The sequence below is a fragment of the Blautia sp. 2227st1_G12_2227SCRN_220401 genome, from assembly GCF_039062885.1.
In the GTDB taxonomy this organism is placed as follows: domain Bacteria; phylum Bacillota; class Clostridia; order Lachnospirales; family Lachnospiraceae; genus Blautia_A; species Blautia_A fusiformis.
On sequence record NZ_JBCLNI010000001.1, the window covers coordinates 1 to 57,671 of the forward strand.

General features: G+C 41.1%; 47 protein-coding genes and 1 pseudogene (1 of these 48 running past the window's edge). 38 read left to right on the forward strand and 10 right to left on the reverse strand.

Annotated elements, in window-relative coordinates; all coding sequences use genetic code 11:
* Positions 1 to 758 (reverse strand): IS256 family transposase (locus ABCM67_RS00005; protein ID WP_342992402.1); only part of this gene is annotated, 758 nt, incomplete at its 3' end.
* 190 nt (positions 759 to 948) lie between these two features.
* Positions 949 to 2,574 carry an IS1182 family transposase gene (locus ABCM67_RS00010; protein WP_147603605.1) on the reverse strand — a complete coding sequence of 542 codons (1,626 nt, stop codon included), beginning with the start codon at positions 2,572 to 2,574 and terminating at the stop codon, positions 949 to 951.
* A gap of 183 nt (positions 2,575 to 2,757) precedes the next feature.
* Between ABCM67_RS00010 and ABCM67_RS00015 the strand changes: the two genes are divergently transcribed.
* Positions 2,758 to 3,996 carry an AGE family epimerase/isomerase gene (locus ABCM67_RS00015; protein WP_342992403.1) on the forward strand — a complete coding sequence of 413 codons (1,239 nt, stop codon included), beginning with the start codon at positions 2,758 to 2,760 and terminating at the stop codon, positions 3,994 to 3,996.
* 176 nt (positions 3,997 to 4,172) lie between these two features.
* On the opposite strand, the gene ABCM67_RS00020 is transcribed toward ABCM67_RS00015, so the two are convergent.
* Positions 4,173 to 5,924: an NFACT RNA binding domain-containing protein gene (locus ABCM67_RS00020; protein WP_342992404.1), complete on the reverse strand. Its 1,752-nt coding sequence runs from the start codon at positions 5,922 to 5,924 to the stop codon at positions 4,173 to 4,175.
* Positions 5,925 to 6,073: 149 nt separating this feature from the next.
* On the opposite strand from ABCM67_RS00020, the gene ABCM67_RS00025 reads away from it, so the two are divergent.
* The 8 genes from ABCM67_RS00025 (at position 6,074) to ABCM67_RS00060 (ending at position 13,183) form a co-directional block, all read left to right on the forward strand.
* The gene (locus ABCM67_RS00025; protein ID WP_015525190.1) at positions 6,074 to 6,952 is read left to right on the forward strand and encodes a YicC/YloC family endoribonuclease; all 879 of its coding nucleotides are present in this window, start codon (positions 6,074 to 6,076) and stop codon (positions 6,950 to 6,952) included.
* A 45-nt stretch (positions 6,953 to 6,997) separates the two neighbouring features.
* On the forward strand, positions 6,998 to 7,270 hold the full coding sequence (locus ABCM67_RS00030) for a DUF370 domain-containing protein (protein WP_015525189.1): 273 nt from the start codon (positions 6,998 to 7,000) through the stop codon (positions 7,268 to 7,270).
* Positions 7,263 to 7,883 carry a guanylate kinase gene (gene gmk, locus ABCM67_RS00035; RefSeq protein WP_015525188.1) on the forward strand — a complete coding sequence of 207 codons (621 nt, stop codon included), beginning with the start codon at positions 7,263 to 7,265 and terminating at the stop codon, positions 7,881 to 7,883. The genes ABCM67_RS00030 and gmk overlap by 8 nt, the downstream gene beginning before the upstream one ends.
* Positions 7,884 to 7,936: 53 nt before the next feature.
* On the forward strand, positions 7,937 to 8,287 hold the full coding sequence (rpoZ, locus tag ABCM67_RS00040) for a DNA-directed RNA polymerase subunit omega (protein WP_015525187.1): 351 nt from the start codon (positions 7,937 to 7,939) through the stop codon (positions 8,285 to 8,287).
* A 4-nt stretch (positions 8,288 to 8,291) separates the two neighbouring features.
* Positions 8,292 to 9,629, forward strand: coding sequence for a 30S ribosomal protein S12 methylthiotransferase RimO (gene rimO, locus ABCM67_RS00045; RefSeq protein ID WP_021978070.1), 1,338 nt, complete (start codon positions 8,292 to 8,294; stop codon positions 9,627 to 9,629).
* Positions 9,613 to 10,152, forward strand: a complete 540-nt coding sequence (gene pgsA, locus ABCM67_RS00050) for a CDP-diacylglycerol--glycerol-3-phosphate 3-phosphatidyltransferase (RefSeq protein WP_015525184.1) — start codon at positions 9,613 to 9,615, stop codon at positions 10,150 to 10,152. Before rimO ends, pgsA begins: the two co-directional genes overlap by 17 nt.
* A 31-nt stretch (positions 10,153 to 10,183) precedes the next feature.
* On the forward strand, positions 10,184 to 11,440 hold the full coding sequence (locus tag ABCM67_RS00055; RefSeq protein WP_129974513.1) for a competence/damage-inducible protein A: 1,257 nt from the start codon (positions 10,184 to 10,186) through the stop codon (positions 11,438 to 11,440).
* A gap of 294 nt (positions 11,441 to 11,734) precedes the next feature.
* Positions 11,735 to 13,183, forward strand: coding sequence for an Ig-like domain-containing protein (locus ABCM67_RS00060; RefSeq protein ID WP_059085883.1), 1,449 nt, complete (start codon positions 11,735 to 11,737; stop codon positions 13,181 to 13,183).
* Between the two features lie 96 nt (positions 13,184 to 13,279).
* Here the strand turns inward: ABCM67_RS00060 and ABCM67_RS00065 are convergent, their stop codons facing one another.
* Both ABCM67_RS00065 and ABCM67_RS00070 read right to left on the reverse strand, forming a co-directional pair.
* Positions 13,280 to 14,110 (reverse strand): Cof-type HAD-IIB family hydrolase, encoded by an 831-nt coding sequence (locus ABCM67_RS00065; RefSeq protein ID WP_022427254.1) that lies wholly within the window; start codon positions 14,108 to 14,110, stop codon positions 13,280 to 13,282.
* Between the two features lie 87 nt (positions 14,111 to 14,197).
* Positions 14,198 to 15,781 (reverse strand): glucose-6-phosphate isomerase, encoded by a 1,584-nt coding sequence (locus tag ABCM67_RS00070; protein WP_044962188.1) that lies wholly within the window; start codon positions 15,779 to 15,781, stop codon positions 14,198 to 14,200.
* Positions 15,782 to 16,095: 314 nt separating this feature from the next.
* Between ABCM67_RS00070 and ABCM67_RS00075 the strand changes: the two genes are divergently transcribed.
* The 13 genes from ABCM67_RS00075 to ABCM67_RS00135 all read left to right on the forward strand — a co-directional run bounded on the left by ABCM67_RS00075 (position 16,096) and on the right by ABCM67_RS00135 (position 29,315).
* A complete protein-coding gene (locus ABCM67_RS00075; protein ID WP_330383251.1) occupies positions 16,096 to 17,412 on the forward strand; it encodes a Na+/H+ antiporter NhaC family protein in 1,317 nt (438 codons plus the stop codon).
* Positions 17,409 to 18,110, forward strand: coding sequence for a DNA alkylation repair protein (locus ABCM67_RS00080; protein WP_147603603.1), 702 nt, complete (start codon positions 17,409 to 17,411; stop codon positions 18,108 to 18,110). Before ABCM67_RS00075 ends, ABCM67_RS00080 begins: the two co-directional genes overlap by 4 nt.
* Positions 18,111 to 18,131: 21 nt before the next feature.
* Positions 18,132 to 19,580 (forward strand): DNA/RNA helicase domain-containing protein, encoded by a 1,449-nt coding sequence (locus ABCM67_RS00085; protein WP_147603602.1) that lies wholly within the window; start codon positions 18,132 to 18,134, stop codon positions 19,578 to 19,580.
* Between the two features lie 39 nt (positions 19,581 to 19,619).
* Complete coding sequence (locus tag ABCM67_RS00090; protein ID WP_022427259.1) at positions 19,620 to 20,546, forward strand: AEC family transporter; 927 nt, start codon at positions 19,620 to 19,622, stop codon at positions 20,544 to 20,546.
* A 22-nt stretch (positions 20,547 to 20,568) separates the two neighbouring features.
* On the forward strand, positions 20,569 to 21,030 hold the full coding sequence (locus tag ABCM67_RS00095) for an 8-oxo-dGTP diphosphatase (RefSeq protein WP_147603601.1): 462 nt from the start codon (positions 20,569 to 20,571) through the stop codon (positions 21,028 to 21,030).
* Positions 21,031 to 21,062: 32 nt separating this feature from the next.
* Entirely contained in the window at positions 21,063 to 21,371 is a 309-nt protein-coding gene (locus ABCM67_RS00100) for a carboxylesterase family protein (RefSeq protein WP_147603600.1), read from the forward strand.
* 629 nt (positions 21,372 to 22,000) lie between these two features.
* A complete protein-coding gene (locus ABCM67_RS00105) occupies positions 22,001 to 22,495 on the forward strand; it encodes a hypothetical protein (protein WP_147603599.1) in 495 nt (164 codons plus the stop codon).
* A gap of 78 nt (positions 22,496 to 22,573) precedes the next feature.
* The gene (locus ABCM67_RS00110) at positions 22,574 to 23,002 is read left to right on the forward strand and encodes a hypothetical protein (protein ID WP_342992407.1); all 429 of its coding nucleotides are present in this window, start codon (positions 22,574 to 22,576) and stop codon (positions 23,000 to 23,002) included.
* 272 nt (positions 23,003 to 23,274) lie between these two features.
* Positions 23,275 to 25,197, forward strand: a complete 1,923-nt coding sequence (locus ABCM67_RS00115; RefSeq protein ID WP_147603598.1) for a zinc ribbon domain-containing protein — start codon at positions 23,275 to 23,277, stop codon at positions 25,195 to 25,197.
* Between the two features lie 208 nt (positions 25,198 to 25,405).
* Positions 25,406 to 26,479 carry a radical SAM protein gene (locus tag ABCM67_RS00120; RefSeq protein ID WP_147603597.1) on the forward strand — a complete coding sequence of 358 codons (1,074 nt, stop codon included), beginning with the start codon at positions 25,406 to 25,408 and terminating at the stop codon, positions 26,477 to 26,479.
* Positions 26,476 to 26,631 carry a hypothetical protein gene (locus ABCM67_RS00125; protein ID WP_342992408.1) on the forward strand — a complete coding sequence of 52 codons (156 nt, stop codon included), beginning with the start codon at positions 26,476 to 26,478 and terminating at the stop codon, positions 26,629 to 26,631. Before ABCM67_RS00120 ends, ABCM67_RS00125 begins: the two co-directional genes overlap by 4 nt.
* 246 nt (positions 26,632 to 26,877) lie before the next feature.
* Positions 26,878 to 27,078, forward strand: a complete 201-nt coding sequence (locus ABCM67_RS00130) for a hypothetical protein (protein ID WP_342992409.1) — start codon at positions 26,878 to 26,880, stop codon at positions 27,076 to 27,078.
* Positions 27,079 to 27,776: 698 nt separating this feature from the next.
* Entirely contained in the window at positions 27,777 to 29,315 is a 1,539-nt protein-coding gene (locus ABCM67_RS00135) for a hypothetical protein (protein ID WP_342992410.1), read from the forward strand.
* 162 nt (positions 29,316 to 29,477) lie between these two features.
* On the opposite strand, the pseudogene ABCM67_RS00140 reads toward ABCM67_RS00135, so the two are convergent.
* The 3 genes and pseudogenes from ABCM67_RS00140 to ABCM67_RS00150 all read right to left on the reverse strand — a co-directional run bounded on the left by ABCM67_RS00140 (position 29,478) and on the right by ABCM67_RS00150 (position 31,608).
* A pseudogene (locus tag ABCM67_RS00140) lies at positions 29,478 to 30,718 on the reverse strand (IS256 family transposase).
* 191 nt (positions 30,719 to 30,909) lie between these two features.
* Entirely contained in the window at positions 30,910 to 31,125 is a 216-nt protein-coding gene (locus tag ABCM67_RS00145) for a hypothetical protein (RefSeq protein WP_147603595.1), read from the reverse strand.
* A gap of 192 nt (positions 31,126 to 31,317) precedes the next feature.
* Positions 31,318 to 31,608: a hypothetical protein gene (locus ABCM67_RS00150; protein WP_147603594.1), complete on the reverse strand. Its 291-nt coding sequence runs from the start codon at positions 31,606 to 31,608 to the stop codon at positions 31,318 to 31,320.
* Positions 31,609 to 31,910: 302 nt separating this feature from the next.
* Between ABCM67_RS00150 and ABCM67_RS00155 the strand changes: the two genes are divergently transcribed.
* The 5 genes from ABCM67_RS00155 to ABCM67_RS00175 all read left to right on the forward strand — a co-directional run bounded on the left by ABCM67_RS00155 (position 31,911) and on the right by ABCM67_RS00175 (position 42,612).
* Positions 31,911 to 33,086: an IS110 family transposase gene (locus ABCM67_RS00155; RefSeq protein ID WP_147603593.1), complete on the forward strand. Its 1,176-nt coding sequence runs from the start codon at positions 31,911 to 31,913 to the stop codon at positions 33,084 to 33,086.
* A 531-nt stretch (positions 33,087 to 33,617) separates the two neighbouring features.
* The gene (locus tag ABCM67_RS00160) at positions 33,618 to 35,618 is read left to right on the forward strand and encodes a hypothetical protein (protein WP_147603592.1); all 2,001 of its coding nucleotides are present in this window, start codon (positions 33,618 to 33,620) and stop codon (positions 35,616 to 35,618) included.
* A 42-nt stretch (positions 35,619 to 35,660) separates the two neighbouring features.
* Positions 35,661 to 36,350, forward strand: a complete 690-nt coding sequence (locus tag ABCM67_RS00165) for a hypothetical protein (RefSeq protein ID WP_147603591.1) — start codon at positions 35,661 to 35,663, stop codon at positions 36,348 to 36,350.
* Positions 36,337 to 37,143, forward strand: a complete 807-nt coding sequence (locus ABCM67_RS00170; RefSeq protein ID WP_147603590.1) for a PP2C family serine/threonine-protein phosphatase — start codon at positions 36,337 to 36,339, stop codon at positions 37,141 to 37,143. The genes ABCM67_RS00165 and ABCM67_RS00170 overlap by 14 nt, the downstream gene beginning before the upstream one ends.
* Before the next feature lie 21 nt (positions 37,144 to 37,164).
* On the forward strand, positions 37,165 to 42,612 hold the full coding sequence (locus tag ABCM67_RS00175) for a protein kinase (RefSeq protein WP_342992411.1): 5,448 nt from the start codon (positions 37,165 to 37,167) through the stop codon (positions 42,610 to 42,612).
* A gap of 120 nt (positions 42,613 to 42,732) precedes the next feature.
* Here the strand turns inward: ABCM67_RS00175 and ABCM67_RS00180 are convergent, their stop codons facing one another.
* Together ABCM67_RS00180 and ABCM67_RS00185 are read right to left on the reverse strand one after the other, a co-directional pair.
* Entirely contained in the window at positions 42,733 to 43,395 is a 663-nt protein-coding gene (locus tag ABCM67_RS00180) for a TFIIB-type zinc ribbon-containing protein (RefSeq protein WP_147603588.1), read from the reverse strand.
* A 22-nt stretch (positions 43,396 to 43,417) separates the two neighbouring features.
* Positions 43,418 to 44,146, reverse strand: a complete 729-nt coding sequence (locus ABCM67_RS00185) for an HD domain-containing protein (protein WP_147603587.1) — start codon at positions 44,144 to 44,146, stop codon at positions 43,418 to 43,420.
* Positions 44,147 to 44,381: 235 nt separating this feature from the next.
* On the opposite strand from ABCM67_RS00185, the gene ABCM67_RS00190 reads away from it, so the two are divergent.
* The 11 genes from ABCM67_RS00190 to ABCM67_RS00240 all read left to right on the forward strand — a co-directional run.
* The gene (locus ABCM67_RS00190; RefSeq protein WP_147603586.1) at positions 44,382 to 45,050 is read left to right on the forward strand and encodes a 3'-5' exonuclease; all 669 of its coding nucleotides are present in this window, start codon (positions 44,382 to 44,384) and stop codon (positions 45,048 to 45,050) included.
* 33 nt (positions 45,051 to 45,083) lie between these two features.
* Positions 45,084 to 47,384, forward strand: a complete 2,301-nt coding sequence (locus tag ABCM67_RS00195; protein WP_342992412.1) for an MBL fold metallo-hydrolase — start codon at positions 45,084 to 45,086, stop codon at positions 47,382 to 47,384.
* Positions 47,385 to 47,395: 11 nt separating this feature from the next.
* On the forward strand, positions 47,396 to 50,041 hold the full coding sequence (locus ABCM67_RS00200; RefSeq protein WP_342992413.1) for an Hsp70 family protein: 2,646 nt from the start codon (positions 47,396 to 47,398) through the stop codon (positions 50,039 to 50,041).
* Positions 50,042 to 50,227: 186 nt separating this feature from the next.
* Positions 50,228 to 51,178, forward strand: coding sequence for a WG repeat-containing protein (locus ABCM67_RS00205; protein ID WP_147603584.1), 951 nt, complete (start codon positions 50,228 to 50,230; stop codon positions 51,176 to 51,178).
* 244 nt (positions 51,179 to 51,422) lie between these two features.
* Positions 51,423 to 51,974 (forward strand): hypothetical protein, encoded by a 552-nt coding sequence (locus ABCM67_RS00210; RefSeq protein WP_147603583.1) that lies wholly within the window; start codon positions 51,423 to 51,425, stop codon positions 51,972 to 51,974.
* The gene (locus ABCM67_RS00215; RefSeq protein WP_147603582.1) at positions 51,947 to 52,642 is read left to right on the forward strand and encodes a site-specific integrase; all 696 of its coding nucleotides are present in this window, start codon (positions 51,947 to 51,949) and stop codon (positions 52,640 to 52,642) included. The genes ABCM67_RS00210 and ABCM67_RS00215 overlap by 28 nt, the downstream gene beginning before the upstream one ends.
* Positions 52,642 to 52,938, forward strand: a complete 297-nt coding sequence (locus ABCM67_RS00220; protein WP_147603581.1) for a hypothetical protein — start codon at positions 52,642 to 52,644, stop codon at positions 52,936 to 52,938. Before ABCM67_RS00215 ends, ABCM67_RS00220 begins: the two co-directional genes overlap by 1 nt.
* Complete coding sequence (locus ABCM67_RS00225) at positions 52,939 to 53,982, forward strand: site-specific integrase (RefSeq protein WP_147603580.1); 1,044 nt, start codon at positions 52,939 to 52,941, stop codon at positions 53,980 to 53,982.
* A gap of 346 nt (positions 53,983 to 54,328) precedes the next feature.
* Complete coding sequence (locus tag ABCM67_RS00230) at positions 54,329 to 56,200, forward strand: TIGR03960 family B12-binding radical SAM protein (protein ID WP_147603579.1); 1,872 nt, start codon at positions 54,329 to 54,331, stop codon at positions 56,198 to 56,200.
* Positions 56,175 to 56,891, forward strand: coding sequence for a TIGR03936 family radical SAM-associated protein (locus ABCM67_RS00235; RefSeq protein WP_342992414.1), 717 nt, complete (start codon positions 56,175 to 56,177; stop codon positions 56,889 to 56,891). Before ABCM67_RS00230 ends, ABCM67_RS00235 begins: the two co-directional genes overlap by 26 nt.
* Positions 56,875 to 57,671 carry the 5' portion of a ribonuclease E/G gene (locus ABCM67_RS00240; protein WP_147603578.1) on the forward strand. The gene runs 427 nt beyond the window's last position, so 797 of the gene's 1,224 nt are visible here — the first part of the coding sequence; it begins with the start codon at positions 56,875 to 56,877; its stop codon lies off the right edge, out of view. Before ABCM67_RS00235 ends, ABCM67_RS00240 begins: the two co-directional genes overlap by 17 nt.

Genomic DNA, 57,671 nt, shown 5'->3' on the forward strand with positions numbered 1-57,671 from the left:
TGTGGAAAACCGGTCAGTCCATCCACACACGCAATCAATATATCTTCTACACCCCGGTTTTTCAGGCCATTCAGGATGGAGAGCCAGAACTTGGCACTTTCATTTTGACCAACATACATTCCGAGGACATCCTTACGTCCTTCCATATCGATCCCAATCGCAATGTAAACAGCACGTTTTACAATCCGCCCCTCATTACGGGCATGGAAATGGATCGCATCCATAAATACAACAGCATACACACTTTCTAATGGCCTTTCCTGCCATTCTTTTACTATTGGCAGGATCTTATCAGTGATCCGGCTGACAGTACTGTCGGAGATCTCAAGATCGTATAATTCACGCATGTGGCTTTCTATATCGGCAGTAGTCATTCCTTTTGCGTACATGGAAATGATCTTTTCTTCCATGTCCTGCGTAATCGAATTCTGATACTTCTTTACAACCTGTGGTTCGAAGTCACCTTTTCGATCCCTTGGAATATCAATCTCCATATCTCCGTAACTGGTATGTAACGTTTTCTGGGAATGTCCATTCCTGGAATTATCGGTTTCTTTATTTCGATAATCATACTTGGAATATCCCAGTTCTTCATCCAGTTCCTGATCAAGGGCACCTTCCAAAATGATAGACATCATATCCCGCATAATGGAATTAACATCTGTTCCATCTTTTACTTTTACATTGTTTTCCTTCAGGTAGTTTCCCATGAGTTCTCTAAGCGCTGCTTTTTGTGGTGAATCCTTTTTTCTTGCCATAAAATAAACCTCCAAACTGAGTAATTCTATCTTACATCAGTTTGAAGGTTTACACAAACTTTGGGATACTCCCAAAATGGCATCGAAATTAATTACCATTTTGATGCCATTCTTTACAAGCGCAGTTCGTCCCTAAGCATCCCTTTCAGCATGCCTTATTTCAAACTGTTTTATTTTCAATTATCAAAATCTATGCCTTTTTTAATGCAAAAAGGTGACTTCCCGTCCTTCCTGTCTGAATCTTACAATGAAGTTTATTGATATTTCGCCCCATCGCTAAAAGGATACTTTCTGCCAAGGCATTTACCTTTCCACGGTACAGATATCTCCGAAAGTTCATGTCTTTTTTCACATCAGCAAAAGAACCTTCCGCCTGAATACTTCGGTTCATCCGGAGCATAGTCCCATACTCACTCGTGATCCGTTCCAGATCTTCTGCACGCTTCTGGCTCATCGTCTTTGAGACCATCAACACTTTATTGCGTTTTTCCATAGGCGTTTTGCAGTTGTTCCCTTTGATACATTCTGTTTTATAAGGACAGCCAGTACAGTCTGAACATCTGTAATAAGTTTTTATACTGACATATCCACTCGTCGTTTTACTTCTCCGTTCATTTGTGACAGTCAGTTCTCTTCCATTCCGGCAGATGTAACTGTCCCTGTCCGCATGATACTCCATATTTTCCCTTCTGCTAATGTCCTTTTTGTATTTTCGTGTCTTTGAGATCTCATAGTTCTGTGGCTTTATGTAGGCAGTCTGTCCGTTGCTTTCAATGAAAAGATAGTTTTCTTCACTTTCGTACCCGGCATCTGCAACAATTTCTGAATACTTAAATCCCAGGTAGCTCTCCATATCTTTCAAAAAAGGAATCAGGGTACGTGTATCGGTGGGGCGCGGGCTGATATCAATCCATGTGATGTATTCTGAATCCACTCCATGCTGAATGTTATACGCAGGCTTTAACTGTCCGTTCAGCATCGCGTCCTCTTTCATTCTCATGAAGGTGGCATCGGGATCTGTTTTGGAATAACTGTTTCTGTCCCCAAGCGTATACAGTTTTTTCGTATATTCCTTTAGTTTCTCCAGATACCGATCCAGTTGTTCCAGAGATTTCTGTAACTGTGTTTTTCTCCGGCCGGTTCCATGTACAAACACGATTTCTTCCTGTATTTTGATGCGGCATAACTGCTTTTTTAACCGCTTTAAGGTGTGTATGGATATACTATCATGATATACCGTTTTCATTCCATAGAGTTCTTCACATTCAGCCACAAAAGAAGACAGTTTCGTGTATAACCGGGCCTGATTTTTTGTAATAGCCTTTTTCCATACAAATGTATACTTATTGGCCGCAGATTCGATCTTTGTGCCATCAATAAAAATGGTCTTCCCCGAAATCTCACCCAAAAGATAGAGCAGATCTGACATTTGTGCAAGCAACGTCTTTGCACAGACAGAAAAGTGAAGGGAGATAAAACGCGCGATCGTTGCATGGTCAGGAGCCGGCATACCTTCCAGGAGATACATGAAGTTGATATCCCGTTTACATGCTTTTCTGATATCGCGGCTTGAATAGATCCGATTCATTGCTGCATAGATAACAAGTTTCAGAATCTGACGCGGTGTTGCCTGATTTTTTCTGATCCTGCCGTAAGTTTTATACAGTTCAGAAAGGTCCATTTCCTCCACAAAGGCACTTACCAGACGAACCGGATCATCAGATGGAATAGAAATCTCTAAATCTAGCGGAAGTTTGATTTGATAATACAGAGAAAATGAGGTATAATCTCTCTGTATTATTTTGTTTAGTAGCATAAACTAATTATACCACAAGCGCCGGGCTTTTCGAAGTCCGGCGTTTTGTGTTGAATATAAAATGAGCTGCCGCACGTTAGTGCGACAGCCCCTTTTTCGTCAATCTGTCAAAAGAATCCAAAGGAATTGAAGTCCCCAAAAAAGAATGGTATCCTAAAGAAAAAAGTAGATGGGGTGGTTGAAATGAACAGCAAATATGAGATCAACACAAAAGAAAACCGGGAATTCCTGAAAGCATCCTGTGAGGAGCTTTTGAATTTCGGACATCGGTTTCCTTCACCGAATGGAGGTTCCTATTATCTGGGGGACGACGGAACACCATGGAAGGACAGAAACCGGGAAACCTGGATCACCTGTCGTATGGCGCATGTATACAGTCTGGGTCTGATGCTTGGCCATGAGGGAAGCGAAGAGCTTGCGGATGCGGCATTGAAAGGTCTGAAGGGAGAGCTTCACGATGAAAAAAACGGTGGCTGGTATGCAGGTGTAACACCGGAAGGAGATATTGTGCCCAATAAACAGTGTTATGCCCATGCATTTGTGATCCTGGCTGCATCTTCCGCACTGACAGCCGGAAGGCCCGGGGCGAAAGAGCTTCTTGAAGAGGCATTGGCTGTTTATGACCGACATTTCTGGAATGAAGAGGAGGGGCTGGCCTGCGATACCTGGAATACGGAATTTACCGTGCTGGATGATTACCGGGGATTAAATGCCAATATGCATACGGTAGAGGCTTTTCTGGCAGCTGGAGATGTTATTGGAGATAAGAAATATCATATCCGTGCAGGCAGGATCATTGATCATGTAATTGGATGGGCAGAAGATAATAACTGGAGGATCCCGGAACATTTTACGAAGGAATGGGTGGCAGATCTTGACTGCAACCGTGACCGTCCGGATGATCCGTTCAAGCCATACGGCGCAACACCGGGACATGGAATCGAATGGGCAAGGCTGATCACACAGTGGACGCTTGCAAACTGTGGAGAAGAGAAAGAAAAACTGGAAATACATCTTCAGGCAGCAGAAAACCTTTACACAACAGCAATAAAAGACGGCTGGAACGCAGATGGTGCACCGGGAATTGTATACACGACAGATTGGAATGGCAAACCGGTGGTACATGACCGTATGCACTGGACTCTTGCGGAAGCGATCAATACCTCTGCAGTTCTTTATCAGGTGACCGGTAAGGAGAAATATGCGAAAGATTATGCTGCGTTTATGAAGTACCTGGATGAAGTGGTCATGGATCACGAAAACGGCTCCTGGTTTCATCAGCTGGATGAGCAGAATCATCTGAAAGGAACCGTATGGCCCGGAAAATCTGATCTGTACCATGCACTGCAGTCTACACTGATCCCATATCATAAAGCAGATACGTCTATTGCACCGGCAGTGAAGAAAAAACTGGAGATCTGAACAAAATCGTTTTGCGATTTTTGTTCGTGAGCATGTAACGAAGCGGAGTGCGAATGTTCAATAAAAAAACTTCCTGTGTTTACAGAAAAATTTCTCAGGACAGATACTTGCAGAGATACAGGTATCCGGTCTTGAAGAAATACGAGAACACAGGAAGGTTTTTTGTTGAATAGTTATTACTCCGTAACCTCTTTCAGATCCGAAATATCCGGAGAAGCCATGAGAGAATAATTGGTGTAATAAACAACGAAACCGGGTTTCGCACCGGCAGGTTTTTTCACATGCTTTTTCTGGATATAATCGATCTCTACCTTGGGAGCAGAGTGTCCTTTGGAGTACCAGGCGGCCAGGCGGCCTGCTTCTTCGAAGGTACGGTCCGGAAGTTCACCGTCTTTGGTGCGGACGATCACATGGGAACCAGCCATTTTCTTTGCATGGAACCACCAGTCATTTCCAGTTGCGAACTTGAAAGTCAGCTCATCATTCTGGAAATTGTTTTTTCCCACATAGATATCAAAACCGTCACTGGATATGTAGTGGAGCGGTTTGGATTTCGGCTGGGCTTTCTGGCCTTTTTTGTTTGTGTAGTGACGTTTGATATAGCCGTACTCAGTGAGCTCTTCCTTGATCTGGGAAAGGTCACTTTCAGATCTGGCGATATCCAGAGCATTGGAGATAGATTCCAGATGAGAGATCTCACTTTCCGTATCTGTGATCTGTTCTGTGACGGCTTCCTCTGTACGCTTCAGCTTTCCGTATTTATCAAAATATTTCTTGGAATTCTGTGCCGGAGTCAGTGTCGGGTCAAGAGGGATAGTGATCTCCTCGTTGGTGTAATAGTTCAGTGCTTTAAAGGATCTGCAGCCTTCCTCAAGTCCGTATCCGTAGGTGTTGATCAGTTCACCGTAGACCTTGAATTTATCTTTTTTTGCAGTATCATTCAGCTGCTTTTTCTGGATGTTGTATTTTTTTCGGTTACGTTCCAGAGCGGTCTGTACTACACGGCGAAGATCGGAGGATTTCTGGTGGATACGTGTCAGCAGACTTTTGGTAGCATAATAGGTCTCCAGCATAACAGAGACACTGTCAAAGATTTCGCTGCGGTATTCACTGCCAAACTGTTGATAAGGAAAGACACCGTATTCCACAGGCTCCTCTCCGCGGTAGACAATATTTGGGGTGAACTCTCTGTTCCGGATCTGTTCCATAAGGCGGAGAAAGGTATGATAAAGATGGGTGCAGGCTGCCTCATCCAGGGACTGCGATGCATCGCTTCCGTCAATGGATGCACGGTAGCAGATCTCCTCAGCCATTACCGGGCTCATACCTGTGAGTGAAGTGTAAAGCGCCTTGGAAATATTCACAGGCTTTTTACAGATGTGCTGTGTGAACTCCTCCTCGGAAACAGTCAGCGGATTTTCTTTATCCCTGGTATTGGGAATGAAATATTCTCTTCCGGGAAGAACCTCACGGACAGAGCTCATATGGGAAGAGACATGCTTGATGCTGTCCAGGATCATGCCTTTTTCGTCACAGAAGATGATGTTGCTGTGCTTGCCCATCAGTTCCATGATCAGACGCTTTCTGCAGGGATCCCCCAGCTCATTAAGATGCTCCAGCTCAAATTCCACCGCACGCTCCATTCCAGGCTGCTTCACATCAAGGATACGGGCGCTTCCGATGTGCTTTCTGAGAAGCATGCAGAAGTTCGGTGCAGTTAAAGGACTGATACGGTTCTTATCTGTAAAATAGATCAGAGGAAGGGATGCGCTTGCACTTAAGAGAAGACGTTTCTGTCCATTTGCGCCCTTTCCTGTGATCAAAAGTTCATCGTTTTCCGGCTGGGCGATCTTGTTGATACGTCCGCCTTTTAAATTATCATCGATCTCTGCCACGAGAGCAGAAACTGTAATTCCGTCAAATGCCATGATTTTACCTCCATTTCAACATCAATCATTATAACAGTAAAAAAAGAGTTTGACTAGGGTTTTGGAATGAACTATAATAAATCTGTATGCAATCAGTTACTGTATTTATCAGCAGCTGATAAACTTAAGAGGCAGTATTGGAGGATAACATGATAAAAAGTATGACCGGCTTTGGCAGGGCAGAAGCAGTTTCCAGAGAGCGTAAGGTTTCTGTTGAACTGAAATCCGTCAATCACAGATATCTGGATCTGAACATCAAAATGCCGAAAAGACTCAGCTATTTTGAGGGAGAGATCCGAAATGTGATGAAGACTTATATCCGCCGCGGCAAAGTCGATGTGTTCATCACCTATGAAGACTATACAATGGGCGGAATGGCTCTGAAATACAATGCAGAGCTGGCAAAGGAATATCTGGGCTATCTGAACCAGATGAGTGAGGAACTGGGGATCGAGAATGATATCCGTGTTTCCACACTTTCCAGATATCCGGATGTGTTTACAATGGAAGAGCAGGCTCCGGATGAGGAAGAGCTCTGGAATTTTCTGGAGGGTCCGCTTCATGAGGCCTGCCGGAAATTTGTGGAGACCCGCCAGCGTGAGGGTGCTAATCTGAAACAGGATCTTCTTGGGAAGCTGGACGGACTGGAAGCAAAGGTCGATGTAGTGGAAAAACGTTCTCCGGAAGTAGTGAAGGCTTATCGGGAGAAACTGGAAGCCAAGATGCACGAGCTACTTGAAGATAACCAGATCGATGATTCCAGGATCGCCGCAGAGGTGATACTTTTTTCAGATAAGATCTGCAATGATGAGGAGACGGTACGTCTTCGAAGCCACATCCACGGAATGAGAAAGATCCTGGATGAGAACGAGGGCGTGGGACGTAAGATGGATTTCATGGCACAGGAGATGAACCGTGAGGCGAACACTATCCTGTCTAAATCCAATGATCTTATTGTATCCAACGCGGCCATCGATCTGAAGACAGAGATCGAGAAGATCCGTGAGCAGATCCAGAATATCGAGTAACCGGGCAGGAAACAGGCTGTACACAGGCAGAAAGGGAGAGCGTAAATGGCGAAACTTATTAATGTAGGCTTTGGAAATGTTGTCAATTCACGCAAGATCGTGGCTGTGGTAAGTCCGGATGCCGCTCCTGTAAAGCGCATGATACAGAGCGTCAAGGGGACCCGAACTCTGATCGATGCCACACAGGGAAGAAAAACAAAAGCAGTGATTGTTACTTCCGATGATTATCTTGTCCTTTCCGCTCTGCAGCCGGAAACTATTGCCAGGAGATTTTCGGAAGCATATGGAGAGGAAATGAGGGAGGAAGGAAATGAGTAAGGGAATTTTAGTTGTTGTTTCGGGCTTTTCCGGTTCCGGAAAAGGTACTGTCATGAAACGGCTGATGGAAAAATATGACAATTATGCATTATCTGTTTCTGTTACTACCAGAAATCCAAGACCGGGTGAGAAGGACGGAGAGGCTTATTTCTTCCGCACAAAAGAAGAATTTGAACAGCTGATCCGGGAAGACGGACTGATCGAGTATGCACAGTATGTGGAGAATTATTATGGCACACCCCGCAAATATGTAGAGGAGCAGCTTTCCGCAGGGAAAGATGTGATCCTTGAGATCGAGATCCAGGGTGCCATGAAGATCCGTGAGAAGTTTCCGGATACACTGCTGGTATTTGTATGTCCGCCATCTATGGAGGAGCTTAAGAACCGTCTGGTAGGTCGCGGAACAGAGACTCTGGATGTGATCAACGGGCGTCTCAGAAGAGCGGTTGAAGAATCCAGAGGAATGGATAAATATGATTATCTCCTGATCAATGATGATCTGGAGGAATGTGTTGATACACTTCATGAGACCATCCGGTGTGAGCGCATGCGTACATCCAGGAATCATGATTTTGTATCCAGGATCCAGAAAGAAGCGGAAGCTTTTTTATAAATACCAATTAACAAGTTAAATACGGCCCTGCCGTTACAGAAGGGAGAAAAGATATGATACATCCATCTTATTCAGAATTAATTGAGGCTATCAACACAAACAACGAGGACGACGATGAGGCTCTCGTGCTGAACAGCCGTTATTCTCTTGTACTTGCAGCAAGCAAACGTGCCCGCCAGCTGATCGCAGGAGCAGAGCCGCTTGTACCGGGTGCAGCAGGAAAGAAACCGCTTTCCGTTGCCATTGATGAGCTTTACAAGGGCAAAGTAAAGATCCTTCCCGGACAGGAGGAAGAGGAAGAGCTGGAGGCTCTTGAAGCTGAGAAGGAGGCTCTTGAGGCAGCAGAGGGCGAGACCGCAGAAGGCACTGAGACTGCAGAAGCAGCTCAGACAGAAGCGGAGTAATTTTATGAAAATATTATTCATCTCTCTTGGCTGTGACAAGAACCTGGCGGATTCTGAGGAAATGCTGGGACTTCTTACAGCCGGAGGTCATGAGATCACAGACGATGAAACACAGGCAGATGCAATCGTGATCAATACCTGCTGTTTTATCAAGGATGCCAAGGAAGAGAGTGTGGAAACCATTCTTGAAATGGCAGAATACAAAAAAACAGGAAGCTGCCATGCTCTGATCGTTACCGGCTGTATGGCACAGCGATACCAGAAAGAGATCATTGAGGAGGTTCCGGAGGTCGATGCTGTTCTTGGAACTACATCCTACGGCGACATCGTAAAGGCTCTGGAGGAAGCAGTAGCCGGAAATCATTTCGAAGAATTCCGTGATATTGATTATCTGCCGGATACAGGAAGCAAACGTGTCCTTACAACAGGTGGACATTTCGGCTACCTGAAGATCGCGGAAGGCTGCGACAAGCACTGTACCTACTGCATCATCCCGAAGCTCAGAGGTAAATTTCGAAGCGTCCCAATGGAGCGCCTCATTGCCCAGGCAGAGGATATGGCTGAACAGGGAGTGAAAGAGCTGATCCTGGTAGCACAGGAGACCACCGTTTATGGAAAGGATCTTTACGGCAAAAAATCTCTTCACATTCTTTTAAAGAAGCTCTGTGAGATCAGAGGTATCCGTTGGATCCGCATCCTTTACTGTTATCCGGAGGAGATTTACGATGAACTGATCGAAACCATTCGTGATGAGAAGAAGATCTGTCATTATCTGGATATTCCGATCCAGCACGCATCGGACCGAATTCTTAAAAGAATGGGCCGCCGTACTTCCAAACAGGAACTGATCGATATTGTCGGAAAGCTCCGTAAGGAGATTCCGGATATCGTACTGCGTACAACTCTGATCACCGGATTTCCGGGTGAGACGGAGGAAGACCATGAAGAACTGAAGGAGTTCGTAGATGAGATGGAATTTGACCGTCTCGGTGTCTTCACTTACTCTCCGGAGGAGAATACCCCGGCAGCAGAGATGGCAGACCAGGTTCCGGAAGAAGTGAAGGAAGAACGCAGAGACGAGCTGATGGAGCTTCAGCAGGAGATTTCTTATGACAGAGGCCAGGACCGTATCGGACAGGAACTTCTTGTTATGATCGAAGGAAAAGTTGCAGATGAAAGTGCCTATATCGGACGTACCTACGGGGATGCACCGAAGGTTGACGGATACATTTTCGTTCAGACAGGCGAACTGCTTATGACAGGTGATTTTGCAAAGGTACGTGTGACAGGTGCGCTTGAGTATGATTTGATAGGAGTGCTGAGCGATGAATACACCGAATAAACTTACAGTTGCAAGAATGATACTTGTACCATTTCTTGTAGTTTTCTTACTGACAGGCTGGGGAGGAGAAGCAAACCGTTGGATCTGTCTTGCGATTTTTGTCGCAGCAAGTGTGACAGACTGGTTTGACGGTCATCTTGCCAGAAAATATAACCTGATAACCAATTTTGGAAAATTTATGGATCCGCTGGCAGACAAGCTTTTGGTATGCTCTGCCATGATCTGCATGATCGAGGTTGACAAGCTTCCGGCATGGGTTGTGATCATTATCATCGGACGGGAATTTATCATCAGCGGTTTCCGTCTGATCGCAGCGGAGAACGGAATTGTCATTGCCGCAAACTACTGGGGAAAATTCAAAACCGTTTCCCAGATGATCATGATCATACTTCTGATGCTGGATTTCGGAGGTGTTTTTGCAGTGCTGACACAGATATTTATCTGGCTGTCCGTTGCACTGACCATTATTTCCCTGCTGACTTATATCATGCAGAACAGAAAGGTCCTTTCCATGCAGGAGTAGGGATCAGAGTATACGAAAGGAGTTTCTTTTCATGATCACAGAACTGATATCCGTAGGAACCGAGATCCTTCTAGGAAATATCGTAAATACCAACAGCGCCTATCTTTCTGAAAAATGCGCCCTGCTTGGGTTAAGTGTTTACTATCAGGATGTAGTAGGTGATAATGAAGGCCGTATGCGTGACGTGATCCGTACTGCACTGGATCGTTCCGATGTTGTGATCCTCACCGGAGGTCTTGGACCAACAGAGGATGATATCACCAAGGAAGTAACTGCGGATCTGATGGGAATGCCTCTTAAGGAAGATTCCCACTCAAGGAAACTGATCGATAAATATCTGAAGGAATATGAGAAAAACAATCCTCAGAGACGTATCACGAAGAACAACTATAAACAAGCCATGGTTCCTGATGGAGCCATTGTTCTTGACAATCATAACGGAACTGCTCCGGGACTGATCCTTGAGAAAAAAGGAAAAACCGCGATCCTTCTTCCTGGACCTCCCAATGAGCTGAAGCCCATGTTCGAGGAGTACGTTGTCCCATATCTGCAGAAAAACCAGCCGGAGATCATTGTGTCCCAGATGGTAAAGATCAGCGGGATCGGTGAGAGTCAGGTAGCAGAGGAAATCCAGGATCTGATCGAAAGCCAGACCAATCCTACCATTGCACCTTATGCAAAAACCGGTGAAGTGCATCTTCGTGTGACAGCAAGCGCAGAGAATGAAAAGGCCTGCAGAAAGCTGATCAAACCGGTTGTCAAGGAGCTAAAGAAGCGTTTTGGAGAGAATGTTTTCGCCACAGATGAGAGCAAGACACTGGAGGAAGCAGTGATCAATCTTCTGAAAGAGAAAGATCTGAAGCTTTCCCTGGCGGAATCGCTTACCGGCGGTATGATCGCCCAGCGCATTGTCAATGTATCCGGTGCGTCTGAGGTGTTTGGCTATGGCTTTGTGACTTACAGTAACAAGGCCAAGCATAAATGTCTGGGAGTGAAGAAGCGTACTCTGAAGGAGCAGGGGGCAGTTTCCGCCAAATGCGCCAGAGAAATGGCAAAGGGCGCCTGCAAAGCATCTGGAGCAGACATCAGTATTTCCGTGACGGGTCTGGCAGGACCGGGAGGCGGAACAAAGGAAACTCCGGTTGGTACTGTATTTATGGGCTGCTGCTATAAGGGCAAGGCTATTGCCAAAGAGTTCCACTTTACAGGAAATCGCATGCGGATCCGCGAGCAGACTACAGCGCATGCACTGGCGATGTTACGTGACTGTATCATTATGAGCAGATAGCGAATGCCTTGATCTGCCTGCTATTACGGATCAACCATGATATTTTTTATAAAACAGGACTGATTTTTAAACAGATGAAACTTTTGATTTCAAGTATCTGTATCAAAAATCAGTCCTGTTTTATTTTTGTTTCCTGACAATAAGCCCTGGTATGGGCGATGAAAGAATATAAACGATCATATTTACAAGGATACTATCATAAGTGCTAGTGTTTTTATAAGGGATTTCCTCTAAAATATGATTAAAGCAATATATGACGTAAATATACGTTTTACCGGAAAGGGGGAAATCAGAATGAAAAAGAAAAAAAATCTGTTGTGTTTTGTGCTGCTGATCAGCCTTATTTTTACGATGGCATTTGGAAGTGTGACGGTCAGCGCCGCACCAAAACTGAACAGAACAAAAGTAACTCTTTTAAAAGGTGAGAAGACAACACTTAAGGTTACCGGAACCAGGCGGAAGGTTGCCTGGAGATCTTCCAAAAAGAGCGTTGCGACCGTAAACAGCAAAGGTCAGGTGGTTGCCAAAAATAAAGGTTCCGCAACGATCTATGCAAAGGTAAGCAAAAAAACATATAAATGTGTTGTAAAGGTAGAAACACCGAAGCTCAGCAGGACATCGCTGACATTAACAGAAAAGAAATCCAGTGCCATTAAATTGACAGGAACAACTGTGAAGGTGAAATATTCTTCTTCCAATCCGAAGATCGCACGTGTGGATTCCAAAGGAAAGATCACCGCAGTGAGAAAAGGAACAGCAGTGATCACAGCGAAGGCAAATACGAAGAAATTCAACTGTAAGGTTACAGTAAAAGCAGCGCAGAAACCGAAGCCGAAGCCGACACCTACACCGGTGCCGAAACCATCTTTAAGTGCCACCACCTTAAATATGAATAAAGGTGATGTGAGACAGCTTCAGGTAAAGAATTATAAAGAGATTCTTGTATGGACCAGTGATGATACATCTGTTGCAACTGTAGACAGTAAAGGCAAAGTAACGGCAGTGAATGTGGGAACAACAAAGATCCAGGTCCGGGATAAGAGTACCTGGCGAGGCAGCTGTACTGTCCACGTGACACAGACAGTAAAGAAACAGGTGGAGCCGGTTCTTACAAAAGGAACTAAATCTGCAAAAAAAGAGATCACCAATGATAAAGGACAGAAGGAAGTCATTAATGTAACGATAAATACCTATACTTACACCTTTACCACGATCCCGACCAATGCAGAGGAGCTGAAACAGTATGATATCACAACGGCAGACGGACGCTATAAGACCATGGCTCTTCTGATCCTTGCATATCGTACCTGGACACCGACCAATCCGACGGACTGCGAGGAGATGATTTCTTATCTCAACAATAAAGAGATGACTCAGTATTACAAAAACTTTTTGAGAGATCGTATGAAAGCGGATAACGGATATAAATATCTTGGCAATTCTTACCTGAACGGAGCAACTCCGGCCAACAATTATACTCCGTCTAAACCGATTTCCATTACGTTAAGACAGGACACACTTCCGGGTAAGGGAAATTCCATCAGTGAAGATATCCCGTATTTTGAACCGACCCAGACCACTCCTGCGATCTACAGATCATTTACTGATTTTGCAGGCAGCGACAGTTCCAGATGGATCTGTACATATAAGCACTCCAAAACCGGAAAATGGTATATCTGGGATCAGTCCTGGCATGATCTTCTTACCAGGATCAAACAGCCGGCAGGAAACTATGAATATTGATCGAATGTGAATGTACCGCTATTCAATCCCATTCTAAAAAAGGAACCGACAGCGTAAAAACTGTCGGTTCCTTTTTGGCATACATAATAGAATATCTCATCGGTGCAGCGCAAACTTTTCAATGGCGCGTGCTACACCGTCTTCGTCATTGGAAGCAGTAATATAATCGGCTGCTTCTTTTACCTGGGGCTGTGCATTGGCCATGGCTACGCCAAACCCGACTTCCCGGAGAAGATGGACATCGTTGTCACCGTCTCCGCATGCCATAATGGATTCCCTTGGGATTCCCAGCATTTCGCCAAGAGCAACAAGAGCGGTTCCTTTGTTGACACCAGCGGCGTTGATCTCAATATTGTAGCTTAAGGAGCCTACAAGCTCCAGCTCCTTAAGTTCACTTAATTCCTTCCAGGCGGAGGCACGTTCCTCCATGTCTGCAAAAAGCGCCTGGACTTTATCCATGCTTCTGTTTTCTTTTGTAATGACATCCTGGATGTCCGGAACCGCGATACGGGTAGTACGGACATAATTCCACATATTAGGGTCGTGATGGTATTTTCCTACATTATCAAGCTTGGCAGCGTCTGCATATCCCTGGCCGTCAAAATAGATCTCACTTAAAGTATCATATTTTTCAAAGATACGGAGAGCTTTTTTTGCACTTTCCATGGGAAGAAGCTGCTCGATAAGAAGTTTATTATGGTCTGTATCAAGGACTCTGGCTCCGTTGGAGGTGAGAGCATAGTGAATTCCCGGAAAATTTCTCAGTTCCGCGGGAATGCCGGTATATGGCCGGCCGGTAGCCATCAGAACAAGGATCCCTGCATCAATAGCTTCCCTGAGAACGCGCCTGGTATTTTCTGTGAGTTCTTTTTTTGTATTCAGAAGAGTTCCGTCCAGATCAAGACCGATCATTTTTATCTGCTGCATATTTAAGATTTCCTTTCCCGGTTAAGGTCACATATACAGAAAAACCGTCCCGAAAAAACATTTTCCGGGACGGTACCTATCTGTTTATCAGATATCAAGAAGATCACTGTAAACTTTCAGTGCTCCGTCTGTATCATGAGCGAGAACACGTTTTGCAAGAACCTTACCAAGCTGTACACCCTCCTGGTCAAAGCTGTTCAGGTTCCATACAAAGCCCTGGAACATGATCTTGTTCTCAAAGTGTGCAAGAAGCGCACCCAGAGACTTCGGTGTAAGTTCCTCACCAACAATGATACTGGAAGGACGTCCGCCCTTGAAGTTTTTGTTCAGGTTCTCATCTTCTTTTCCACATGCAAAAGCAACGATCTGTGCTGCAACGTTTGCACAGAGTTTCTGCTGGCTTGTGCTGTTCTCGATATCAACATCAACACCAAGCTGGCTCTTCTTAAAGCCGATGAACTGAAGCGGAACAATATTGGTTCCCTGATGCAGAAGCTGGTAGAAGGAGTGCTGTCCGTTGGTTCCTGGCTCACCAAAGATCACCGGTCCGGTCACATAATCCACCGGCTCACCAAAGCGGTTTACAGATTTACCGTTAGACTCCATATCACACTGCTGAAGATGAGCAGGGAAGCGGCTTAATGCCTGTGAGTATGGTAAAACTGCAGTAGAAGGATATCCCTGTACATTTCTCTCATAAACGCCGATCAGGGCATCCAGCATATCCGGGTTCTCAAGAATGTTCTTATTTGTTGCAAGCTTATCCTCTTCGGCAGCTCCGTCAAGGATGTCTGCGAATACTTCCGGTCCGAATGCAAGGGAAAGGATCGCTCCGCCTACGCCGGAAACGGAAGAGTAACGTCCGCCGATATAGTCGTCCATGAAAATAGCGGTAAGGTACTCATCACTCTTTGCAAGAGGAGAGGTCTCACTGGTTACAGCAAGCATATGTCTGGACGGGTTCAGGCCCGCTTTTGTAAGGGCGTCTTTTACGAATGCCTCATTTGTCAGAGTTTCAAGTGTTGTACCGGATTTGGATACAACGATGAAAAGAGAGTGAGCAAGATCTACAGATGCAAGAACAGCAGCTGCATCATCCGGGTCAACGTTGCTGATGAATTTTGCTTCCATCTTGAAGGTGTTGTTTGCCTTTGCCCAGTTCTCAAGTGCGATATATAATGCACGCGGTCCCAGGTCACTTCCGCCGATACCGATCTGTACAACCGTAGTGAATTTCTCACCGGCTTCATTTGTGATCTCGCCTGCATGTACTTTGTTTGCAAAATCTGCAGCTTTCTTCTGCTGAGCTACATAGAATTCTCGCTTGTCCACACCGTCAACAACAACAGGCTCGCCAAGCTGTGTACGTGCAAGATGATGAAGGACCATACGTTTCTCGCCTGTGTTGATCACTGCGCCGTTATATAATTCCTGGAATTTTTCGATCAGTTCTGCCTCATCAGCCAGTTTGGAAAGTGCGTCAAGAACGGTCTCGTCCACTTCCTTAGCTGCGTAATTGTAAGCCAGACCTGCTGCCATCGGTACGCTGTACTTCTTTACACGTTCTGCACCCTGCTCGCCGGACATTGCTTCTGCAATGTTCACGTGATCTTTCAGACTGTTAAGTTTGCTGTAAGAAGCAAGAGTGTCCAGATTTTTCCATGTTGCCATAATCATATTCCTCCTTTAATGACTGTGATCAGAGATATCACCATAAATCCTTCGGATATCTTTTTCACAATTGTCTACAGCCAATTATACTGAAAAAAGCTCTGGATTTCAACGGAAGGAACGATTTAATTGGTGAAAATCTTGTTAAATAAGGTAAAAAATATCAGAGATAACAGGAGCGTGACGGAAATATGAAGAAGTTTCCGTCAGCAGCAGGACAGGAATGGGGAAATATGATATGATAGAAAACAGATCACCCGGAGAAAAAAGCCGGGAAAATAATAAGTGATGAAGGGAATTGTTTTATGGAGGAAATGAAGAAAAAAGGAAATGTGATCGCACTGCTGCCTATCGGTGTTTTTCTGGTCCTGTATCTGGGACTGGGGATTTTGTTTGAGTATGTGATGAAGATCCCTATGGGATTTTATAATGTACCGATCGTTGTGGCTTTTCTGTCTGCGATCCTGGTGGCATGTGTTCAGAACAGAACGATCAGCTTTGACAGAAAGCTGGAGCTTATGGCAAAAGGAGTAGGAGATAAAAATATCATCACCATGCTTCTGATCTTTCTGACCGCAGGCTCTTTTGTGGGTGTTGTGGGGCGCAGCAGTGCAGAAAGTGTGGCCTACTGTATGCTTTCTCTGATACCGGCACGTTTTTCTGTTGCGGTATTGTTTGTAGTTGCCTGCTTCGTATCTGTGGCTATGGGAACTTCCGTTGGGACGATCACGCTTCTTACCCCTATTGCGGTAGCGGTTTCCAAAGCTTCCGGTTTTGATATGGCATTTTGTGTGGCATCGGTGATGGGAGGAGCCATGTTTGGTGACAACCTTTCTTTTATTTCTGATACCACGATCGCAGCCTGCAACGGTCAGGGCTGTCAGATGAAAGATAAATTCCGGGAAAACTTCTGGATTGCATTTCCGGCAGCTGTTGTTACACTGCTCCTGATCCTTATCCTGTCTTTTCAGACAGAGATCCAGGGAAGAGTGGTACAGGATTATCATCTTATACAGATCTTTCCATATGTTCTGGTGCTGATCGGCGGGATCATCGGCATCAATGTATTTGTGGTACTTCTGATCGGAATTATCTCCGGCGCATTTATCATGCTTCTTGGAGGACATATCACACCGGTGGAGCTTCTGACCAATATCGGATCCGGTGTTTCCGGAATGTTCGAGACCTGCATGGTGGCTATCCTTGTAGCAGCCATGTGTGCGCTGATCCGGGAGCATGGAGGCTTTGAAGCACTGCTTTCCGGAATACAGAGAGTTTTTAAAGGGAAAAAAGGCGGACTTCTTGGTATGGGACTTCTGGTTGGAACTATGGATATCGCAACAGCCAATAATACGGTGGCCATTGTTATGGCCAACCCCATTGCAAAGGAAATGGCGCTGGAATATAAGATCACTTCCAGAAAGACAGCTTCTATCCTGGACACATTTTCCTGTATTTTCCAGGGGGTGATCCCATATGGAGCCCAGATGCTGGTTGCCATTTCTGCGGCAAAGGAACTGGGATTTGAGCTTTCTGCTTTTCAGATCATGCCGAAACTGTTTTACCCCATGCTTCTGCTTGTGAGTTCTCTGATCGCGATCTTTGGTATAAAAGGCGGGGATGATAAATGAATCAGGAAGAGATGATCCGGGATGTCCGGAAAAGACTGTTTGAAATGCAGGATACAGGATATCGGGATTTTCATGCAAGGCTGGTTCCGACTGTGGAGAAAGAAAAGATCATCGGTATCCGGACACCGATACTCCGGAAATTTGCAAAAGAATTTGGAAAAACAGAAAGATCCGAAATGTTCCTGAAGGTTCTTCCTCATCAGTATTATGAGGAAAATAATCTCCATGGCCTGTTGATCGAGCAGATCAGAGATTATGATAAATGTCTGGGAGAACTGGAGTGTTTTCTTCCGCATATTGATAACTGGGCAACCTGTGATCTACTGACGCTCCATATGATGAAAAAACACCGTGATATATTTATCCGGGAGATTTATCGCTGGATGGAGTCGGATAAGCCGTATATCATCCGGTTCGGGATCAGTATGCTGATGCGCCATTATCTGGACGAAGGATTTAAACCGGAATATCCGGCGAAAGTGGCAGCGATTCGCTCGGAAGAATATTATGTAAATATGATGCGAGCCTGGTATTTTGCTACAGCACTGGCAAAACAGTATGAGAAGATCCTTCCATTCCTGGAAGAGCAGAGAATGGATATCTGGACTCATAACAAGACGATCCAGAAATCCATTGAAAGCTACCGGATCACACAAGAGCAGAAGGATCATCTCAGGACACTGCGGATAAAGAAATAAACAGCAGGTAAGGGTTGGAATATGAAGGCAATATCGATCTATGCACTTACAAGAAATCAGAATATGGAATGTGTCCAGAAGCTGGAACGCCAGCTTTCCGGCAGAGATTTTTTTCTCAGGATCAAAGAGTGGGAACTGGAAAGTATGAAAGCACTGGTGAAGCAACTGGAACTGCATATGGAGGAAGTGTATAAGCTGCGCTTTTTCTATTCGTTTCAGATCCCGAAGCTTGGAAAGGAGTTCGATCTTCTTCAGATCAAAGATGACCAGATCGTGAATATTGAACTGAAAAGCGGCATTGTGTCGGACGAGGCTATCCGGAGACAGCTGATCCAGAACCGGTATTATCTGTCTGTTTTTGGAAAACCGATCCTGTCGTATACCTATATCAGCAGTGAAGATCATCTGGTGAGACTGACCAATCATGATCACATTGTGGAGGGGGACTGGAAACAGCTATGTATTGCATTGGGGAAAGAAAGCCCGGACTATGAGGGAGATATCGAGGATCTGTTTCAGGCAGAGCTTTATCTGATCTCTCCACTGACAGAACCGGAGCGTTTTCTCAAAAAAGAGTATTTCCTTACTTCCCAGCAGAGAGATATTGAACGGCAGATTCTGAAGAGAATACGTGGAGAAAGAGGAGGATATTTCTGGTTCAGCGGACTTCCAGGAACCGGAAAAACATTGTTGCTTTATGATATTGCGATGAAGTTGTCCGTGCGCCAGAGAGTCTGTATCATTCACTGTGGAGAGGCGGGAAAAGAATGGAAGATTCTTCATGAACGTCTGCGGCGGATAGATTTTCTGGCAGATACTCAGCTGGACGGAACGACGGATCTTGGCTGTTACAGCAGCATTCTGGTAGATGAAGCACATCTTCTGTCCCTGGAAAAATTATCGGTTCTGCTTACATGGAGTGAGCACAGGCCGGTGATCTTTTCCAGTGATTCCGAGGATGTGATCTCACCGGAAGAGATGGATCGTAGCATTGTGGAAAGCCTGGGAAATCTGCCGGAGATCCAGAAATTCCATCTGACAAACCGGATCCGTACCAATGCGGAACTTTCCTCTTTTATCCAGAACATGATGCACCTGCCGGAAAAAAGAAGCCCCAGATGGTATCCGCATATTGCAGTGGTGTATGCCAATAATGACCGCGAGGTAGAAAATTTTCTGAATGATTTTGCGGGACAGGGGTATCAGCAGCGGATGCCAGAGGGTTCTGGACAGCTTGGTATCCAGGCAGTGAGAGATGCGGAGAAGATCGTTGTATTGCTGGATGAACAGTATTATTACGACGAAAAAGGATATTTAAGATCCAGGTGCTCCGCGGAAAAATATTCCAGTGTACGAAAACTTTTTCATCTTTTGAATCAGGCGAAAGAGAGCCTGGCTCTGGTGGTGAGAGAGAATATGGCGGTATATGAAGTGATGATGGAGATTTTGCAGATGCACAGAAACAGATAAAAACAAAAGATTAAAGACAATGGAGAGGAAGACAGAGAGATGGAAGTTTTGGAGATTGTTTTGCCTGTACTGGCGATGATCATTCTTGGAATCCTGTGCAGAAAATGGAAACTTTTAGATCAGAGTGGTGTCAATAACATGAAAACACTGGTAACAAATATTATGCTTCCTGTGGCAATTTTTCATGCACTGGCAACAGCAGAGTACAGTGGAAAGATCGGAATTCTGGTTCTGATCATGTTTGTGATGCTCTTGATTTCATTTGGGGCAGGATTCTGGATGAAAAGATTTATGGACGAGCCATATAAGAAATATCTTCCGTTTCTGATCTGTATCTATGAAGGTGGAATGATGGCTTACCCGTTGTATACAAGTCTTTGTGGCAGCGAAAATCTTTCACAGATTGCAGTGCTGGATATTGCGGGACTTCTTTTTGGATTCAGTGTGTATATGGGAATGCTAGGACAGACGGAAAACGGGGAAAAGATCAATGCAAAAAGCCTGTTTTACAGTGCATTGCGAACCCCTGCTTTTATAGGAACGGTTCTTGGAATTATTGTGGGACTGACACGAATGATCACCCGGCTTCTGGACAGTCCTTTTGGCAATTGTTATCTCAGTGTGGAGAATATTCTGACAACGGCCATTACGCCGATTATTCTTATTGTAGTTGGGTACAGTATGGAACTTGCGCCGGAACTTATCAGCCCCTGCCTCAAAACCATATTGCTGAGAGTCCTTTTGCAGGCAGTGATGATTGCGGGAGTTCTCATGGCAGTAAAATATTTGGTAGGAGGTTCCAGGCTTCTGAACCTGGCGGTTATTACATATATGTCCTCGCCTGCTACATTCAGTATGCAGACTTTTCTGAGAAAGAAAGAGAGCAGTGCCTATGCATCCACAACAAATTCTCTGTATTGTGTGGTCTCAATCCTGGTTTATATCACACTGGCAGTGGCAGGATGATGGAACTGAAAGAAGGGATCAAATGACGACAACGGCATTATGTTATATAGAAAACGATGATAAATTCCTGATGCTTCACAGAGTAAAAAAACAGGATGATATGAATGAGGGCAAATGGATCGGCGTTGGCGGGCATGTGGAAAGTCAGGAAACTCCGGAAGAATGCCTTGTTCGTGAGGTGAAAGAGGAAACAGGGCTGACACTTACCTCCTATAAGTTCCGTGGCCTGGTGACATTTATAAACAGTGAATGCGAATCAGAACTTATGTGTGTGTTCACGGCCGATGAATATACAGGAGAACTGATTGAATGTGATGAGGGAGAACTTTGCTGGGTTGACAAAGCCATGGTGCCGAATCTTCCGGCATGGGAGGGAGATCAGGTATTTCTTGATCTGCTCCTTTCAGGAGAAAAACGCTTTTTTTCTGTAAAATTGCAGTATGAAGGTGACAGACTTGTAGAGAAGAAAATTCATTTGTATTAATAGTAGATTGTTTCATAGCTGGAGGGGAAATCATGTTTAATAAAATGATTGCACAGCAAACCGCAAAAAAAAAACTTCTTGATAATTTTCTGAAAAAACATGAAGCGGAATATCCGTTTCCGGAAGATGTGGAACTCATTTGTGACATTGACTATATGGGAGATGGAAAGCCCTGTCATTTCATGGATATTTACCGTCCCCGAAATTATGAAGGAAAACTTCCAGTCATGTTTAACCTGCACGGAGGCGGTTTTCTCCTTGGAAAAAAAGAAGAGGGATTTTTCTTCCCTCCTATATTTACGGGAAACACTGGAAAAAGAGTTCGTTTTATCCATATATAAATCCGGAAAACAAAGAAATTATCCGAAACCTGCCACCGTCATTTCTGGTCACAGCTTATGGAGATACTCTTCGAAATTACAGCAGACAGTATGCAAAAGCGATAAAAAAAGCCGGTGTGATCTGTCATCTTGAAGATTATGAGGTGGACAAAAAATTTCCGCATGCTTTTAGTACAACTTTTCCTGAAATGGAGGAAAGTAAACGTGCAAATACGCAGATGGTGGAATTTCTTCTTAAATACTGATTTTGGAAAAGAAATTTATACAGAATTCCGCAAAAGAAATCTAGAACGCAATACAAAATCTTGGAATTGAAAGGGATATTGAGTAATAAGTCAATATCTCTTTTTTTGATTAATAAATAAGTATTTCTTTGGTTGACGCTATATTCGGGGATATAATATAATAAAAATTTTATAGCCAAAATTATGTGACAGAGCCGGGGCAAGAATGATGCCAGTCATATCAGTGCTTGCAAAATGTACAAAAGATTGAGAGGAATTTTATTTATGAACGGGAAGAAAAGAAAATTCTATAAGCAAATATGTTTTATATTAAGCTTTTTTTGCTTTTTTACAATAACGCCTGTTTGGGCGAATACAGAAGATTCCCAAAATTAAGTTACAGAAATGGAAGAAACCGAGCACAAGACCGTCCGGGTGGGATGGTATGAAGATTCTTATCATATCACAGATAAGAATGGAGACCGAAGCGGATATGGCTATGAATTTGAGCAGGCAGTATCCGCTTATACAGGGATTTCTGATCAGATTAAAAATATAATTGAAAAAGAACCGAAATCGAAACCGAAAAAACGGGCGAAAGAAGTCTGCCACCTACCTGTTATCTGTTCAGACAGCCTGCTGGAAGGTGCCTTCAACCTATGCATGATTCATAAGAAGGATTTTTACAGGCATATGGAGGATGCGCATACTGTAAGCGCAAAAGTGCCGCTCCAGCATATCACTGTCGAAACCATACAGGGCTGCCGGGATGCGAAGGCACTGCTTTCTGCTGTAACCAAATGTATCTATGACGTTATCATCAAAAGCGACATCCAGAAAAAACAGCTTTCTCTGTTTGATTGGAAGAAATTGGGAATCCGAGTTCCGTTAGAATTCTGAATGAAGACCATCGGGAAAGGAAACGAGGAAGTATATGGGTCTGTATCTATAAATCCGGAAGGCACCTTGTAGTTTTTCGTGACAAAAAATGCGGCAGAACCGGCAGTACAGTACCTGCAGATGGATAAATCTTACAAAGCTGTGATAAAAAGGGGAAATGATTACAATATAATCCAGGATACTGTTCTTTTTACTGTTCCGGATCTGGAGGAAATTTACCGTCAGATGGAAACAGTACTGCCAAAGAAAAGTATCTCCAGGAGCAGAGAGAATATAGAAGCTGTAATCCCGGACATTGTAGATATCCGGACATGGATGGAAAAAGATGGACTATATTATATTGTCGGAAGCAACAGTTATGGCACAGATGGGAAGTTTTTAAGGGCAACGCCTGTAAGGAAAGTAAGTGCAAGACTAGGATCTGAGCTTTTTTTCTGGAGTTGCTGCCAACGCTGGCAATGCCGTTTGTACGGAATAAGCAATACACAGTATATCCGTTTCCTTTGAAGTATATAAGGGAATATTGTTTGGATGTTGACATAATAACAGAGTGAAAAACATAGAGCTTTTATCATAATTCCGGAGAATACCCCTGCTTCTAAGCGTTAGCGCAGGCGGTGGGTAAGTTCACAAAAAACTTATATCGCAGAGTAATGGAAAATGTTCAATCATGACTGGTAAGAGATGGATGTCAGTTCATTACGAAACCATAGCTGGACGGGCTGCTTCTCAGAAAGTAAAATTGTACACATAACAGATACGAAAGAGAGGGAAAAGTTATGGTTTGCAAAGAATGTGGGAAAGAAAACAAGGAAGACGCGGCATATTGTGCTGGATGTGGAGCAACATTGAAAAAGAAGCGGCGGAAAAAAGGCAGGTTTTTTGCCACAATAGGGATCCTGGTAGCAACTGTTATTGCCGGGATTGTAGTGAAAAATGTTTTTACTGGCGGTATGGACTGGGAGGCTGCCGGAGGAGACGGAAACAGCTATGATGAAACTGCGACCCAGGAAGTGAAAAACGAATATAAATTGAATGAAACGTTTGAACTTGATGGCTTGTATTTCAATTTTACGAAGGCTTTTTCAAATGATGAATATGGATTCTGGGAGAGTAGTTCGGATGACAAAGTACTTGCAGGCTTTGAAGGTACGGTACAGAACTATTCAGATTATGATGTGAATCTCCAGAATTATGCCTATACTATTGAATTCATCAACGGCAATGGTAAAAAACAGCAGACAACAGAGCCGATGGTAGAGTGTTATGGAGGTACGGATGATTATTCAACATCCAGTATAATTGGGGCAGGAAGGGAAGGGGACATTTACATATTCCTGTCACCAGACGCAGATTGTGAGGCACTGAAAATGACCATCCAGACCTCCAGCGGTTCAGAAGCGGTCGTAAAAAACACGCTCTATTGTAATGGCTCCTATGAAAGTGAAGACGGCAGTAGTTTCACAAGACTAGCAAAAGGTTACAGTGAGGACCTGGCATGTATTCAGTTTTATGCAGATGAGCGTGAATATTACGGATATATGGATAAGAATGCGGATATGAAATTTTGTTTTTCTTCAAAATACGAAGATACTTTTTGTGAACCACCGACAGATTTCGAAAATGGCTATATCCATTATGAATACGGCAATACTATGTATGTTATGGATAAGGATGGAAAAATTACCAGTAAGTATGACGGGGATGATGGAGAATGGATAGCATATGGAAGCGGATACACATGCATGGAAGCGAGTACATCCGGCTTTGACGGAGTTGGATTTGAATACACGATGTACAGGCCGGATGGTACAGCCGCAGATACATTCAATTGTGGAACGGAAGTAACAGTGACATACCTGGGGAAAGGTACTTTCTTATATCAATATTATGGCGATGATGGCGAAGAAGTCCGCAGATATTACTTCGCCGATGGAGACAGCTGGGTACAGGCAGATATGGGGGTTGATACGGAATACATAAAAGTATGTGACAAATGGCTTTACAACGGTATTTTGACGGAAAATGGTATGAACGATTACCTCGATTTGTACGACAAAAACGGAGAATCTGTTCCGATTGAGTTACCAAGAGAATTATGGGGCTCAGATGTATGGGTAAGAGTAAATGATATTTCTGAAAAATACATCCTTTTGCAGGTGGAAACAACGGATGAAAATGGATACGATCATTTGTCACTCTGGGTCTGCAATATGGACAGTAAGGAATTCAAGAACTATCAGGGAAAATATCTGGACAATATTGATGAGGATGGATACAACAATAAGATTTTTCAGGATAGTATCGTTATATCGTTAAAAGGGGGAGATGGAAAGGATTATATTGGGCTTATAAATATTGAAGATTTGTCAGAAATCGGGGAACCGATACAGATACGTGGAGTGGATGTGTACAAAGACATTATGGCAGTAGAGGAGGAGACAACCTCAGATGTCCAGCAGACCTTATACGATTCAAAAGGAAATGTTGTTTACACCTATACCGTGGAAGATTACACCGGATGGCTCGGAGGCTTTGACAATAATACTATGCTGACTGGATGCGGATATGACTATAACGAGGAAGGAAGCATTGTTAAACACAGGTTCATGGATTATTCTGGAACACCGCTGTTCAGCGGGATTAATTACCTCTCTGGAACAGAAACCGACTTGTCAATGGATACAGCGACAGAGGAATGAAGCCACCATTGTTTGTACCTGAAATGGCAGCCTATTCTGTAATCTGACAGGGTAGGCTGTTTTTTTAATAATCAGAAAAAATTGGTATAAACTTGACTTTTTTTGTATAAAAGTAGTCAGAAAAATCTTAATGTGTTATAATTCTATATACAATGTGAGACATTGACAATAAAACTAAAAAACTTGTGATAAAATAATGAGGTGAGTAATGGCTTGCATAATATCGCCAATAATTAAAGTAACAGAGATGTGCAATTTTGACTGCGCTTTCTGCCGGTACGCGAACCATAAACAAAATACCGGAATTATTAATGTTGACACAGTAAAAAAGATATTAAGGGAATCAGCGGAAATTAATGCGGAAACGAACCCAAAAGTAAAAGTACTTTTCCATGGGGGAGAACCACTGTTATGGGGAATTGAGCGCTTTTACGAAATCTATGAATATGAGAAAGAACTTTCGGATAAAACAGGTGTCAAATTTGCTAACAGCATTCAGACAAATGCATCACTGATTGATGATGCCTGGATTAGTTTTTTTAAAGAATCCCATATTGGTATTGGGATAAGCTTGGATGGGCCAATTGGCGTAAATGCACATTTTTCCCAGGATGAAAGCCTGTCGTTCCAAAAAACGATTGCTATATTAAATAAACTGAAAAAACAAAAAGTGCCATTTGGAATATTAAGTGTTATTACAAATAGGCATATTGAGGCTGGAGCTGAAAGTTTTTATGCTTTTCTGGTGAACAACAACATTAAAAACTGTGGGGTATGTTACTGTTATAACCCAGATGATGAATGTTCTGTAGATTCAGAAAAACTTGGTTATTACCTATCTGATCTTTTCGACTTGTATTTTGACGGTGAAGCAAGGATTAATATCAGAGAATTTAATGAGGCTATTACAGCAATATTGACAGGAAAACACAGATGCTGCAGCCATCATCAAAGGGAACGTTGTGGATATTATCTGACATTTTTGCCTTCAGGGGATGCTTTTTTCTGTGATCCGTATAATTTGCGGAAAGAAAATTGTTTAGGTAATATTTCGGAACAGAGTATTTCAGACATGGTATCATGCAGTAAACATCAGGATTTGTCTAATATGATACAGAAGCAGGTTAAGAATTATTGCTATAAGTGTCCTGTAAAGAATATCTGCGGGTATGGATGCCCACGGACAGACCGGGATAATGGTATAAATTATTTTTGCCTGGCAAATCAAATTTTGTATACACATATTGCAAATACAATAAAAGACAGGAGGAAGGTTATATGAGTAACGGAATGAAGATCATTGCAGAAATATTGGAAGACCCACACGGCCACAGCCATGACCGGTCAGAGGATTCTTACAATGATTGTGACTGGAATGATGATTGGAATGATGATTGGAATGACGACTGGAATGATGATTGGAACGATTATTAATTATTGAAGTACTACTTATGGAGAGATAAGTTGTGAGAAGAAAAATAGTAGCATTATTAATGTCGGCTGCTTTGGTTTGTCAGCCTCTGCCAGTTCAGGCAGAAGAGTTTTTCAGCCAGGAAGAGATTGAAAATACTTCTGAAACGGAGGTTCCAGAAATAGAGGAGCAGGATGAGGCAGAGCCGGAAGACAGCTCAGAACTGAAGTTTGAGGGAACAGAAGAACTTAAAGAAGCGGAAGTTAATATTGAAGATACTGGAGAACCGGAATTCTCAGATGGATCAGAACCAGAAGTATCTGATGACGGATGGGAGAGTGGAGAAAGCTTATCAGGCAGTAATGGAAACAATATTCCTTCGGATGCCTTATATTATAATGGACATTATTATGCTGTGTTTAATTTACATTCTGGATGGGAAGAAGCAAAAGCGTACTGTGAATCATTAGGCGGGTATCTTGCCACAATTACAAGCCAGGAAGAAAATGATGCTGTGTTTGAATATATGACAGATCAGGGATATGACAGTGCATATTTTGGATATACGGATGAAGAAACAGAAGGAACCTGGAAATGGGTAAATGGTGAAAAATTAGATTACACAAACTGGGATCCTGGGGAACCTAATTCTGAGAACTCTAAAGAAGACTATGCTATGTTCTATTATAAATATCCAGAAGGAACCTGGAATGATGGGGATTTTGGAGGATCAACCGTAGGAAATGACAGGGCGTTTATTTGTGAATGGGGTGATTACACAAAGGAGGAACAGCCTAAATATGCTTTAAAACCGGAACAGGTATGGGGATTTAAGCAGAGGCAGGTTTCTGATCTGACAGGAACTTTAAATCTCGGTTATTATACAAAATTTTTTAATCCGGCACACGCTGCAATTCTGCTTCTGGCAGATAGCGGATCTGGCGGTTTCTGTTCCGGAATGGCAACCTCAGTAAATGCAATATCCGGATATGGCTGTGTACCGGTATCGTCGTTCCGGGTTACAAACCTAAGTGATATTACAAATCCAAAAACAACATCCTCCGTTACCTGGAAATCAGCAGCAGATTATATAAAATATGCCCATGCATACCAGAATAAGTCATCTGTACAGAAAGAAGCCAGAAAGCATAACGGAGATCTTAATGGATTGTATAATGCTGTGAAAAATTCTGTTTCTGGAAATGGAGATTATGTAGAAATCAGAATACGTGGAGATTACGCAGGTGAAATAAATATCGGGCACTGCCTGTTAGCAATGGGAATTGCAAAAGATACTGACAGTGAAACGGAAATTCTGGTTTACGATGGTAATTTTTCTTCTGATTTAAAGGAATTCTACCTGTACAAACAAAACGGGCAGGTTACTTCTTGGAAATATGACCAGCGTGCGGAAGGATTTGTAGATTGGGGAACGGGAAAACCGAATAATCAGATCACTTATACGACATCCGGAAAAGATTTCACAAAGGATGTGACTTCCATTTTAGATAGCATAAATATTGATATGTATAAATATCTGATTTCTGTAGAAAATAAGAATGCCTCAGTTAGAACATCTAATGGAAGCCAGTCTTTAAAAGAATCTGTAACAGGAGACATTATCCCTCTGCAGACATACAATGGAACCTCAGATTCTGATGCGAATGTATACTGGATTGATACGGAAGGGGAAATTAGTGTCCAGAACAATGCCTATGATAACTCTATTGAAGTCGCTGGGAATAATAAGACTGTTTCAGCTGATATTCCTGTAAACAGTTCAGTATCCATGAATCTGAATAATCAAAATGTGAAAGCTGACGTTACCGGCCTTTCCTCAGGCAAAAGTTTTTCTGTAACGCTGACACAGTATTCCGAAAGTGCGGCTTCGACATCGGCAATTGTGAGCGGAATAGCGAATACGGGAACTGTGAATATACAGAAAGAAAATGGAAATAAGGTTGATGTAAAAGGTGCAAGCCAGGCAGAGGTACAGTTTCAGAAAGAAGATGGTTCTACTACCACAAAAGTAAAAGTGGATCTTGGAGGCAAACCATCTCAGATAGAGCAGAATTCAAGCAAAACAACTGTCAAACAGGATACCAATGGTGATGGAACATATGATAAAACAGTTTATGATTCCAGCAAAGTAAACATAAAAGTATCAGCCCCGAAGCTGGGAAAAGTATCAGCTGGGCATAACTTTTTAAAAATCAGCTGGGGAAAAATTTCAAAGGCGAATGGATACCAGGTATACCGGAAAATAAATGGGGGAAAATGGAAATCCGTAAAATTTGTCTTTGGTACTTTTTACACGGACAAAAATGTAAAAGCGGGTAATACTTATACTTACACCGTAAAAGCATACCAAACTGTAAATGGTAAAAAAATATTCAGCAGCTATAATAAGAAGGGCATTTCTGGAAAATTAACTACAGCCGTTTCCCTGAAAATAAAATCGAAAAAAGTAACCGTAAGCTGGAAAAAAACAACTGGGGCAGCAGGATATTATGTATACCGCGCTGCTAGTGCAAAAGGAAAATACAGCAGAGTAAAAACAATCACTTCTGGTAGGACGCTAAAATACGTGGACAGCAAAGTGAAAAAAGGTAAGACGTATTATTATAAAGTTATGCCATATGGAAAAAATGGAAAGAAAATTGTGAAATGTGGTACAAGCGCAGCGAAAAAGATAAAAGTAAAATAAGAGACTGTGAGAAAAAGTCTGTAAATAAGATTCTTCTATGATAATAAAGGGCGAAAAGTTCTTTCATAGAGCTTTTCGCCCTTGTTTTATATATAACAGTTGCAAATCTGCATGTCAAGAGCAGGCGGATATTCCGCCCGTCTTAACATGTCTCAAAACGGATTATTCTGGTAATCGTCCCTCGTACATAATACTCAGTTCCCCGTAAACTTGTGCCCAATTCCGGATGGTTGTCGTCCACTTTTTTGCTGCCTCAAATGTGGCCAGATACAGGGCTTTCAGAAGTGCGTTGTCACTTGGAAATACGCTTCTCTGGCGGTTCAGCTTACGGTAGGTTGAATTCAGCGATTCGATCGCATTGGTCGTATAAATGACCTTTCTGACGGTGGCTGAAAATTTGAAGATCGGGGAGATCGCATCCCAGTTATCTTTCCAGCGTTTCATGGAATTCGGATATTTGGGAGTCCATTTTTCTGTTACCCGATCCAGAGCAGACATTGCTTTCTTTTCATCTCAGCCTGATAGATGGTCTTCAGGTCTGTTGCGAAAGCTTTTCGGTCCTTATCAGGGACATATTTCAAAGTGTTCCTTACCTGGTGCACGACACAACGCTGATACTCTGTTTTGGGAAAGGCGGCAGCAATAGCTTCTTTGATTCCTGTCAGGCCATCAGCACAGATAATCAATACATCTTTTACACCGCGGTTCTTCAGCTCATTCATAACAGAAAGCCAGTATTTGGCACTTTCATTATCTCCAACATTAATAGTCCGGACTTCTTTCTTTCCTTCGGTGTTGATACCCAGAATGACGTAAGCTGCAAGCTTACGGATCACTCCATTATCCCGCACAGAATAATGGATCGCATCAATATACAGGATCGGATATACCTCATCTAATGGCCGGTTCTGCCAGTCCTCAATCTGTGGGAGAATCTTGTCTGTAACATCAGAAATGAAACTTTCAGATGTTTCAAATCCATAAATATCTTCGATAGTTTCTGAGATCTGTCGTGTAGTCATACCTTTTGCATATATAGAAATAATCTTTTGATCAATATCAGAAATGTCTTTCTGGCGTTTTTTCACTACCTGTGGCTCAAAAGTTGATTTACGATCCTGCAGCACTTCGATTTCCATAGAACCATAACGGCTATTGACCTGTTTGCGTTTATAGCCATTTCTATAGTCATCATTATCAGAACGTTCTGATTTTTCATAGCCGAGATGATTATCCATTTCTGCTTCCATCATCTCCTTAATGGTGCCGCCTAAAAGATCTTTCAAGGCGTCCTGGATATCTTCTGCGGACTGAATATCATACTCTTCAAGAAGCTGGTGGATAATGTTTCTTTTTCCTTCTGTCATTTGTACTCGATGTACAGATTTCTTTTGTCTTGCCATAATAAAAGGCCCTCCTAATGATATTTATTTTATCATAGAAGAACCTTTTAAACACTATTTTACAGAAAAAGTTTCATACTCTCAAAAATAACTGTTATGATACGGGAAAAAGGCACCTCCAGAACAGAGGTGCCTGTAAAAACGCTTTTAAATTTAAGAATAAATGCTCATTTTGTAATGCTTAAGTTAGATTATAGCCTTTCCAGGTAGTAGGTATTAATAATGCTTTCTACAATTTCGTCATCACCGTATTTGGAACGCATGAAATCAACCAGTTCTTCTGCTTTTCTTTCCCATTTCTCTTTTTCATCGCTGGTACGGGCATCAGAATGTTTTCTCTGAATCTTGTCGGCCTTCTCATTAAATTTGTACCAGTCATCTGAACTGGTTTCTAATTTTTTTGACATAATTACGTCCTCCTTGTTTTTTCTCCCGGATGTATCCGGTTGTGTTAGTTAGCAATTACAGGTTGTAAATATCTTTTCTGATTTTCCTCCTTTTTGTTTCTGCCTATATAATAGATCATTTTAACCATAATAGCGATGTCAGTTCATTGCGAAAGAAGATGGATCAACAAGCTTCCTGCTGGAAAGCAGCAGTTAATTTACGAGATCGATAAGATCTATTTTTACGATATAGCGAAGGTTTATGAATGAAGTTTTCTTTGCATTTTTTTCTACATAGGATACTTTGTCTGAGAAAATACCTTTCTGAACAGAACGGACTTGTTGTTTGGTTATGTAAGATATAACAACCATATCTTCACATAGGTCTTCTACAACTCCCTCAACAGTATTTAAGTCACTAGAGCTACTGTCAATACATGAAATAATATGCCGATCATAATATATAACTGCCTTTTTCCCAATTAGTCTTTTGTCTAAAGTCATTTCTTTTGATCTCCTCGTATTATATAGTAGTTTTTATAGACCCTCTCCAAGGTCTTTACAACTATTAGGTCATAGTCCATTCTTTACCTCTTCTGTAGGTTCGGCTATGATATATAAGATGCTGTGGATTGGTTTATTTCTCCTACCACCTGATGGTTTTAGGAAGGCTCCAACCACAGTCTCTTTGTTCATTTGTTAATCAGTTAGATACCGCATGACGGTTTATTTAGAACGAGGTTACAATCGCAAGGAGCACCCTGTGGTTCTAAAACAGCATTAATACATTTCAAAGGAGATTTATTATGATTTACATAGGAATTGATGTTGCTAAGGATAAGCATGATTGCTTTATCACCAACTCTGATAGCGAAGTGTTGTTTAAAGCATTTACCATCGCCAACAACTTAGATGGTTTTAATGATCTTTATCAAAAGATGGAATCCGTTATGGATGATGTGACAAAAGTAAAAGTAGGACTGGAAGCCACTGGACACTATAGTTACAATCTCCTTGGATATCTCATTGACAAAGGTCTGCCCACCTATGTTATCAATCCGTTACATACAAATCTGTACAGAAAAAGTCTAAGCCTTAGACAGACGAAAACGGATAAAGTAGATGCCCGCACGATTGCTTCCATGCTCATGTCTGATGTGAATTTAAAGTCCTACTCAGACACATCTTACCACAACGAAGAGTTAAAGTCATTAACTCGTTATCGTTTTGATAAAGTAAAAGAACGTGCCAAGCTGAAAACTTCCGTTTCAAGACTGGTCTGTATCTTATTCCCTGAATTAGAAAAACTTGTACCAACACTTCATATGGCATCTGTTTATGCATTGCTTTATGAATTTCCCGGTGCTAAACATGTAGCCACTGCACACCTTACCAGACTTACAAATCTTCTTTCCGAATCTTCCAAAGGTCGATATGGTAAAGATACTGCTATTACTTTCAGAGATGCTGCAAGAGCTTCTATCGGCTCAAATATGCCAGCCAAATCTCTTGAATTGAAGCACACCATCAAACTTATTCAGGAACTTGATTCAGAGATTGATGAAATCGAAAATGAGATTAAAATCATCATGGATGAAATCAACTCTCCAATTCTTAGCATTCCCGGAATCAACTATCGCATGGGAGCTATGATTATTGCTGAGATCGGTGATTTCAATCGTTTTGATTCTCCTGATAAGATCTTAGCTTATGCCGGCTTTTCGTCATCAACATATCAATCCGGACAACTGGATGGTGCCTACGCACATATGGAAAAACGTGGCTCCAGATACCTGCGATACGCTCTGTATAATGCCACAAAATATGTCTGCCACTGGGATCCAACATTTGCAGCCTATCTTGCTAAAAAACGAGCGGAAGGGAAGCATTACAATGTTGCCATATCACACGCTGTAAAAAAATTGGTTCGAGTGATTTATCATCTTGAAAAAACAAAGCAGCAATACATAAAAGCAGCTTAAATCTTTCTAATTCAATACTCCTTTTTTGAGCACCTATCACGATGCTCTTTTTGTCATGCAGTTTTCAAGGTTTAAGGAACTCTAACTGAGTTCCAAATATATCTTAAAATGCATTTCTGTACTTTATTCAAAAAAAATCATTTTAAGGCTTGACTTTTAATAGTTAGTCTCGTATTCTGCCAGTAGCAATTCTAAAACTTTCTTTACCATGTCTAATCCTCCTCGATTACCTTTATTAATCTATTTAAACAGCTTTGTAAATTCTTGGTTTCGTAACATACTGACATTTGCAAAAAGGGGCTTTTCTGGTATAATTTCTTATAGTCAATATGTGAAGTTTAAGTAAGGACAGCTTTATGGATACGAAGGGATTCTACAGCACTCGTGACGACTTTCTAATTGTTGCTTCTTTATGGAGCAACAAACACCACACCAAACGAATATAGGGAAGTTCCTTAACGTTTCAATGGCAGTAATTGTCCGTCGCAATTCTTATGTATAACAAGTGATTATTAGAGGAGAACATCATATATGAATACGAAAGAATTATATAAATGTGATTACAAATACTGTAAAGCTCTTTTTATAGAAAAAGCAATATCAGTTCAAAAACCAGATGTTACAAAAGAATCAAATAGTACGATCCAGAATGCGCTCATCAGCCGTAATGAATGTACGCATCCTGAGGATTATCAGAAAGAAATTTTAGGCAGTTGCTGGGATAAATCTCAAAGATGGGCAAAAGCTGTAGATCATTTAATCGATGATAATCTTCAAGTTCCCGGAAAAACAATCAAAAAAGGAATTATCTCTGATATTTTTTCAATTACTGACCTTCGCAAAAGAGAAATATTTGTAAACTACGAATTCGGAGAAGATTCGATTTCTAAAGATGAAGATCGAACCATTTATGAAAGATATTTTCGAAATAAAACACTGGAAAATTTTACTCTTAAAAGACAGGCCATCGGGGATATGGCTTCCAAATGTTATGGTGGAGGAAAATTTACCCGCAATGTAATTGACCAGTGGCGTGGTGGATCCGTTCCATATGATAGAGTCAAGGTTATAAAACTAGCTTTCTGGGCAAAATGTACACTTGAAGAAACAAATAAACTTTTGGAATGTGCTGGTATGCATAAGCTGTATTTGAAAGGGACCTCATCCAGTGCCGCCTTACAGAATTCTTTGCAGGATATGGTTTACATATTCATGCTTGAGCACAAATGTTATTCCTTCGCAACAGCCCAGGAGCTCATTGATAAATTAGACTATCATTTGTTAATAACTGCACAAACAGAAGAAGGTTTAGAAGAAAATAACGAAGATGTATCAACCACAAGTCTGCTTTATGAACTCAATAACTTGAATTTCGAGCAGTCCAATTTTATTGAATATTTTAAAAAATATGTTCCACATTTTATTTCCCCTTATAATATATTAAATGGAAATCTTGCAATACTATTTACTGATAAATACCATATTTGCAAAAACAACCAAATTGATGTCTCCCAGAATTCTATTCGTGCTTTGACAAACAGTACTCTGCGATTTTTCACAAAAACTAACGGAACAAACACGGCTCCAAAAGGAAAAGAAAATATCACAATAAGCAATGAAGTTGACAAGTGGCCATCCAGTCTAAGTAATTTATTATATGCCGCATTTGGAATTGTAAAAAGACCAAAAAAGCAGAAAAAAAATCCCAAAAAACCGGAAACAGTCCCTGAACCAATCCGCAAACATATGGAACGTATTTTCAGCCGAAATGACATTATTACCATGGGGCTCATATTAAATTGCAGTAAAGCAGGAATCAATAACCTTCTTAATCTGGCACAGGAACCCCCTTTGTATGCAAGAAATTTTATTGAAAATATTATTATGACAGCATCTGATAATACTACTGAATACATCTGCGAAGTGTCATCCCGAGATCTTATTGACCAATTTACAAGTGTTTACAGTGATTGTTATGGAATTACAAAGCAGGATTTTTCTGAAGCAATATCTGCTTTTCAACGTTTTTCAAATTATCCTTCTAAATATGATAAGGAATATAATATTGATTTCACCGATACTATTACCGCTATGAAATCTTTGCTGAGATATGGCTGGATCAAGTCTATTTCTATAGCTGCTGTTATATATCCAACCAAAAGTTTTGATATTCTTCATTTTAAACCTCTGACAGTAGCAAATAAAGAAAAATTAAAAAGGGCACTTACCAGTACAGACAAAGCAGTTAGAAAATCCAGATCAAATCCTGAATCAAATGCATGTCAAAATCTATTTGTAATCAAAGTGAATTTCAGGTATGTGATAAAAAATCAACGACGCAAAACTAAGAAACCCCTTGAACCTGCTGAAAAAACCATTTGTTTAAAGAAACTACAGATTGTACGCCCAATGTCATTCCGTTATTCTAAGGAGTTACTTTCTCTGTATCCGGAAAATGTAATGTTTGATTTTTTGGTAAGGAAAACATCTTTTTATTTAAAAGATAACGATTTCAGAAAATATTTAATATAATTTTAGAAAAATATCATATTTTTTAAAAGGAGAAACTAGTTTATGAGTTATCTTTGCATTTTTGATGGAGATTTTGCTTATTATAATGAGTCTGACTATTTCAAAGAGGGAGAATCGTATATCCTTGAAAAGAAAGACCTGGAATATGAAACAAACATATCTTTCCGTCCATATTCTGCACTACAAAACATGGATATGCAAATAAGCCAAGGAAGAATCACTTATCTCTATCAAAACCTATATTATACAGAGTATTTGAACAAACTTCCAACCCAATTCAATAATCATAGTATTTTTGAGGAAACTTTTCCCATTTCCATGGAAAGAAATTTACCTAATGTGTTTTCATTTATGCGAAAAGATCCTACAAATCCGGAAAAAATTTTTCCTGTAATATTTATGTTTTTATCTGCCCATAAAGATAACTGGGATTTTTATTATATGCAAGGTGAGACTATCAGAATCAATGGAAGTGGTCTGGCGAATGAAATAAAATTGGATAACGTTCCATATGATTTTCTTACCTTCAGTTACAATGAATCGAAAGAACTCTACCAGTTAGATGTTTCTGAAGATGCTCTAAATAATTTTTTCTTGATTAATGACGATAACGTTCTGATCTCTCTTGAAAATGAATTATTACTGGAAAACTCTAAAACATACCGTTTTATTTATGATGATAAATATATATTTATAGTAGGAGGATCATTTATCTTATATGCCAGATTATAAACTTTCTTTTTCTGCTGCTGGTGAAACATGCAGAGGAACTAACCATGAAAATAATGAAGACAATTTCCTCGTGGGCTCCCATTATAAAAAGGAATGCGACACAGACAGGGATTCTTTTTCCTTTACAGCCACCAACCGTTGCCGGTACAGCCTGTTTGCAGTATTTGATGGGATGGGCGGCGGTCCTTATGGGGAATATGCTTCCCTGTATGCAGCAGAAGAATTCTATAACGTACATATGAAACTAAATGACAAGCTTTCTCCGGAACAAGTATCCTGCATGATTTCGGATGCTTTTCAAACAGCCAATAACAGGATTATCCGGAGTCCTCATATGATTCTTGGCACAACAGCAGCAGTCTGCGTGTTGGATCGTGAAAAAGAATCGGCACAATTTTTCTGGTCCGGTGATTCCAGGGGATATTTATACCGGGATAAAATCCTTTTCCAGATGACAGAAGATCAGTCTAAAGCGGCGTTATCAGTTAAAAATGGACTGTATTCCAAAGATGACCCACGGTACAAGTCAGATCTTAACAAATTAACAGCTTTCATTGGAATGGATGCATATGGCTATGAGTTTCATCCATTAGAAACCACATGGATTACACTAAAACAGGATGATATGATTTTTTTGATGACCGATGGGATTTCTTCCGTATGCAGTAACTATGCTATTCGGGCGGTTATACAAAAAAACACAGAACTTTTTGCAACTGTGCCATTACTTTATTCTGCCAGTTCCTCTGGCTCACAGGATGACCTTTCAGTGATACAAATTAAAATATATTAAAAAAACATGAGGAAGAATGATATGGGAGTATTTGAAAATAAAAACTACAATTATTCTTTGACAGAAATAAAAGATGAAAACGAGAGAAAAGCAGTCCGGAAATCAAAAATGGAAGCTGTGAAAGAATTCTTCAAAGTTGATACCATTACAGAACTCGGAACCGGATCTAGTGGCAGGACAATCGTTTATCAGGTAAACCATTATGCGGTAAAACTGATTTGTGGGGTTACCCAAAAATGTAACGGTGAAAACCTGAACAGCAAAATGACGGAATTAGATTGCTTAATTGCAGAAAACCTTAATATTAACAAAAATTTCTGCCGTGAAATGATAAACATGACCATATTAAGCAGCATAACTGACAATACTGCAGGTAAGCTTAATATAATCCCTTTTACCGGAACTGCCACACGTCTTTCATGGAAATGTGACAGCTTTAACAGAATTGGGGTAGATTATGCAATTCAGATGCCTTTGGCAAAATGCCTGACTGATGAAATGGATACTTATAAGTTTCAGAAACAGGATATTCCCAAAGAACATCCAGAAGATTTTACCAAAATCCTTACTGTCGGTATTGATCTCTGTGATGCTCTTATTGTGATGCAGATGCACCAAAACAAACTTATCCATCAGGATATCAAACCACAAAATATTTTTTTGTATCATGATAATTACTGCCTGGGGGATTTCGGTATTGCAAGAGAAGAAGATAGTCCTCAGTTTTTTCAGGAAGGTACCAGGAATTACTGGGCTCCAGAGCAGGCAAATGGATCGTCAGTTGATCACCGATGCGATATTTATTCGTTGGGACTGGTTCTTTATGAATTGGCAGATACCGTTCCGATTCATAATCATTATGAACAGAGAATAGATGATAAAAAACTTCCGGAGCTTGAATCAGATATCCCGGAAGGCCTGAAGAAAGTTCTGTCAAACGCCTGTGAATATGAGCCGGATTTCCGTTATCAGACAGCAGAAGCAATGAAGAAAGATTTATGCAGATTGATGGAAGATCCGGATTATGTCCCTAGCTCAACCAGGGATAACTACTATTCTTCCCGAAAAGCAACGTCACAGCCAGGCAGATCACAGATGTCGTCAGGCATTAGTCTCCCATCCCGGAATATTATGAGAAGTGGGCCTGCAAATTTCCAACGACAGCGCCAAGCGAACAGATTCCTTCAACCGGAAACTGCATGGAAAGCCGGGAAATTATGGTATGAAGAAAGCCGGAGAACAGGTTGCCGTTTTGCAGGTCTTAATATTGACAAGACTATTATGCCATTATCTGCAGTTTCTTCAAATGCGGTTAATTTCCCAATTAACGTGTCTACAAATCCGGAAGAGACTGTAGGCTTGAAACCGTTGTCTGGGGTTCTGAAATATTCTGAAACACTTCATAATATGTATCTGATTGGAGAGGGCGGTATAGGAAAAACCACTGCTCTAAACTCTATAATGGAAGACACTTACAGAGATAAGGCCTACCACCCAGCAGAAAATGGGAAAAACATAATCCCTTTGTTTGTTGAACTCTCCAAAGCCCCGGCAGATTACTGCAGTGCATATCATGCTTCCCATTCAACTTTTATTCAGAGATATCTGTATATGCTGCTTGGATCTGTAGACAAACAATACCTTCTTTCTGAAAATACTGAAGAAATGTCAAGAATTATGGAGAGAGATGATACTTCCATTATGGAAAACATTGATCAGCTTCTGCGTGCGGATGAGGAACATACACAGTATCTCCTGCTTCTGGATGGGTTAAATGAGGTCTCTAAGAAACAGCTTTCTACGAAAGAAAAAGATTTCCTTGGTGCTCCGTCAGAACTGATTGTGGAGGAAATAAAAGAACTACTGGAAAAACATAAGAATATTACTGTTATTATCACAAGCCGAGCGGATGAGACTTTGAGTGATCTGGATGCTTCCTTTGAACGCCTTTTTTTGACCGGTGTCAACGAAGATATTATTAAAGAATATTTGGACGGATGTAAGATTTCCTCTGAACAGGTCAGTAAAAACAGTCGGCTTATGGAAACATTAAAAATCCCGCTTTTCCTGAAGCTTTATGGAGAGCTGTATAACACGGCAGATATTTCTACACCGGGAGAGATTCTTTACTCATTTTTCAGTGAACGCAGCACCAAGTATACTGCCCGCAACCGGATTGCTGAAATCAAGATGGACCGTCAAAAAGCAGGAGACGGATATGAGACCAATTCTCTTGATGAAAAAATGCAGGGATTTATTCTTGATTTCCTGCTGCCGGAACTGGGATGGTATATGGAGAAAAATGATCTGTATGCAGTTGACCTTTCCAGATTCAAACAAGTGATAGATTCTGTCCTGAAGGGAGAAAAGGAAACAGATATCTGTGGTATATATGGAAGGAAATATTTTAAAGAGTATCTGAGAGGAGAAGATCCTGTTCCAAATACGCAGACCTATGCCAGACATCTGCTTGCTTTAGAAGGACCTTTGGGTGAGGATTATGTGTCCTTAATTGCCAAATACTGTGTATATTCATTAGGTATTTTATATGCTAATAATCAAAACTACAGCTTTATTCATCAGCATATCAGGGACTTTTTTGCTGCAATGAAAATCATTACTGATATGAAAATGGCTTTGTATGTTGCAGAAGACGGAAGGATAACAGAAACTTTTGATGCAAATGACAATAAGAAAAAAATTGCATTACGTATTCTCGATACTATAGGCACAGATTATTTTGATGAAAAAGTATCTTTATTTATAGGTGAAATACTGGGAGAGTACAAAAATACGCTCTTGTTCACTGATGGAAAATGGAAGATTTATATTCCTGAAGAAGAGAAACGTTTACTCTTAACAAAAACACTTTTGCTCTACAGGGGCAACTTTTCACGAAAAGCTTTTATAGGCATTTCAGTGCATAACCTGCTTGATATATTTGAAAAAGCGCATGGCAGCTTGAATGGTATGGATTTATCCGAACTTGATTTAAGCAGATGCAGCTTTAATGGTATCCCTTTAAAAGGTTCATCATTAAATGGTGCTTTAGTAAACAAGCAAACATTCTTTCCTAATGGACATGATTCTTCTATTACCTGTATTAGGATATCCCCGGATGAAGAATTTTTCCTGACAGGAGATTCTTGTGGAATAGTAAAATTATGGCATTTGAAAACTCATAAATATATCCAGACTATTATTGACTGCAAGTATTTAATTAATAACATCCAGTATGTTCATGATGGGGCAGAATTGTTGATTTCAACAATAAATGGAACATGGATATATGATGTCAATCATTATGAAATAAAAAAGAACTTTCCTAAAACACAGTTTGTTCTGTCAGATAAAAATGCCCAAAAGCTAATTGTAGGTTATAATACTATATTGGGACATAGGGTGAATATTCAAATCTTGGAGCAAGCATCAAACAAAAGGATGAAATTGGATCAGGTACGAGAGGACTTTTGTGCTAATCTAATTACTTTTTCACCGGATGAAAAATATATTGTACTTATAAATGCTAAAAACCAATTGGTCGTTTTTGAATATGATTCCGGAAAAATAATCGCAAAATTTGAATTGATTGATATATCTCTTTATGACTGTAAAGACGATTCTGATTTTGAAATTTCTTTTGAAACAACAAAAGATTTGACTGTAATAAGAGATAACATATATGTTTCATTGTGTTTTGATTCTACAGGAAAATATTTAGCTATTGCAAATGAATGTGATGTTAAAATTTTCCAATTTTCTAAACTATTAATACAATACGAAGAACTTTTAAAATATCCAATCCTTGGCAGTGTAAAAAGGGCTAAGGACATAGGACGTATTCTGTATGACTGTTTAGTTTGGAAAAAATCAATACTTGACAATGAACCTGTATTATCAATGAAATTTGTCAATAATGATTCTTTTTTAGCCGTAGCATATTCTGATCAGTCATTGTGCTTATATGATTTTAAAGAAATGCTTTCCGCCAAAAAAGAGGGAGGAAAAATTAATTCGTTTTTATCAAATGTTTTATGTATGGACAATTTACATAAAAATGATAAGTATTTGATAATACTTTGCGATGCCAAATCTAATATTATGGTTTTATGTTTTGATGATTTCAAGTCAATTGATTCAATAAACGCTTTTCTTATTAACAACAGTAATTCTGTATTTGTAGATGCTGTTGAAGCTACACCCAGTGGACTTTTCATATCGGCCAAACGGGAAGGACGGTTATATTATGATGCAAAGTTGAATAAAATAAGTTCTTCATATCCTCAAAGTAGTAAAGAGCTGTTTAATTACGAAGTGTTCTCACATACAAAAAAAGTGTGTGCTTTAGGTAAGGAGAATGGACTGATTGTAATTTATTCCCCATTTCTGTCTTTGAATAAAACAATAAAACTTTCTGGCAAACACATACTTTATATAGAATTTAGCCCAGATGATAAACTTTTATTAATATCTTTGACGGATAATTCCCCAGAAATCATCAATATGGAAACATATGAAGTAACAATACTTAACACGTTCCAAGGTAAAGCAGACAAAGCAATTTTTTCAGAAGACGGTAAATTTATTTTCTGCTGTAATGGGAACTTTATTGAAAAATTCTCGGCAAAAACATGTGAACGGATAAACTATGTAAAAGAATATTGTGAACCTTACCTTGAGAATCTTGCTAATCGTGCATTAAACACCTTTAAGAAAAATATAAATCAGTATAATCCTTCAAATACAATAATAGCTAGTCCAGAGCATACTTATCATCAATATAATTCCAAAGTGACCGCTATTTCATGCAGTCCTGATGGATTATATTTGGCGGTGGCTTGGAGCAGGGGAGAAGTAGAAATCAGGGAAATGGAAACATTATCCTGCATAGCAATATTGGAATCCAATAATAGGAATGTAAAAACAATCTCTTTCAACGATAACGGAGAGTACATGGCTATCCCATTTGAAAAATCAAGTGTAAAAGTCTACAGTACTCAAACATGGCATTGTATTTCTATTTTACATGGATTTCCTACTGGAGAAAATAAAGATCCAGAAAAACAGGGGCATTCAGATCTTGTGACTTCGATACTTTTTCAAAAAAATATTGAGCATATAACAGAACCTGAAAAAATAATAACTGCTTCGAATGATGGCACAATAAAATATTGGAATCCATTTTCACCATCAAGAGTCGCTCTTACTTCACCTAACAATAAGTATAAAGAAAAATTTAAAAAAAATTTAGCTGTATTATGGAAAAAATTTTACTTGTTAACAGGTGTTATTCTGGGAGATGAGGGAACTACAGTTAGCTGCAATGATATTTGCGAGTGTGAAAAAACACTATATTTTGTTCCTGGATTAGATATTGATGGAACAAATTTGCAAAATCTGAACCCTGCTTCTGATTTGACAAAAAAAGATCTGGAAATTTTGAGATTATACGGAGCCGAAATTGATTAAAAATTTTGTCAATTTTCTCTTACTCCGATATATTCAGAAAGAATAAAAAAATTTAACGACGATTTCCATTTGAACCAAACCAAATAGAGATCGCCGTTAAATTTTTGGGCACTCAGATTTTTACAAACTTTTCATCAGCGTTTCCAGTAAGCTTTCATGCAATGGTGTTAAAAATGGGTTATGCGGTATTTCCCGGTACTTCTCAATTTTATACATCTCAACATTTTCTGAGGTACGGCTCAGCCAGCAATAGTAGGCAGAATAGAGAATGTCCAGTATAACAAATAACTTTGACCAGCCAGGATACTTTAGAGAAGCATTTATAAGCATGATAATTCCAAATCCTATAAACACTGCATCTCTGATAAAAGCAGCTTTTAACATATTCATTTTTTTTCGATACATGATTTCCGCATAATCTATCATTGGCTGTGCCACTGTATTTAACTGTTCCATTTTGTACCATACATCGGATGCTTCCTGTCTTTTTCCTTCTTCTAAGTGGTAGTCAGACAGTTTCGATGTGAGAGAAAGCAGTATAATAGCATATGGATTAGAATCTGTCGGATGGAGATCCTCAAGCTCTTTGGCAATCGAATATGCTCTATCATAATTCCCAATTTTTAAATGCTCTGTCGCTTGAGAAATACGGGAGGCATATTTGTAAGTAGCCTTATCCGCTGTCTTATCCGTAAAAACAGTGCCACAAAAGGTACATTTATACCGTCCATTATCAAACACTATTTCATTTCCGCCACAATTAGGGCATTTTTGTTCACGCATAATTTGTCATCCCCTTCGGTAATTAATTCCCAGCAGCCTCTTTGTCTTTAGGATCTGGTTTTCCACCTATATATTTTGCCGCATCAAATTTCTCCATCATGATCCGCATGCTGTTGTTCAGTGAATAAATGTTGCTTTTCAGGATAGAAAAAGAATTGGTATAATCCGGATAATAATTCTTGCAATAGGAAGCCATCGGAAGCAGAAAGTCATCTGTTTCCTTGATGTATTTACGCATCCGTTCAAAGGTAAACGTATACAGGCTGGTGCTGTTATGCAGGCGGTCACTGAGCTTAATCAGAGATGCCTTACAGTTTCGCTCGATTTTTTTGAAATACACGCTCAATTCATATTCGTCCAGACCAGATTCTTTGGTCAGAAGTGTAATGATATCCAGTACCTCCTGAGAAAGATGGTACTCTGTAATCAGTTCCCGGCCTTTCAGTGGGAGCTTATCACTGCAGTCCTCCAGCAGATCATGCAGCAGGGCAGCAGCAAGCGTTGTATCATCATCAATCCCATAATTGATTAATGTGCTGCAAACTTTCAACGGATGGACAATGTACGGCATTCCGTCCTTCCGGTACTGTCCATCATGGAAATGTCTTGCCACTGCCAGCGCAATCAGCGTCTGCTTCAGGTTTTTTGCTACTGCAAATCCTTTGATAAACATGTAGGATTTGATGTACTTTTCGGTATCCACTTCGTTATAAGTTTCAACCAGTGGAATAATGTTTCGTTTCTTCTGCATTTCGATTCCTCCTTATCTAAACCACAATAGTAACCTGTACTATTCTTATACCACACATCCAGATTTCTGAATATCCACCCTTTCGTAACGTACTGACACCCCATTTTCCCTCTGCTCTTTCGCAACGTATTGACATTGAGTTGCCCCAATCCCCATGTTATGCTCATATTATCAAATCAATGGAATACCTTCGCATAAAGGCTGTTCCTAGAAATAAACCAGGGAGGAAATCACTATGAAATATGTTGTTATCGATCTTGAAATGAATCCAATTGCTTCTGTCTACAAGGCAGAGCGCACAACCTGCAAACTCGAAGTAATTGAAATTGGCGCTGTCCTGTTGGACGAAGCGTACCAGGAGATTGGCAGCTTTGTCACTCTTGTTAAACCATATTTTAATTCCCGCATTGAAAAAAGATATGAAAAACTGACGGGAATCAAAACATCCATGGTGGAATCGGCACCTTATTTTGATGATGCCTTACATATGTTTTTCTCCTGGTGCAACAGCATCCAGGATGAAATTCAGATCGTCCAGTGGAGCGATAATGATTTTGCCCAGATTTCGAGGGAAGTCCAATTAAAAAATGTTTCTTTATCCGTTCAGGATAAAAAATACATTGACACTACATGGTTTGATTTTCAGGCTGAATATGGACATACCCTTGGCCTGGAACACAATGTTTCTTTAAAGGACGCGGTTATGTACGCAGGAGAAGACTTCTGCGGTCACCAGCATGATGCCCTTGTGGATGCAAGAAACACGGCTGATTTATTTGGAATTTTGCATGATGAAGCCAAATGCCAGAAAGCACTCCAGCATGTCATTGATGCACTGAAACCCAAGAATAATTTTTCCATTGGTGACCTGTTCGATTTTTCATCCCTGTCGTTCTCCGCTTAATGTTTTCAGCAGATGAGAAAAGGAGAGTGAACCATGAGTGATTGCTTTATCCCGCTGGGAGGGGGAAACGAAATAGGCGCATCAGCCTATTACCTCTCCATCGAGGGTATACATATTCTTTTGGACTGCGGAGCCAGGCTGAAAGGAGATGAGTTATACCCGGATTATGAGAGGCTTCTGTATGAACTGAATGATTATTCTGATCTTGACCTGATCCTGGTCAGCCATGCACATTATGACCATATCGGATCCATCGCAAGGATTGCCTCCCTTGCCCCGAATGCAGAGATTATAACCACAGAAGCCTCAAAAAGGCTGATTTATACGCAGCTTCTGGAGTTCGGACGTATATCCGGGCGAAAAGAAATTGACAAGATCAAAAATGAGCGTTACCGGAAAGCACAGTTCCTTATGGGACGTATCCATACCCGACCTGTTGCAAAACCATTTCTCATCCATGGATGTAGAATTACCCTGCTGCCAGCCGGACATATGCCAGGGGCAGTTATGATCCATCTGGAAACCGGGCATCATGATATTCTGTATACCGGGGATTTCAGTATAGCTTCCATGTTTGAGGTAAATGGCATGCGTCTTCTGGAACAGCTTCATCCAAAAACTCTTCTGATCAACATCCCGAATGCTTATCAGAAAGAGGATACGTGGGAAAGCCTGTTCAGCGGAGGCAATCCCACGGACTTACCGGCACCCTATTCTGGACTAAAAGATATCATTCAGGAACACAGAAAACTCGGAGATGGCATCTATCTTGTTTCGAGAAGCATACCGAAACATCTGGATCTATTTTACTTCCTGAGTTCTGTTTTTCCCGAACTCCCTGTCTACCTGGAACCAAAGAGCAGGGCAGTGGCAGATATTCTTTCGGACATGGGATATCAGGTATACACCCCAAACATTCATATCACTGAAAACATCCCGGCAAAAAACTGTATTGTAGTTGGCCAGGAAGCAAAACGGACAGGATATGTTTCCATCCCCTTTGACAACTATAGTCTTCATGCATCAATTCCGGAAACACTTTCATTCATCCAGCATCTTATGCCGGATTTCATGTATGTACTGCACACCCGTCCCGTAAAAGAAAAGATACCGCTCACTCACGCTGTAAAGAAACTGCAGCCCACGCTCAACGCAGTACAGTCTGTGAACGGTGAAAAATATTATTTAAAGAGGACAAAGAAAATGAAATACGATCAAATCTACCGTTCCGTAATGGAAGAAGAACTCGAAATTGCAGAAAATCAGTTGTCTGAGTACCGAAAAGGACGGCATAAATCCACTTTTGAATGGATTGCCATTTATGGGAGCCTGCTGTATCCGGGACTGCATCCACACGATGCTTATAACAAACTTCATGATTCTTTTGTAAAAGAGTCTTGCATTTCCTATGATGATTACCACACTGCTTTACATAATACAAATCTTGACAGTGAAGACCGCAGAAGATATGCGCTTGGTTTTGTAGAAAACCAGATGTCCGTATTAAAGAAAGCTCTCGACGGAGATATGGACGCCACATCCAGCTTCTCCGAACTCACAGAAAACCTGAATCTGCGCGACCGCCAAAATGGAAAACTCTATTTTATCGGAAAGTACATGGTTATTTTCATGATTATGGCTGATCCGGATCTGAAAGATGACAAATATCTGCCTGTTGCGTTTACCTTCGGGGCCCGCTACTGTGACAGGCTACTCAGGAACCTACGTGGACGGCTGCTGAAAAACAGTGGCATGAGGCGGAAAAGAAAATCTGCCAAAGATGTCCTTCAGGAAACAGAGCATGTGCTTTCTGAATCTGCCAAAGCGGAAGGGATGGCTTCCGGAGATAAATACGAGCAGCTTCAGTTCAAATACGATAACTGCAGGAATTCCCTGGAACTGGTACAGGCCATGCTGGATGAATTAAATGAAACCATCGACGAAACCGCAGCCGAAGCAAAAGACGCGGCCATTGCATCTTTTTATACCAGCATGAACTCCGAATCTTACGGACATCTTCTGGATAGTATTGAACTGGTGGACAGAAGACTTACCACATTAAAAGAAAACAAAGTAAAAATCCCGCCGCAAGTTCTTCCCCTGACGATTGTATTCAAACAGCTGCTTCGTTTTATCAAAGACAGCGGCATTCACCCACTTGACTCTACCGGACGTGAATTTATGGCAGAAGCAGAGGATCTGTTCGGATACACCTACATCGGAGAGCCATTCAGCTATGAAGGTGAAAAGAAATCTGTTACCGTAGAAAAACCCGGATGGAAATATGGAAATACCATTATTTCCCTTCCAACAGTACGCGAAAAAGAAGAATAGGAGAATCGATTATGTCTGAAAAACAATATTACACTGCCATTGATCTTGGAACGACTAATTCCGTTATCGCTTATGGAAACATGCAGAACAATACCATGAAACCAATCGTACTGGAGCTTGACCGCAAAAACGATACAGGAAGCAAGTCAAGAAATCCCCTTCTTCCCTCCGTTGTATTCTATTACAAGAACAGTGACGGAAAAATGACTGCCGATATCGGGGATTATGCGAAAAGCAGATACGGAACCCGTAGCGGTTATGTATGCAAGTCTGTAAAATCATTAATGGGTACCAGCGACCAGGTACCCCTTGTTGATGAAATCCCGGACAAGACCCCTTCTGATGTTTCTGCACAGATTCTTTCTTTCATGATCAATTCTGCCAAAAAGCGGCTGTTTCAGAATGAATTAAGTGATGTCATTATAACCGTACCGGCTTCCTTTGATTCAGACCAGTGCCAGGCTACTCTCGATGCCGTACGGAAGGCGGGAATCAATGTGGAAAATATGCATGATGTCCTGCTTTATGAGCCTAAGGCAGTTATTTATGATTTCATGCGGATGCAGGAATGCGGGGAGATTCCTTCTGACCTGCTGTCACTGGATACAGAAAAAAACGTCCTTGTATTTGACCTTGGGGGCGGAACCCTCGATGTTACAATCCACCGGGTAGGTTATACAGAAAAAGGGATCCTCAAAATCAAAGACCTGGCAATCAGCAGATATACGCTTCTTGGCGGTGATAATTTTGATGAACTGCTGGCCACGGACATGTTAAGACGTTTTGAAGAGAGCAATGGCGTTAAAGTTAGCATTAAACGAAAAGAAGAGGTCATGTGTAAATTAAGAAAACTGGCTGAAAAATTAAAAGTAGACCTGTCCCAAGCCTATGACAGTGCCAGAATGTCTGACATTGACCTTCCAGAAGATTATGAATTGGAAGTTATGGATATTGATCTTTATGATTCTTATGCTTATGCCGACACTTATACCAGATCGGATGTAGAAAGGATTATATCCCCACTTATGGGATATAAGTATAAGCTGGAGGATGCATCAAAAATCCAGCATATGGCGGAAAAGGACGTAAATAACATCATCTACCCTGTTCTTGATGTCCTCGATAAATGCGGGAAAGATACAAAAATAGACACGGTTATTTTAAATGGAGGCATGACCAAGTTTTATCTTATCCCAAAACGTTTAAAGGATTTCTTCGGGTTCGAACCACTGACAACCAGTGATCCCGATTTATCCGTAGCAAGGGGAGCTGTATATTACCATTACTGCCTCCACAAATATAATGTACGTAAGCTGGAAGATCCATCATCTTCTGAAAAAACAAACGTATGCACCAGTGCTCTGCATCCAGGCATTGCATTTAATACCAGCACCATTTTAAACGATACCATTAACCTCGGATTACGAGGCGAGTATGTAAGCCAGCTGATTCCGGCAGGTACTGAACTTCCTTATAAATCGGAAGAGATCCGTGACAAGTATAAACTGGATAAGGCAACAAGCTCCCTGGGTATCGAAATGTTCCTCGGAAGGGGTAAAACAAAGAACCTCCCAAACCGCAGGATAGCTACAAGGACAGTAAAATTCGGCAGGAGTTATCCGGCAGATACTCCTATCAGTTTTCAGATCTACATTAACCCGCTGCGAATGATGACCATGGAAGCCTGGATCACCGGACAGCCTGAAACAAAGAAAACAATGGAAATGGATATGGCTTCCTTAAAACGTACAGAAAGAACATCAAAAAATATCAGTACTGTCGAGAAAATAAAATTAAACCCCAAAAGCGAACTGAACGAACTGCGGGCTCTGTCTGATAGGAACAAAAATAAACTCGGACAAGAATTGAATCCGCAGCTATCCAGAGCCTTGGAAACCATCGGTCAGGCATCTAATCCTGAAGATTTCTTTGAGCCATGCATGGATATCGCAAAAACCTGCAAGCAGTCAGACCTCATGCTGGCATATATCTATATGATTGCAGGAATGTTCAAGGATGGATGGAACGACCAGCAGAAGAGACAGGTGCTTTCCTATGCCAGACAACATTTTTCCCCATATGCTTCCGCAATCAAACAGAACTACTATGTACTGCGAAGGGCCCTGGAAGTCATCGGACAGTTCGGGAAGAACTTTGCTGATTTCTGCACGGAATATATGGGTCGGATTTACGGTGACAGTACCCAGTTCAAAAATGTCATCCTGCAGATGGTGATCCGCTATGAGCACGACGACAAAAAGGTAGCTGAATTCCTGAACAACTATTTCCAGACAGCAGATTTTAACCAGTGGATCGCTTCCTTTATGGCTGACCGCTTCGGCTCCGGTACTTCTATGGAAAACCAGAAGTACCTGGTGAAATTCATCAAAACAATCACGCCATGGTTATCTCTGGAAGACGAGAACGGTACGGATAAATTCACTGCACTCCTTATTGCAGAACTCTGTACCAATCAGGCTGATAATCCTATCTGTGCGGACAGCTATACCATGAAACATACATGGTCTGCAATCAAAAATTACCTTGCTAAAGAAGACGATCCCATGTTTGTTTCCACGGTAACCGATCTGTGGAATGGAACAGCTCTCAGCTTTGAGGAGACGAGCGTTCTCAACGAACATCTCGCCTGCAACTAATATCTTATGAAAGCAGACATTTTGTATTTCTTAATGTATTGACATCGAAATAACAAAAACTTCTATAGTATACTTTTATCGTGAAGAACCCCTGACTTCAGTCATGGGTTTCTTCACAGGTACCATTAAGTATGCTGGCATGATTTGTAACTGTAAACCCAGTAAATGTCATAAGGAGAAGAGTATATGATTGAAAAATTATTAAAAGCTATCAGTTTGAATGATGAGGATTACACGGAAGAGACGGAGGATACAGACCACAAGGGTCATTTTTTTACAATACTGATCCTTGCGGTTATATTTATAAGTATTGCTGTGGCCGGATATTTTTATATGAGTAACAGTATGAAATACCAGTATGACGATTCCATGACCGTTTCCCAAAATGGAACCCGCATTGTATTTGATAATGACGGAGCGTATTTAATGAGAGGGAAAAGGGTATTGTCCGATGTTTACAGGGCAATCGAAAAGGATCCATTTTCCGATTATTGCCGTGTTATAGATAATGAAGGGCTGATCGGATTTATCTCAAAGACGGACGGGAAAGTAGTTATTAAACCAAAATATACAGACGCTTCGCCCATGTCAGACCACTCATCCTGTGTCAGTGAAGGAAATGGGTTTTATTTTATTTCTGAAGACGGAAGTTATATGACCGGTACCTATGAAGAAGCCAATCCATTAGAACGTAATGGAACAGTGGCGAGAGTAAAGACATCTGAGGGATGGGCAATTATTGACAAAAATGGCATCGTGCTTATTGACAAGTGTGAATCAATCGGCAGGCTTCCGTTCATCGCATCCACAGGAATGGCAGTACGAAATGGACATGTATTACTGCTTCAATATTCAAATGAATCGGATGAAACTGCTTCCGTGCAGGTTATCAAAGAATTTGAAGAGTTCTCTGAGATCTCAGGAGGGTATCTCGAAGAATTTGTTGTTGTAAAGGGAAAAAATGGATATGGAGCTATCGATTTTAATGGAAACATCATTATGCCGGCAGTATACGAGTCTTTAGATTGGGACAGCTACAAAATTCAGGGTGAAGTCTTTAAAAAAGAGATCATTTTTAAAGGAAAAAAGAAAAATGGAAGATTCGATGTAATGGACTGGAATCCAGAAAAAGCGTAAATCTGTATATACAGACAATTTTTACGGACCTGCTTTCGTGGCGGGCCCTTTTTTATTTTTTCTTATAAAAATTCGCCAGAGAATGCCGGAAATGACATATTAGAAATAAACTGAAAAAAATATGGAGGTATTCCCATGGCATCTAATCTTAACGATGCATCATATTGACACAGAATGTTACTGCGTGATAAAGTTAACTTGTCAATGAAGGGGGCATTCTGTGTTACTTTAAAGGAGGATCACAATGCAAGTATCATTGACAGATTATAATGTATTTGAAAAAAATGGTTCATGGAACCATATTGAAAAGAAAATCAATGCAAAGACATACTCAATTGAGTATGACATTAAAACCGGATTTCAGTCAAAAGAGGAAGCATCTGAAAGTTATTTTATTTCAGAGGAGATTTACAGGAAGGCAATTTCTCGTATCAAGAATCTTACTCAGAACTCCTATACTTTTGCAGAATATCTGCAGTACTGGCATGAACATTATCTGACAGAGTTTACAGACAGCAGCAACCAGCTAAAGTATTTCTGGGTAATTTACAAAATCATTCTGCCCAAAATTCGCAGGGATGTTCTATTAAGTATGCTGACAGACATATTTGTAAATGATTTGCTTTCCGAATGTAAAAAGTACAGCAACAGTTCCGGCGAGATGACTTATAAGGTTCTGCGTGTCATTTTAAAAGAAGCAGAAAAGAGTGGTTTCATATCGCCAAAAGTTCTTCTGGGAATAAAACCTTGTTGTTCAGGCAGAAAAAAATGGATCTATACACCAAAGAGCAAATAAACTCTTTTGTTCGTACCGCTAAGGTTTATCATATTTGTTATTTTGAAATCCTGCTTGCTTTGGTATGTGGGCTGAGAACGGGTGAAATCTTAGGTCTAAAATATTCCGATTTCCACAAAAAATCCCGAACCCTTACAATACAGCGGCAGTATACCAGGGATTATCATTATGAAAGTAAAGGATCCGACAATGACAAACAGGTAAAAGTTTATTCTTCTGAAAGGACCTTCAAACCGCCGAAAACCTTAAACAGTAACCGGTGTCTCGTAGTTCCATCTGTTATTTTTGAGGAATTAAAAATCCGCAGGGAAGAAAATGAACGTATCATTGCAAAGACTGAAAATCGTGACTTCAAGGATTATGTTTGCCTTGGAATGTATGAGCGGATAAAAAGTGATGCAACACTTAATACAGGAATTAATGCTATCACCAAATCCTGTAATCTGCCTCACATTTCCATGCACACACTAAGACACATGTGTGCAACTGCATTAATTGAGATGAACATTCCTCAGGAGAAGATTTCGGAAGTACTCGGACACAAAAATATTAATACAACCTTTGATATTTACTGCGGTATTATGGATGCCCAAGATCAGATCAAGACAACTATATCTCATACCATGGATCCTGCCATTGCCCTGACAAACAGTGGAGGTGGAAAATAATGCATGTAAAAGAAATAACACGTCCGGACGTAAGGGAAACATTCTTTTACGGAAAGATTATTTCATGGAAATTTAATGACAGTATCGTATACTTGAAGTCAAGAAAAAAATACTGTTACAGGGTAACGTTTATCTTTGAATCTGGAGATCAGGCGGATTATCAAAAAGGTGGGTTTGACACCAAGGCAGAAGCTTCCAAGGCAAGGGAAATTGTAATAGCACAGTTATATAACCAGGAATTTTTTCCATATGATTATACAGTAAAAGAGTTTTTTGATTACTGGCTGTATTATTAAATGATTGACACAAAAGATATTGCATATAACACATTTATGTCTTACCGAAATATCATCTATAATTACCTGATTAAGGCAATCGGTAATAAATACCTCCGCGATTTAAAAAGTGATGACTTTATCAAGGGACTTGATACCATTAAGTCTCCTGATATGCTGAGAGTTGCTTACGGAGTATTATCTGGTTCGTTTAAGTATGCCCGGATAAATGGTTATGTTTCCAATAACCTCGTGGATTCTGCAATCACTCTTCATAAAGCCCCAAAAAGAGGAACCAGAAGAGAGTATGCCAAAAAGCAGAAAAAAAAATTTCAGAAGAAACTAGCAGACCGTTCAAACGTCTATTCTGTAGAACAGGTATCCATGCTTTTATATACCTGCAAAACAGAAGAACCGCATATCTTTATGGCTATGCTACTTGCTGTTACAACTGGATTGAGAATTTCAGAAACGATTGCTGTCAAGTATCAAAACATTGATTTTATGAACAACAAGCTTTATGTAGAAAGCCAGTTGGGACGCACAATTACAAATGACGGTGTCCCAGGACAAAGCTTATTAACGCAGGAAAAACGTACCAAAACTCATAATAGCGTCAGAGAAGTGCCTTTAGCCGACTTTGTAATTGATGAAATCATTCTTCAACGCAGACATTATGATGAACTAAAAGAGTATCTGGGAGACGATTTCCATGACCTTGGATATCTTATATGCCAGGACAATGGTCTACCATGGAACAGAAGTTTTAAAGACAAACCATATAAAAGAGTTGTAAAAAAATGCGGGTTCCACTTTATTGAATGGAGAAAACTACGAACCACATATGCTACAATACATTCCCAGTATCATGTGAGTATGAAAGCAATTTCAACCAGCCTTGGGCATTACAGCTCTGATTTTACAAAAGAGATTTATGTAAAATCGAAAATGAAAGTGGTTAATCTTGTTTCTATGATGCAACCGTTTGTGGACGAAGCCATTCCTGAATCTAAAAATGCTCATTCACTGGATATGCCGGATATAGCAGGGTATTATAACATATAATCTTGAATTTACCTGTTGATGCGTTTATAATAGCGAAAGATATATGTCAAATTTTCACCCTACATGGCACTAAGTTTTTAAGGAAGTTATTTTCTGACAGGAATTGTTTTTTCGTGCTGTAGGAAACGAAAAATCCCTTGTAAATACTGGTTTTTCATAAAATATGATGTTTATTGTCAAGTAGTTGCAGAAAACCCATTTTTTGACCAAACGCCCTGAACGGCCTTTTTTCAGAGGGTTTTCAGTAGGTAAAATGACATATTATTTAATATGAGTTATATATTGTACAGACTGCTTATTAATTCGACTGGTTTGTACAATATGCATAACTAAAGAAAGGAAAACTATGAGAAAACTAGCATTAAGTGATGAAATATTGCTAAAAGTAGACAAAGCAGCCCGATATATTGGTGGCGAAGTCAATTCCGTAGTAAAGGATCTGTCAAAAATTGACATCAGATTTGCCATGTGCTTCCCGGATGTCTACGAAATCGGCATGTCCAACCTCGGTATGATGATCCTCTACAACATGTTCAACCAGCGTGAGGATGTTTGGTGTGAGCGCCTCTTTTCTCCATGGCCGGATCTGGATAAGGTGATGAGGGAGAAGAAGATTCCGTTGTTTGCACTGGAATCCCAGGAACCGATCCGGGATTTTGATTTTCTTGGAATTACGATTGGGTACGAAATGTGCTACACCAATATTCTGCAGGTACTGGATCTCAGTGGTATCCCGTTGAAGAGCGCAGACCGTGGTGAGGATTTCCCTATTGTGATTGGTGGCGGTGCCTGTGCGTATAATCCGGAGCCGCTGGCACCTTTTTTTGATATGTTTTATATCGGAGAAGGGGAAACGGTTTATGATGCACTTTTTGATGCATACAAGGCCAATAAAAAGGCTGGCGGCAGCAGGAGAGATTTCCTTCTGGCAGCAGCTAAGATTCCTGGAATTTATGTTCCGTCTCTCTATGAAGTTACCTATAAAGAAGATGGTACGATCGCATCCTTTGCACCGACGGCGGATGGTGTTCCTGAGAAGGTCCAGAAACAGCTGATCATTGATATGGAAAAGGAATATCGTGCTGTGGAGGCACCGGTCGTTCCTCACATTAAGGCAACACAGGATCGTGTAACTCTTGAAATCCAGAGAGGATGCATTCGAGGCTGTCGTTTCTGCCAGGCAGGTATGATCTATCGTCCGACCCGTGAACGTGATGTGGAAACTCTGAAAGAATCGGCGCGTATTATGCTGAAAAATACAGGTCATGAGGAGATTTCCCTCAGTTCTTTAAGTTCCAGTGACTATTCCCAGCTGAAAGAACTGGTGAATTTCCTGATCGAGGAATTCCACGGAAAAGCAATCAACATTTCCCTGCCATCTCTTCGAATTGATGCTTTTGCGCTGGATGTTATGAGTAAAGTGCAGGATGTAAAGAAAAGCAGCCTGACTTTTGCTCCGGAGGCCGGTTCTCAGCGACTTCGTGACGTTATCAACAAAGGTCTGACAGAGGAAGTGATCCTCCATGGTGCGGGCGAAGCATTCAAGGGTGGCTGGAATCAGGTGAAGCTTTACTTTATGCTCGGTCTTCCCACAGAAACAGAAGACGATATGAAGGGGATTGCTCATCTGGCACAGAAGATCGCAGAGACCTATTATGAGGTAGTTCCGAAAGAACAGCGTAAAGGTAAGGTACAGATCAACGTCAGCACATCTTTCTTTGTGCCGAAGCCGTTTACCCCATTTCAGTGGGCACCAATGTATACAGAGCAGGATTTTGTGGAAAAAGCCAAGGTGGTTAAAAATGAAGTCCGCGCCCAGCTGAATCAGAGAAGTATCCGTTATAACTGGCATGAACCGGATGTAACAGCTCTGGAAGGATTTCTCGCACGCGGGGACAGACGATGCGCGGATGTGATCCTGAAGGCTTATGAAAAAGGTGCCCTTTACGATGCCTGGACAGAAAATTTTGATTATGATATCTGGAAGGAAGCTATGGCTGAATGCGGAGTGGATATGACATTCTACACACTTCGTGAAAGAAGCCTGGATGAGATCCTTCCATGGGATTTCATTGATACCGGTGTCAGCCGCAGATTCCTGGAGCGTGAATGGCAGCGTGCAAAAGAGGGTGTTGTGACGGAAAACTGCCGTCAGAAATGTTCCGCATGTGGAGCTATGAAATTTAAAGGAGGTGTCTGCCTTGAAGGTAAGAATTAAATTCAGCAAAGAGGGTCCTATGAAGTTTGTGGGACATCTGGATACCATGCGTTATTTCCAGAAAGCACTTCGTCGTGCAGAGCTTCCGGTAGCGTTTTCCGGTGGATACAGCCCGCATATGATCATGTCTTTTGCGGTTCCACTTGGAGTGGGGATGGAGAGTCTCGGAGATTATTTTGACCTGGAAATGGCAGAAGATATGCCTACTGCAGAGATCGCAGCCCGTCTGGAGGAACAGATGGCAGAGGGGATGCATATCGTTAGCGTCCGCAAGGTAGAGGATGGAAAAGCGGGTAAAGCGATGGCACTGGTGGCAGCAGCAGATTATCTTGTGGAATTCCGTCCGGGCAAAGAGCCTTCTATTGACTGGAAAAGCCGTGTGAAAGAATTTCTGGCACAGCCGGAGATCAAAGTGACCAAGCAGACCAAGCGCAGCGAAAAGGAGATCGATCTTCGTCCGAATATCTATAAAATGGAAGTAAGAAATAATGGTTTCTTCTATATGCTGGCATCCGCAAGCTCCAATTACACGAAACCGGAACTGGTAACAAATACATTCTTCAAATGGCTGGGAGAAGAACTTCCGGAATTTGCCTTTACAGTAAAACGTCTGGAAATGTATGCAGACCAGGGAGAAAATGCAAGCCCGCGTTTTGTAACGCTGGAATCATTAGGTGAGGAAATTGAGTAAACTGATCATAACAAGGATGGAGATCCATGATGTACTCTGTACAGTTGCGGCTCTTATTGAAGAGGAACGGATCATGGAGATCCGACTGGAATCCGATCAGGAAAAATCTATTCTTGGAAATATATATACCGGACAGGTCGAAAATATCGCATCCAATATCCAGGCGGCTTTTGTGCAGATCGAGCCTGGAAAGAGATGCTACTATTCTCTTGCAGAGGCACAGAGAGCTGTTTTTTCCGCAGGAAGAAAAGGAAACGGACCATTGCGGCCTGGAGATGAGCTCCTGGTACAGGTGAGCAGGGATGCCATGAAGGGAAAACTTCCGGCACTGACATCCAATCTGAATTTTACGGGAAGATATCTTGTTCTCACTACAGGAGATAAAAAGTTTGGTCTGTCTTCCAAGCTGGCACTGGAAGATCGCCATCGCCTCAGCGGATGGCTGAAAGAGGAAGCAGAGCGTCCGGATAAGGAATTCGGTATCATTGTCCGGACCAATGCCGCAGACGCTTCCAAAGAAGAGATCCTGAAGGAACTGGAGTGGCTGAAGGGCCGCTACCATAAAGCCGTAGTTCAGGGACGGAACCGTACCTGTTTCAGTCTTGTACTGGAGACAGAACCATTTTATGTGGCGGCTGTAAGGGATGCTTATGGTCGTGACCTAGATGAGATCATTACCGATGTGCCGGAAATCAGAGAAATGATCCTGGGATATCTGGAAGAGATCAGCCCGGAGCTTAAAGAAAAGCTTCGTTTTTATCAGGACAAACTTCTTCCGCT

What these genes read in the sequence shown, in the direction of transcription:
- ABCM67_RS00195 (WP_342992412.1), top strand. Translation starts at nt 45,084, where the DNA reads ATGAGTGATTGCTTTATCCCGCTGGGAGGGGGAAACGAAATAGGCGCA.
- rimO (WP_021978070.1), top strand. Translation starts at nt 8,292, where the DNA reads ATGAAAATATTATTCATCTCTCTTGGCTGTGACAAGAACCTGGCGGAT.
- ABCM67_RS00215 (WP_147603582.1), top strand. Translation starts at nt 51,947, where the DNA reads ATGGATCTATACACCAAAGAGCAAATAAACTCTTTTGTTCGTACCGCT.
- ABCM67_RS00185 (WP_147603587.1), bottom strand. Translation starts at nt 44,146, where the DNA reads ATGCAGAAGAAACGAAACATTATTCCACTGGTTGAAACTTATAACGAA.
- ABCM67_RS00065 (WP_022427254.1), bottom strand. Translation starts at nt 14,110, where the DNA reads ATGCAGCAGATAAAAATGATCGGTCTTGATCTGGACGGAACTCTTCTG.
- ABCM67_RS00055 (WP_129974513.1), top strand. Translation starts at nt 10,184, where the DNA reads ATGATCACAGAACTGATATCCGTAGGAACCGAGATCCTTCTAGGAAAT.
- ABCM67_RS00230 (WP_147603579.1), top strand. Translation starts at nt 54,329, where the DNA reads ATGAGAAAACTAGCATTAAGTGATGAAATATTGCTAAAAGTAGACAAA.
- ABCM67_RS00190 (WP_147603586.1), top strand. Translation starts at nt 44,382, where the DNA reads ATGAAATATGTTGTTATCGATCTTGAAATGAATCCAATTGCTTCTGTC.
- ABCM67_RS00070 (WP_044962188.1), bottom strand. Translation starts at nt 15,781, where the DNA reads ATGGCAACATGGAAAAATCTGGACACTCTTGCTTCTTACAGCAAACTT.
- ABCM67_RS00160 (WP_147603592.1), top strand. Translation starts at nt 33,618, where the DNA reads ATGAATACGAAAGAATTATATAAATGTGATTACAAATACTGTAAAGCT.
- ABCM67_RS00090 (WP_022427259.1), top strand. Translation starts at nt 19,620, where the DNA reads ATGGAAGTTTTGGAGATTGTTTTGCCTGTACTGGCGATGATCATTCTT.
- ABCM67_RS00120 (WP_147603597.1), top strand. Translation starts at nt 25,406, where the DNA reads ATGGCTTGCATAATATCGCCAATAATTAAAGTAACAGAGATGTGCAAT.
- ABCM67_RS00030 (WP_015525189.1), top strand. Translation starts at nt 6,998, where the DNA reads ATGGCGAAACTTATTAATGTAGGCTTTGGAAATGTTGTCAATTCACGC.
- ABCM67_RS00100 (WP_147603600.1), top strand. Translation starts at nt 21,063, where the DNA reads ATGTTTAATAAAATGATTGCACAGCAAACCGCAAAAAAAAAACTTCTT.
- ABCM67_RS00205 (WP_147603584.1), top strand. Translation starts at nt 50,228, where the DNA reads ATGATTGAAAAATTATTAAAAGCTATCAGTTTGAATGATGAGGATTAC.
- ABCM67_RS00060 (WP_059085883.1), top strand. Translation starts at nt 11,735, where the DNA reads ATGAAAAAGAAAAAAAATCTGTTGTGTTTTGTGCTGCTGATCAGCCTT.
- pgsA (WP_015525184.1), top strand. Translation starts at nt 9,613, where the DNA reads ATGAATACACCGAATAAACTTACAGTTGCAAGAATGATACTTGTACCA.
- gmk (WP_015525188.1), top strand. Translation starts at nt 7,263, where the DNA reads ATGAGTAAGGGAATTTTAGTTGTTGTTTCGGGCTTTTCCGGTTCCGGA.
- ABCM67_RS00175 (WP_342992411.1), top strand. Translation starts at nt 37,165, where the DNA reads ATGGGAGTATTTGAAAATAAAAACTACAATTATTCTTTGACAGAAATA.
- ABCM67_RS00015 (WP_342992403.1), top strand. Translation starts at nt 2,758, where the DNA reads ATGAACAGCAAATATGAGATCAACACAAAAGAAAACCGGGAATTCCTG.
- ABCM67_RS00180 (WP_147603588.1), bottom strand. Translation starts at nt 43,395, where the DNA reads ATGCGTGAACAAAAATGCCCTAATTGTGGCGGAAATGAAATAGTGTTT.
- ABCM67_RS00155 (WP_147603593.1), top strand. Translation starts at nt 31,911, where the DNA reads ATGATTTACATAGGAATTGATGTTGCTAAGGATAAGCATGATTGCTTT.
- ABCM67_RS00095 (WP_147603601.1), top strand. Translation starts at nt 20,569, where the DNA reads ATGACGACAACGGCATTATGTTATATAGAAAACGATGATAAATTCCTG.
- ABCM67_RS00020 (WP_342992404.1), bottom strand. Translation starts at nt 5,924, where the DNA reads ATGGCATTTGACGGAATTACAGTTTCTGCTCTCGTGGCAGAGATCGAT.
- ABCM67_RS00105 (WP_147603599.1), top strand. Translation starts at nt 22,001, where the DNA reads ATGGAAGAAACCGAGCACAAGACCGTCCGGGTGGGATGGTATGAAGAT.
- ABCM67_RS00225 (WP_147603580.1), top strand. Translation starts at nt 52,939, where the DNA reads ATGATTGACACAAAAGATATTGCATATAACACATTTATGTCTTACCGA.
- ABCM67_RS00145 (WP_147603595.1), bottom strand. Translation starts at nt 31,125, where the DNA reads ATGTCAAAAAAATTAGAAACCAGTTCAGATGACTGGTACAAATTTAAT.
- ABCM67_RS00210 (WP_147603583.1), top strand. Translation starts at nt 51,423, where the DNA reads ATGCAAGTATCATTGACAGATTATAATGTATTTGAAAAAAATGGTTCA.
- ABCM67_RS00115 (WP_147603598.1), top strand. Translation starts at nt 23,275, where the DNA reads ATGGTTTGCAAAGAATGTGGGAAAGAAAACAAGGAAGACGCGGCATAT.
- ABCM67_RS00200 (WP_342992413.1), top strand. Translation starts at nt 47,396, where the DNA reads ATGTCTGAAAAACAATATTACACTGCCATTGATCTTGGAACGACTAAT.
- ABCM67_RS00220 (WP_147603581.1), top strand. Translation starts at nt 52,642, where the DNA reads ATGCATGTAAAAGAAATAACACGTCCGGACGTAAGGGAAACATTCTTT.
- ABCM67_RS00025 (WP_015525190.1), top strand. Translation starts at nt 6,074, where the DNA reads ATGATAAAAAGTATGACCGGCTTTGGCAGGGCAGAAGCAGTTTCCAGA.
- ABCM67_RS00075 (WP_330383251.1), top strand. Translation starts at nt 16,096, where the DNA reads ATGAAGAAAAAAGGAAATGTGATCGCACTGCTGCCTATCGGTGTTTTT.
- ABCM67_RS00080 (WP_147603603.1), top strand. Translation starts at nt 17,409, where the DNA reads ATGAATCAGGAAGAGATGATCCGGGATGTCCGGAAAAGACTGTTTGAA.
- rpoZ (WP_015525187.1), top strand. Translation starts at nt 7,937, where the DNA reads ATGATACATCCATCTTATTCAGAATTAATTGAGGCTATCAACACAAAC.
- ABCM67_RS00010 (WP_147603605.1), bottom strand. Translation starts at nt 2,574, where the DNA reads ATGCTACTAAACAAAATAATACAGAGAGATTATACCTCATTTTCTCTG.
- ABCM67_RS00170 (WP_147603590.1), top strand. Translation starts at nt 36,337, where the DNA reads ATGCCAGATTATAAACTTTCTTTTTCTGCTGCTGGTGAAACATGCAGA.
- ABCM67_RS00125 (WP_342992408.1), top strand. Translation starts at nt 26,476, where the DNA reads ATGAGTAACGGAATGAAGATCATTGCAGAAATATTGGAAGACCCACAC.
- ABCM67_RS00150 (WP_147603594.1), bottom strand. Translation starts at nt 31,608, where the DNA reads ATGACTTTAGACAAAAGACTAATTGGGAAAAAGGCAGTTATATATTAT.
- ABCM67_RS00165 (WP_147603591.1), top strand. Translation starts at nt 35,661, where the DNA reads ATGAGTTATCTTTGCATTTTTGATGGAGATTTTGCTTATTATAATGAG.
- ABCM67_RS00085 (WP_147603602.1), top strand. Translation starts at nt 18,132, where the DNA reads ATGAAGGCAATATCGATCTATGCACTTACAAGAAATCAGAATATGGAA.